The sequence below is a fragment of the Ectopseudomonas composti genome (assembly GCF_900115475.1).
GTDB lineage: Bacteria > Pseudomonadota > Gammaproteobacteria > Pseudomonadales > Pseudomonadaceae > Aquipseudomonas > Aquipseudomonas composti.
On sequence record NZ_FOWP01000002.1, the window covers coordinates 280722 to 338392 of the forward strand.

A 57671-nucleotide genomic window follows, 5' to 3' on the forward strand; every position below is an offset into this window, starting at 1 on the left:
TTGTCGTCGAGGTGGCGGGCACTGATATGGCCGCTCTCGGAAAACTCCGGCAGCGGGTCGAAGGCGACGAAGTCGCCGACACTGACGCCCAGCGAATCGCAATCGGCGCGAGTAGCGCAGTAAGCGTCCAGGCGCAGTTCGACGTGATCCCAGCTTACCGGCATGGTGTCGACGGCGGTGTTGAAGGCATGCCCGGAGGCCATCAGCGGCAGCACGCTACCGCGTATCACACCGTTGTCGGTGAACAGGCTGACGCGGCTGCCCTCGGCGAAACGGCTCGACCAGCAGCCTACCGGGGCCAGGCCGAGGCGGCCGTTGTCCTTGATCTCGCGGACGATGGCACCAATGGTGTCCAGGTGTACGGACACCGCGCGATCGAAGCGCTCGTATTCGCTCTGGCGTCCGCGCAGGGTGGCGCGGATGGTGCCACGGCGAGTCAGCTCGAAGGGGATTTCAAGCTCTTCGAGGCGCTCGGCGACATAGCGCACGATGGTGTCGGTGAAACCAGTGGGGCTGGGGATGGCAAGCATCTCCAGCAGCACCTTCTGCATGTAGTCGAGATCGGGTTCGGGTAGTTGTTGCATGCAAGCTCCTCGGCGTTCGAGTTTCCCCTCTCCCTGTGCGGGAGAGGGCCGGGGGAGAAGGCTCAGCTCGGTGTCTGGCTGAGCGGGAACAGCAGATCGACGAAGCGTTCGGCGGTTGGCTGCGGCTCGTGGTTGGCCAGGCCAGCGCGCTCGTTGGCTTCGATGAATACGTACTCTGGCTGATCGGCCGCGGGCACCAGCAGGTCGAGGCCGACAACTGGAATCTCCAGGGCGCGCGCGGCTTTGATGGCTGCATCGCGCAGTGTCGGATGAAGGATTGTGGTGACGTCCTCCAGGGTTCCACCGGTGTGCAGGTTGGCAGTCTTGCGCACCGCCAGGCGTTCGCCTGCTGGCAACACGCTGTCATAGTCGAGGCCGGCGCCATGCAGGGTACGCAGGGTTTCAGCATCCTTGGGGATACGGCTTTCGCCACCGGTGGCAGCCTGGCGTCGACGGCTCTGGGCGTCGATCAGCTTGCCGATGCTGTGGCGACCATCACCGATGATCTCGGCCGGGCGGCGGATGGCGGCCGCCACGACTTCGTAGCCGATCACCAGTACACGCAGGTCATGACCTTCGTGGTAGCTCTCCAGCAGCACGCGCTGGTCGAACACGCGGGCACGCTCGATGGCTTCCTGCACCTCGCCTGGCGTGCGCAGATCGACCGCTACGCCCTGGCCTTGTTCGCCATCGACTGGCTTGACCACCACCGCGCCATGCTCGGCGAGAAAGGCGGCGTTGTCCTCGGCGCTGGCGGCCAGGCGCTGGGCCGGCACGCTGAGGTCGGCGCGCGACAGGGCGCGGTGAGTCAGGCGCTTGTCCTGGCACAGGGTCATGCTCACCGCGCTGGTCAGATCGCACAGCGATTCGCGACAGCGGATACGGCGCCCGCCGTGGCTGAGGGTGAACAGCCCGGCTTCGGCATCATCCACCTGAACTTCGATACCACGGCGCAGCGCTTCGTCGACGATGATGCGTGCGTAGGGATTGAGCTCGGCCTGCGGACCAGGACCGAGGAATAGAGGTTGGTTGATGCCGTTCTTGCGTTTGATGCTGAAAATCTGCAACTCGCGAAAGCCGAGCTTGGCGTAAAGCTTCTTGGCCTGCTTGTTGTCGTGCAGCACCGATAGGTCGAGGTAGCTCAGGCCGCGGCTCATGCCGTGTTCGATCAGGTGGCGTACCAGTACTTCGCCGACACCCGGACGGCTGCATTGCGGATCGACCGCCAGGCACCAGAGGCTGCTGCCGTTCTCCGGGTCACGGAAGGCGCGCTGGTGGTTGAGGCCCATGACGCTGCCGATCACCGCACCGCTGTCTTCGTCCTCGGCTAACCAGTAAGTCGGGCCGCCTTCGTTGTAGGGCGTGAGTTTGTTCGGGTCGATCGGCAGCATGCCGCGGGTCTGGTACAGGCAGTTGATCGCCTGCCAGTCGGCGTCGTTCTGCGCCCGGCGAATACGGAAACCACGGAAGCTGCGGCGCGCCGGGCGGTAGTCAGTAAACCACAGGCGCAGCGTGTCGGAGGGGTCGAGGAACAGTTGCTGCGGCGCATGCGCCAGTACCTGGTGCGGGGCGGCCACGTACAGGGCGATGTCACGTTCACCAGGCTGTTCGTCCAGCAGGGATTCGGCCAGCGCGGTGGCATCGGGATAGGTATGACCGATCAGCAAGCGTCCCCAGCCGCAATGAATGGCTTGTGGCTGGCTGGGCTGGCTGGTGTGATCCTCGGCCAGACGTGCCTGCAGGCGCTCGTAGGAAGGTGTCTGACCGCGCAGCAAGCGTTGGTTGAAGGCAGTGGAGCGCATGGAATAATCCCTGTCCGTGTTCATTACGTCCGGTCTGAGCCGGATCGTCATTGAGTCGCGACACATCCCGGCTTTAACGGGCTATGACTATTGATCCTGCAGGAGCGGCCCGAGGGCCGCTCCATGTGAGTTACAGGCCCTGTTCGCTCAGCCACAGATTGAGCGCCGCCAGTTGCCACAGCTTGGACCCACGCAGCGGCGTGAGCTGGCCCTGCGGGTTAGTCAGCAACTGATCGAGCATGGTCGGGTTGAACAGGCCGCGATCCTGGCTAGGGTCAAGCAGCAGGTCGCGTACCCAGCCGAGGGTGGCGCCCTCCAGGTGCTTGAGACCCGGCACCGGGAAATAGCCTTTGGGCCGGTCGATCACCTCACCGGGGATGACCTTGCGCGCGGCTTCCTTGAGCACGTACTTGCCGCCTTCTGGCAGTTTGAACTGCGCGGGAATGCGCGCCGACAGCTCAGCCACGCGGTAGTCGAGAAACGGCGTGCGCGCTTCCAGGCCCCAGGCCATGGTCATGTTGTCCACGCGTTTGACCGGGTCGTCGACCAGCATCACCGTGCTGTCCAGGCGCAGGGCCTTGTCCACCGCAGCCTCGGCACCGGGCATGGCGAAGTGCTCGCGAACGAACTCGCCAGCCATGTCGCCGGTCAGCCAGGCCGGCTGTACGCAGGCGGCGTACTCGTCATGCTCACGGTCGAAGAAGGCCGCGCGATAGGCGGCGAAGGCATCCTCGGCGCCATCGACCTGCGGGTACCAGTGGTAGCCGGCGAACAGCTCGTCAGCGCCCTGGCCGCTTTGCACCACCTTGCAGTGCTTGGCGACTTCGCGAGAGAGCAGGTAGAAGGCGATGCAGTCGTGGCTGACCATCGGCTCGCTCATGGCGCGGAAGGCCTGCGGCAGTTCCTCGAGAATCTCGTGCTCGCCGATGCGCAGTTGGTGGTGGCGGGTGCCGAAATGCTGGGCGATCAGATCCGAATACTGGAATTCGTCGCCACGTTCGCCGCCGGCATCCTGGAAGCCGATGGAAAAGGTCAGCAGGTTTTCCACGCCAGCTTCACGCAGCAGGCCGACCAGCATGCTCGAGTCGACACCACCAGAGAGCAGCACGCCGACGTCCACCGCAGCGCGCTGACGAATCTCTACCGCTTCGCGCATGGTCTGCAGCGTGCGGTCGCGCCACTCTTCAAAGCCGTAGCCCACTTCCTCGCCCTGCGGGCCGAACTGCAGTGCCCACCAGGTTTTCTGCTCGACCTTGCCGTCGGCATCGATGCGCATCCAGGTGGCTGGCGGCAGCTTTTCAACGCCAGCCAGGATGGTGCGCTGAGCGGGCACCACGGCATGGAAGTTCAAATAGTGGTTGAGGGCGACGGCGTCCAGCGTCTTGGCGATATCACCACCCTTCAGCAGCGCTGGCAGCGACGAGGCGAAGCGTAGGCGCTCGCCAGTGCGCGACAGGTACAGTGGTTTGACGCCGAGACGGTCACGGGCGATGAACAGGCTTTGCTTGTCACGCTCCCAGACAGCGAACGCGAACATGCCGTTGAGCTTGGGCAGCAGAGCTTCACCCCAGGCGTGATAGCCCTTGAGCAGCACTTCGGTGTCACCGCCGGAGAAGAAGCGATAACCCAGCGTCTCCAGTTCGGCACGCAGCTCGGGGTAGTTGTAAACGGCGCCGTTGAACACCATGGACAGGCCGAGATCGCTGTCGATCATCGGCTGGCCTGAAGCTTCCGCCAGATCCATGATCTTCAGGCGGCGATGGCCCAGAGCGATGGGGCCCTGACTATGAAAGCCATGGGCGTCGGGGCCGCGAGGGGCCAGGTGGTGGGTGATGCGCTCGACTGCCGCCAGGTCCGCGGGGCGTCGATCAAAACGTAGTTCTCCAGCTATTCCGCACATAGTTCCTTACCGGTATTGCCGTTGGGGATGGTGGTTCGGATAGCCCGAACCTTTTACACCAAAACAAGAAAATGCTTTCATGTCAAAGTTTTGGTTAATGTGTATTGGTGCTTATGAGTGATAAAAAAGTTCCTGGTGAAATAGATTTGTCATCTGTCATGGCCTTCGAGATGCCGCTGTTCCAGGCTCTGCGGCGCCTGCAGCAGGCAGGGGAGGTGCACGCCAAGCGCCTCGCTCGTTTTGGCGGGCTGACGCCCATGCAGTTGATGGTGCTGCAGGTACTGGCCAGCGAGACACGAATGACTGCCAGCGTGCTCAGCAGCCGCGTCAGCCTCACCGCAGCGACGCTTTCTGGTCTGCTCGATCGTCTTGAGGAGCATGGTCTGTTACAGCGTCAACGCGACGATCAGGATCGCCGGCGCCAATGGCTGCTGATCAGCGCTGCCGGGCGCGAGCTGATCCAGCAGGCACCTTCGCTGATGCCGCCGGAATTCAATCAGCGGTTTGCCGCCTTGGCCGACTGGGAGCGCCACAGCCTGACCGCAGCGTTGCTGCGTGCCGCAGAACTCTGTGGGGAGATGGAATGAGGCGCGATGGTGAGCCTGCCTTTTTCAGAAAAAATTCAAGCAGGGTGTTGACTTAGCATCGCTGCCTGCATAAAGTGCGCGCCTCGCTAAGGCACATGGGTGATTAGCTCAGCCGGGAGAGCATCTGCCTTACAAGCAGAGGGTCGGCGGTTCGATCCCGTCATCACCCACCATAGCCTCAGTGAGAAGGACGAAAGTCCACCGACGCGCAGCGGTAGTTCAGTCGGTTAGAATACCGGCCTGTCACGCCGGGGGTCGCGGGTTCGAGTCCCGTCCGCTGCGCCATTATTTCCAAGATCGACACATCGTCGGTTTGAGATGGCAAGTCCCGCAAGGGCGCCATCAGATGCAGTAGAGATTCAAGAGTTTCTGGACGAAAGTCCAACCGACACGCAGCGGTAGTTCAGTCGGTTAGAATACCGGCCTGTCACGCCGGGGGTCGCGGGTTCGAGTCCCGTCCGCTGCGCCATAATACGAAACCCGTTGATCGCAAGATCAACGGGTTTTTTATTGCCTGTCATTCAGGGAAATCGCCCTGCGGCTTTTCGTCATCTTGTCTTCACACTGACAACGTAGCTTGCTGACGAAAGATGAAATACCCCAGGAGAACGCCCGATGGATGACTATCAGGAAGAGCTGCTCGAACGTGACACCCTCGATCAGGACATGCCCGACGTCGAGAACGACGCCACCGAACTCTGAGCTTCGCCAGCGGCTCGACGCTGTGCGCGCCGGTAGTCGCCCGGTGTATGCCCGAGCCAGCGTTTGAAGGCGCGCTGGAAGGCTTCGGCCGAGGCGAAGCCGAGCAGATAGGCGATCTCGCCAAAGGCCAGTTCGGTATCTCGGATGTAGGCCGTGGCCAGGTCGCGGCGGGTGTCGTTAAGAATGGTGCGAAATTGCGCGCCTTCCTCGGCCAGCTTGCGTCGTAGCGTCCAGCTCGGCAGGTGCAGGCTGCGTGCGACTTCCTCCAGGTCCGGCTCATGGCCGTGCAGCAAGGGCCCTAGTAGCTGGATGACTCGCTCGCGCAGGCTACGCGTGCGGGTTAGCTGCTCCAGTTCGCGTTCGCACAATTCCAGCAGATGCCGCCAGGTGCCAGGGCAATGCTGCGGATTACGCAGGGCCAGAGTTTCGCTGCTCAGACGCAGACGATTGGCGCCGCTGGCGAACTCCACGGGGCAGCCGAACAGGGGCTCGTAACGCGCGCTGTAGTCCGGCGCCGGAAATTCGATTTCCACTTTGTCCGCGATGATGCGGCGGTCGACCACCTGGCCGAGGTTGGTCTGCCAGCCGGCCAGCACCGAATCCACCACAAAGCGGTTGTAGGCGTTGTAGGGGCTGATGGAATAGAAATGCAGCCAGGCGCCACGGGCATCCTCGCTGAAGCCCGAACGGCCGCGATAATTGGCGGCATAAAGGGGTTCGAAGCGGGTTAGGGTGCGTGCCGCTTCGCGCAGATCAGGCGCTTGCGCGGCGCAGATGCCGGCCAGGCCAACTTGGCTCAGGCGGCTGTGGCGGCCCATGTCCAGGCCCATGGCTGGGTTTTCGCACAGGGCTATGGCGCTATGGCCAAGGCGCATGAAGCGCGGGATCGACAGGCGCTCGCGTGGGGCACTCAGGCGCGCAGTATCCAGGCCGAACTGTTCCAGCAGGGGCTCGGGGCGCTGGCCTTGCTCGCGCACCGCGTCGGCCAGCGCCTGGGTGAAACCGACGGAGAGATCGCCGAGGCGAACGCGTGATACTTTCATAGCCATAGATTGATCAGTTGCGCGCCGTGCTCGCTGGCGCCGTGTTCGCTGTGACCGGCATCGAAGGCGAGCGCCTGGGGCTGGCCGTTGCGCTCCCACAATCTGCCGCGCAGGTGAACTTGTAGCCCGGCACGAACGCCGTGGCTCAGCAGCTGCTCGTTAAGGTGGTCGCCGTCTGTCTGGCTGTCCAGGTCGCTGGGTATTGCCAGAAGCTCGATGGTTTCACCGTTACCCGTGCGTGCCTGGCGCAGCTGGTGCATGTCGCCGCCAAGTAGCACGCCGAGACGACCTGCCGGAGTATCCAGTACCTGCACGGCATCGGCTGCTTCGGTGGTAAGTGCGCCTGCACTGAAGGCGTAGCGTTGTGGCTGGCCCAAAGGGTTTCCAGCCCGATCGAAGACCAGGCTGGCGTTGTACAGCGGGCCGCGGCCGATTTCGAGTCGACCCCGCTCCACACGAGGCTCGGGTAGGACGATGGAGCCCGCCACCAAGGTGATCTGGTAGTCGCGCGCCAGGTCGCCGAACAATGCCTGGTAATCACGCGCCATGGCCTTGGCTTTGGTCCGCAGCATGGCATCGTTCAGGCGTGCGTCACTGCCCGCGCTCAACAATGCAGCAAGAAAGTCCAGCGGGTTGCTGGCGGCTAGCCAGTGCATGGCCTGCCTGCGCTCGGCGGCGCGGTAGAGCTCTTCCTTCTCGCCAACGGCCAGCAGCCAGGTACCGATATGTTCGGGCAGCACGACGACGGTGCGCTCGTTGAGCATGCCCTGGTCTCGGGCGTGATCGAGGTAGGCGGCCAGTTTCAGGCGCAGGCGAGCGAGGCTCTGGTAGTCCGCCGCGAACAGTTCCGGCTGGATGCCCAGCAAGTTACCGCGCGGGCCGGGTTCGCCGATATCGAGCGCGACCTGGCTGCGCAGATCGGAAAGATAGTGGCTGCTGGGGCGCTGCTCGATCCAGTAGGCGTAGCTGCCAAGAGCGGTCAGCAGTGCGAGCGCGAGTAGAAGGGTGATCAGTAGGCGCATTTGGTTTTTTCGGTTTGATTGCGGTGCAGGTTAGGTCGGTAGAGCCGCGCTGCCAATATCTATTGCTAGTTTTGATCATTATCTTGTTAGTTTTGATCATTGAGCATGGTTGGCAGCCTCTTTATCGTCTGGCTCCATAACCGACCGCGTGACCATGAGACCGCGGCAATCCGTGAACTGCACCGCGATGTGGAGAATTCCATGACTGCTCGTTACCCGCACCTGCTGGCCCCGCTCGATCTCGGCTTCACCACGCTGAGCAACCGTACACTGATGGGCTCCATGCACACTGGCCTGGAAGAGAAGCCGGGTGGCTTCGAGCGCATGGCCGCTTATTTCGCCGAGCGCGCTCGTGGCGGCGTCGGCCTGATGGTCACCGGCGGCATTGGCCCGAACGAAGAGGGCGGCGTGTATTCCGGAGCGGCCAAGTTGAGCACGGTGGAAGAGGCCGAGAAGCACAAGGTCGTCACCCAGGCCGTGCACGAGGCGGGCGGCAAGATCTGCATGCAGATCCTGCATGCCGGGCGTTATGCCTACAGCCCCAAGTCCGTGGCGCCGAGCGCCATCCAGGCGCCGATCAACCCGTTCAAGCCGCGTGAACTGGATGAGGAAGGCATCGAGAAGCAGATCGCCGACTTCGTCAATTGCGCGGCGCTGGCCCAGCAGGCCGGCTACGACGGTGTCGAGGTGATGGGCTCGGAAGGCTACTTCATCAACCAGTTCCTGGTTGCCCACACCAACCACCGTACCGACCGCTGGGGTGGCAGCTACGAGAATCGCATGCGCCTGCCGGTGGAAATCGTCCGTCGCGTGCGCGAGGCGGTGGGGCCGAACTTCATCATCATCTATCGCCTGTCGATGCTCGATCTGGTCGAGGGCGGCAGCACCTGGGACGAGATCGTACTGCTGGCCAAGGCCATCGAGCAGGCCGGCGCGACGATCATCAACACCGGTATCGGCTGGCACGAAGCGCGTATCCCGACCATTGCCACCAAGGTGCCGCGCGCGGCCTTCACCAAGGTCACCGCCAAGCTCAAGGACGAGGTGTCGATCCCGCTGATCACCACCAACCGCATCAACACCCCGGAAGTTGCCGAGCAGGTGCTGGCCGAGGGCGATGCCGACATGGTGTCGATGGCGCGTCCGTTCCTCGCTGACCCGGACTTCGTCAACAAGGCCGCCGAAGGTCGCGCCGACGAAATCAACACCTGCATCGGCTGCAACCAGGCCTGCCTGGACCACACCTTCGGCGGCAAGCTGACCAGCTGCCTGGTCAACCCGCGTGCCTGCCACGAGACCGAGCTCAATTACATCCCCACCACCACGGTGAAGAAAATCGCCGTGGTCGGTGCCGGCCCTGCCGGGCTGGCCGCGTCCACCGTCGCCGCCGAGCGCGGCCACAGCGTGACCTTGTTCGATTCGGCCAGTGAGATCGGCGGCCAGTTCAACGTGGCCAAACGCGTGCCGGGCAAGGAAGAGTTCTTCGAGACCCTGCGCTACTTCAAGCGCAAGCTGGAAACCACCGGCGTCGACGTGCGCCTGAACACCCGCGTGTCTGTGGACGATCTGCTCAAGGGCGGCTTCGACGAGATCATTCTGGCTACCGGTATCGCCCCGCGTACCCCGGAGATTCCGGGTATTGGCCATGCCAAGGTGATCAGCTACCTGGATGCGATTCTCGAGCGCAAGCCGGTCGGGCAGAAGGTCGCGGTGATCGGTGCTGGCGGCATCGGCTTCGACGTGTCCGAATTCATCACCCATCAGGGCAAGGCCACCAGCCTCGACCGTGATGAGTTCTGGAAGGAGTGGGGCATCGATACCGCGCTTGAGGCCCGTGGTGGTGTGGCGGGCGTCGCAGCGCATCCGCACCCGGCAGCGCGTCAGGTGTTCCTGTTGCAACGCAAGAAGTCCAAGGTCGGCGACGGCCTGGGCAAGACCACCGGCTGGATTCATCGCACCGGCCTGAAGAACAAGAACGTGCAGATGCTCAACAGCGTCGAGTACGTGCAGGTCGACGATGCCGGCCTGCATATCCGTATCGCCGGTGGCGAGGAGCAGGTGCTGCCGGTCGATACCGTAATCGTCTGCGCCGGCCAGGACCCGCTGCGTGAACTGCAGGACGGTCTGGAGAGCGCCGGTCAGCGCGTGCACCTGGTCGGCGGCGCGGATGTCGCCGCCGAGCTCGATGCCAAGCGGGCGATCAACCAAGGGTCGCGCCTGGCGGCCGAACTCTGATCGAACCAACGCCCCGCCTAGTGTGGGGCGTTGGCTATCTGGCCTGACAACAACGAGGAGAAGCCGATGTCTCTCAATACCCAACTGCATCCTGCCGCCGCGGCCAGTCTGGAGCGCTGGCATCAGTTCGTCGCCGCCAAGGACTTGAGCGCTTTGCCCGAGTTGCTGCACCCGCAGGCGGTGTTTCGCTCACCCATGGCGCACACTCCGTATCCGGGCGCGCAGGTGGTCAACCTGATCCTCAATACCGTGCTCAAGGTGTTCGAGGACTTCGCCTATCACCGCGAGCTGTCCACGGCCGACGGCCTGAATGTCGTGCTGGAGTTCTCTGCGCGGGTCGGCGGGCGCGAGCTGAAGGGCATCGACATGATTCGTTTCGACGACTCGGGGCGAATCGTCGAGTTCGAGGTAATGGTCCGCCCCATGAGTGGCCTGCAGGCGCTCGGCGCCGAGATGGCGCAGCGCCTGGCGCCTTTTCTGGCCGCCACCAAGGGTTGAGGTGCGCGCTATTTGAGAACGCCCACTTCTCGATAGAAACGCTCGGCGCCGGGATGCAGTGGAATCGGCAGACCATTGGTCGCCTGTTCCAGCCTGATGCCCTTGGCGGCCGGGTGCGCTTCGGCCAGGCGGTCGAGGTTCTCGAAGAGCAACTTGGTCATCTGATAGGCCATGGCGTCGGAAACACTGGTTTGGCTGACCAGAACGTTGGTGATGGTTGCCGTCGTCACGTCGCGGGTCTGGCCTTTGTAGGTGCCAGCAGGAATGGTGCCCGACTGATAGGCACTGCTGCCGATGCGGGATACCACCTGCTGCGGAATGGTGACGAAGGTGATTGGTACGCGCTCGGCCAGGTCGCGAATCGCCGCCATGCCCAGGCCGGCCGACTGCAGGGTCGCGTCCAGTTGGCCTTTCTCGATCAGTTCGACCGATTCGGCATAGGGCTTGAACTCGACGTGGCCCATGTCGCTATAGCTCAGTCCGGCGGCTTTGAAAATGGCCCTGGCGTTGAGTTCGGTGCCCGAGCGCGGCGCCCCGACGGAAATACGTTTGCCGCGCAGATCTTCCAGGCTGGTGATCCCCGATGCCTGGCTGGCGACGATCTGGATGTAGTTCGGGTAGATTCCGGCAATGGCGCGCAGGCGGTCACGCGGCGCTCTGAAACCCGCTTCTTCATCGCCTTTCCAGGCATCGGCCACCGAGTCGCCGAGGGCGAAGGCCAGCTGTCCGCGGGCGATCTGCAGCAGGTTGAGGTTCTCCACCGAGGCCTTGGTGGCGCGCACGCTGGTGGTGGAGTCTGGGATGTTCTCGCTGTAAAGCTCGGACAGGCTCATGCCCAGTGGGTAATAGACGCCACTGGTGCCGCCGGTGAGGATGTTGATGGGGGTTGGATTGGCATGAGCGTTGGGGCTGTTGGCCAGAATCGCGGCAGCAGCGAGCAGGCCAAGACGCTTGGCTAAGCGCATGGGGAGTTCTCCGTTGTTGTTATTTTCCTGGGCTGAAAGGTGTCAGCGTTGTGCGGGCGGTTTTCTTCTGCTGACCGAGGGGCGCGTCAACTGGGCGGGGCAGGGGGCGTTGGCAGGGAAAAGTTGGCAGAGCATGGCTGACCTCTTGTCTTTTTTATCAGTCCGGCCGCGCGATTGGTACGCGGGCTCACTCGAGCTGAGCAGATGACGTGCCAGGTTGTCCGACCACTGTTCTAGAGCGGGCGGGTGAATCGCTTTTGGCTTTTGTAGGCGGAAGTTCGCTTATATATCTTCAGTGGATAGCAAGAATCCGCCGATCAGAAGGTGGCTTGGCTCGATGAACCGGCCGAGCGTTTCTTGGCGGAGGCCTTGCTGGCGACGGGGGATTACTTTCCGCTCTTGTCACATTTTTGCCTCTGCGATGATCTTTCCGGCCTGGCTCGCAGACTGAGTGCCAACCCAGTCACATTGCTCTGGTTCGGTTTTCCCCTAGACTTGCCTGACCTGTCAGGGACGATATTCCGTGCCAGCGCATTCACTGCACCGGCACGCGACTACGTGCGCGCATATTTCCCCGGTTGGTCCAGAGGGCCCTCAATGAGCATGCAGAACAAGCCGCAGATGGTGGAAGCCGTGATGTTCTTCAGTGAACGCGGTATCTGCAAACAGATGATGTTCCCTGAGTTCGAAGCTTTGCTCGACGGCGTGGTGAACATGCCCGAATTCGCCGACGAGCAGATGCGCGCGGTGTTCGTGGTTATCAACCCGCGCCTGCTGGTCAGGGCGGCGGTGTTCTTCTTTCTGGACTTCGACGAGGATGGCCGCCCCGACAAGGGCTGGAACATTCCGCTGCAGCACCTGGCCGAACGTGCCGGTCGTGGCCCTGATCTCGGTGCGGGGCCGATACGCTTGGCCTGTCGCAGCCAGTGCCCGGTCTCCTGGCACCAGATGCATCTGTGGGACCCCAGTCTGGCGCCGGGGCAGAATGATCTGGTACTGCTGCGCGATGCCGCCAAGCGCAACCAGCTTGGGTTGCTGGTCGAGGACGACAGTGCCCAGGCGGTGGTCGCCGAGCGCTTGCAGGTGGCTTCTGAAGACAAATGGTATGCGCCTGATCCAGCCAAGGAAGTGGCCGACCAGTTGGCGCAGAAAATGGATCAGGAGCACCGCGCCAAGACCGCGCAACTGATTCAGCAGCAGCGCCTGCGTATCACCAGCCTGACCCAGCAACATGAGGACGAGCTGGCCAAGCTCAAGCTGGCCGGTGAGGAGCAGAGCAAGAACCTGCAGGCGCAGTTGCATGGGCTGCACCAGGCCCTGCGCCAACAGGAAGAACTCAATGCCAATCTCAAAGCGCAGCTGGCCGCCCAGGCAGAAAGCTTCCAGAGCAGCCGCGAGGAAATGATGCAGCAACTGCGCGCGCTCGAACGCCATGGTCGTACCGAGGGCGACATCCTGCGTGCGCAGCTCGATGGCGAAATGCGCGCCAAGGTTGCTGCGGCGGTAGCTGAGTACAAGGAGCAGGTCGCCGTACGTGACGTCGAACTGGCCTATCGCAACGAGCTGGATGCCCAGCTGCAGGCTGAGGTCGAGCGCCTCAAGCGAGAGCGCGATACCTTTGCCAGCCAGGGCAGTGACCAGGTGCTGGAGCGCCTGGCCAAGCTCGGTGTGGTGTTCGTTGTGTACCATCCCGGCGCCGGGCACCTGACCATTGCGCTGCAGGATGTTGCCCGCTATCAGGACAACCCCATGGCCTACGCTGCCAGCAAATGTTTCGTTTCCGAAGAGCAATATCGTCACTGGTTGGCGCACTATCAACAGCCTAGCTGCGATGCGAGATTGCCGGGTGGTGAGCGTTGCGCCATCCCCATCGACCGTGTCGATACGCCCAGTCGGTTCACCCTGGGTGACTCGAACTGCTGCGCGCGGCACAAGGCGAGTAGCCGTCTGCGAACCGTCAGCTGATTTTGCCGATACAGATTCCCCACTGGCGCCCTGAGGCGCCTCTGCAAAAGCTGACGTTGCCCTGGCTCGAGGCAGCCGGTGTCGAGCTCGCCTGTCTGCGTCTGGATCTGGTCGATCCTCTGGTGTCCGGCAACAAGTGGTTCAAGCTCGCGCCCTATCTTGAACAGGCTGCTGCGATTGGCGCGCAGGGCCTGATCAGTCTGGGTGGTGCGCACTCCAATCATCTGCATGCCCTGGCCGCAGCGGGCCAACGTTTTGGCTTCGCCAGCGTCGGTCTGTTGCGGGGTGAAGCGCAACAAACGCCGACCGCCGATGATCTGCAGCGCATGGGTATGCAACTGCACTGGCTGGGGTATGGCGGCTACCGAGCACGTCATCAGCCAGATTTCTGGACGCCCTGGCTCGCTCGCTATGCGGGTTTTCAGGTGGTCGGCGAGGGTGGCCTGGGCCTTCAGGGCGCCCGAGGGTGCAGCTGTCTGCTGGCGATGGCCGAGGCGCAATTGGCCGATATCGGCTGGCCTGATTTCGATGCCTGGTGGCTGGCCGCGGGGACTGGAACCACTCTGGCCGGTCTACTGTTGGCTGAGCAGCGGCGTCAGGTGTTCGGTGCACAGGCGGTGCCAAGTGGCCATGGTGTTGCCAGCCAGGTCGCCACGCTGCTGAGCGAGGCTGGGGCATCCGGGCGCAGCTATCAACTGATCGAAGCCGCTCGCGCTGGTTTTGCTCGTCTCGACGAACCGCTGCGCCACTTCATCCTGGAAACTGAGCAGGCTAGCGGTGTGCCGCTGGAGCCTGTGTATACCGGCAAGGCGCTTATGGCGCTGCGCGATTTCTGCAAGAGTGGTCAACTTGCGCGCGGCAGTCGGCTGATCTTCATTCATACTGGCGGCTTGCAAGGGCGTCGGGCACTGATGGGCGCCAGCGCCGACTACACTCAGGTCTGACCAGCGGAGCCTGGAAATCCTCATGAGCGAACCCCTTACCCCTGAACAGCTGCGCAGCCTGACGCCGCTCAACGTGCTTTCCGAGCAACAGTGGCGCGAGTTGCGTAGCCAGTTGGTGCCGCAGCCCCTATTGGCCGGGCAACTGCTGTTTCGTCAGGGGGATCAAGCGCGTCTGACCTGCTATCTACTGGCCGGTGAGTTGCAACTGCAGGATGCCGAGGGCAGGACGCAGCGGGTACAGGCCGGTAGTGAGATCAGCTGCCATCCCCTGTCACCCGGTCTGCCGCGCTTGCATGACGCCCGCGCCTTGACCGATATCAGTGTGCTGATGATCGACAGTGTCACGCTCGATCGTCTGCTGACCTGGCGCCTGGCACATCAGGATCTGCTGCTGGCGCTACAGCAGGGCGGCGCCGATGTTGAATGGCTGGAGCGGTTGCTGGAAAACCCGCTGTTTGCCAAGGTACCGCCGGCCAACGTGCAGAACATGCTCGCTCGCCTGCAGAAAGTCGAGCTGGCAGCTGGCAGCCAGGTGCTTGAAGAGGGTGCCACTGGCGATTGCTGCTATTTCCTGGAAAGCGGTCGCGCCGAGGTGATCCGCGGCGCTGGTAGCGAGCATCAGGTGCTGGCGGAACTGGAGGTTGGTGCCTGTTTCGGTGAGGAGGCTCTGCTTGCCGATCGGCCGCGAAATGCCACGGTAACCATGGTCGAGGCCGGCAGTGTGCTGCGTCTGGATCGTCAGGACTTCTTTGCCTTGCTCAAGGCGCCGGTGGTGGCTGAAGTGTCGCTGGGTGAAGGTGCCAGGTTGCTGACACAGGGTGCGCAATGGCTGGATGTACGGTTGCTGGAAGAGTATGAAAAGGCGCATGCGCCACAAGCGCTGCATATGCCGTTGCAGCTGTTGCGTCTGAAGGCGCGCCTACTGGATCGCTCACGCACCTACCTGTGCTATTGCGACAGTGGCAAACGCAGCAACAGCGCGGTATTTCTGCTCGCGCAGCTGGGCTACAGCGTCTACGCCTTGCGCGGCGGCTTGGACGCCCTGCCGGCAGTGCAACGCGATGCGCTGCTGTGTGAAAGTGGCGCAGGGTATCTGGCGCGTTCCGGCGGGCGTACCGAACGCAGCCGTTGATCGACGCTGGCCCTGTCGCCCATTATCGAGGTGGGTAGCCCGGATGAAATCCGGGGATTTGCCGGCAGCGGCGTCCTGGATAGCGTCCGGGCTACGACTGAGCGGGCCACTGATCGTTGACCAGAAAGACCCGTTCTACCTCTCGCCAGTCTCCCGCCCGATCCTCATCCAGTCTTACCAGCAGCTGTGCCTGAGCTTCCGGGCGCAGCGTGTTCAGCCATTGCTGGAGCATTTCATCAGACCAGACCCCGTCGGCATTGATCAGCGCTGGCGCGAGCCAGGCCAATCTCGGTAGCGGCTGCCAGTGTGCGCCTGGGCTCGTCGAGGCGAAATCGCTCCAGTTGCGCTGATGCAGCCAGCGCCCCCAGCAGTGCTCGGGCGTGGCGCCGTGAGGCGAGGAGGAGTCGTGGGGCCAGGGATAGAACAGGTAGCCGCCGAGCCAGAAAGCGGATCGGGTTTCGTCCAGTTGCAGGTCGTGCAGCGCTCCCCGTGCTTCGCGGCGTGAAGACAGGGGTAATTGGTGCTGCGCGAGGTGGCTCAGTTTCAGGTCGAGTCGATCATGACTGCCCGGGCCGAGCCAGTCAGCGGCCTCTCTGCCGTCTGTGCCGAGATAGAACTTCACCGCCAGCTCTAGATGATGTTCGCCTTCGTCGTCGCGCAGCAGCAGGTCCAGCTCGCCCAGGGTCTGGCCGTTCTGGCGGATCGGCAGGTTGGCGGCGACTACCTCGACATCTGGCGCAGCGTGCAGGGCGAACTGCCACAGGCGTTCGTAATAGAGGCCGAGGCGGCGCACCGGTTTGGTGGCCAGCCAGGCGTGCACAGCACTGGCGTCACTGTCCTGCTGCGCAAGCCAGTCAGCCAACTGCTGTGGCTGCCGCGACCAGCAACTGGCCTGTAGCGGATGACGCTGGACTTGCGTGGTCTCACCTAGCATGGGTGGCGAGAGCAGCGTCCAGGCCAGGTCGCGCACGGCCGGGGTACGCAATCGCAGCAGTAGCTCGTGCAACAAGTCGGGAGCAATCATGACCCCGAGCATAGCGCAGTCACAGTGCTGGTTTGCTGCGGCCCAGGCCTTTGGCCGATAATCCCTCTTCGTTTCTTATCTGTCTGGCGGGAGTCCCATGGAGCAATTTCGCAATGTCGGCATCATCGGGCGCCTGGGTAGCACGCGGGTTCTGGAAACCGTGCGCCGGCTCAAGCGCTTTCTGATCGATCGCCACCTGCATGTGATCCTTGAGGACGCCATCGCCGACGTGCTGCCAGGGCACGGCCTGCAGACCTCTTCGCGCAAGATGCTTGGCGAGGTCTGCGACCTGGTGATCGTCGTCGGTGGTGACGGCAGCATGCTAGGCGCTGCCCGTGCCCTGGCACGGCACAAGGTGCCAGTGCTGGGAATCAACCGTGGCAGCCTGGGCTTTCTCACCGATATCCGCCCTGATGAGCTGGAGCTCAAGGTGGCGCAAGTGCTGGAAGGCCACTACCTCACCGAAAACCGCTTCTTGCTCGAGGCCGAGGTGCGTCGTCAGGGCGAAGCCATCGGTCAGGGCGACGCGCTCAACGACGTGGTGCTGCACCCCGGCAAGTCGACGCGGATGATCGAGTTCGAACTGTACATTGACGGCCAGTTCGTCTGCAGTCAGAAGGCCGATGGCTTGATCGTCGCTACGCCCACCGGTTCGACCGCCTACGCGTTGTCCGCTGGTGGGCCGATCATGCATCCCAAGCTCGATGCCATCGTGGTGGTGCCGATGTACCCGCATACGTTGTCCAGCCGGCCCATCGTGGTCGACGGTAATAGCGAGCTGAAGGTGGTGGTGTCCTCGGAAATGACCATCTATCCGCAAGTCTCCTGCGACGGCCAGAACCACTTCACCTGCGCGCCGGGTGATACCCTGTACGTGGCCAAGAAGGCGCAGAAGCTGCGCCTGATCCATCCACTGGATCACAATTACTACGAGGTCTGCCGCACCAAGCTCGGTTGGGGCAGCCGCCTGGGAGGGCAGGACTGAATGTCCCTCGACCCCCATCGTGGCTATGACCTGATCGGTGATATCCATGGTTGCGCGCGCACCCTCGAACGCCTGCTCGAACGTCTGGGTTACAGCCGGCAGAGTGGCGTGTGGCGCCATCCGTCGCGCATGGTGATCTTCCTCGGTGACCTGGTCGACCGTGGCCCCGGCATTCGTGAGGTATTGCACCTGGTGCACGACATGGTGCGTGCTGGCCAGGCGCTGTGCATCATGGGTAACCACGAATTCAATGCGCTGGGCTGGAGCACACCGGCCCCGCCGGGTAGCGGTCGCCAGTACGTGCGCGAGCACAGCCCGCGTCACCAGCGCCTGATGCGCGAAACGCTGGCGCAGTTCGAAGCCTATCCGCAGGAGTGGCGCGAGTTCCTGCGCTGGTTCTACGAGATGCCGTTGTTCATCGATGCTGGTCGCTTCCGCGTTGTCCACGCCTGTTGGGACGATGAACTGATTACCCCGATCAAGGCGCAATTCCCCGACGGCTGCATCGACGAACACTTCCTGCAGGCCTCGGCCGTGCCCGGCAGCTTCGCCAATATGGCGCTGGATCGCCTGCTGCGCGGGACCGACATGCGCCTGCCGCACGGCCTGACCTTGACCAGCGGCGATGGCTTCACCCGTTCCTACTTCCGCACCAAGTTCTGGGAAGAGGACCCGAAGACCTATGGCGATATCGTGTTTCAACCCGATGCCTTGCCGGAGCTGGCGGCGCAGACGCCGTTGACCGAGCTGCAGAAGGACGAATTGCTCCGGTACGGCGCGCACGAGCCATTGCTGTTTGTCGGGCACTACTGGCGGCGGGGCAAGCCGGCGCCGATTCGGCCCAACCTGGCCTGCCTGGATTACAGCGCAGTGATAGGTGGTCGCCTGGTTGCCTATCGCCTGGATCAGGAAACACGTCTGGATGTTAGTAAGTTCGTCTGGGTCGATGTCGACCCGCAGGAGGCGCCTCGATGAGCGCAGTGGTGGTATTACGTTTACCGCTGGATACCGATTTGAGCGGCTTCGTTGCGCTGCTGCAACGCTTGCGTGTGCCGCACCGGGTGGCGGAAGAGGGCGGTGAGCAGGTGCTGTGGGTGCCGGGGCAGGAGCTTGCGGATCAGGTGCGCGAACTCTATGCGCGTCATCCGCAGGGCGACGCCGGCGCAGAGTTGCCGGCAAGCGTTGCGCCTGTGCGCGACAGCTTCTTCACTCAGTTGCGCCGCAGTCCGGTCACGGCGCTGGTGCTGCTCACCACGTTCATCGTCTTTGCCGTGACCCTGGCGGGCGAGAACTTTTCTACCATTCGCTGGCTGAGCTTTGTCGATTTTCGCATCGATGGTGAGCGCATCTATCTGACCTATCTGGCTGCCACCTTGGACAGCGGCCAGTGGTGGCGCCTGATCACGCCGATGCTGATCCATTTCGGCTGGCTGCACCTGGCGATGAACAGCCTGTGGTATTGGGAGTTGGGCCGGCGCATCGAATTTCGCCAGGGCGCCATTGGCCTGCTCGGGCTGACCTTGTTGTTCGGTCTGGCGTCGAACTTCGCCCAATACTGGTGGGCCGGTCCGTCGTTGTTCGGGGGCTTGTCTGGCGTGCTCTACGGCCTGCTCGGGCACTGCTGGATCTACCAGCGCCTGGCGCCCAACTCGGCCTATCGCCTGCCACCCGGTGTGCTGGTGATGATGCTGGCGTGGCTGGCGATCTGTATGACCGGCGTCTTCGAGCTGCTGCAATTCGGCGCCATCGCCAACGCTGCCCATGTCGGCGGCCTGCTCACCGGCTGCCTGACCGGGCTGCTTGGCGGTATGCTGGCCCGACGCAGTACCTGATTCGATTTTGTGACCTGTAGGGCGGGTGCAACCCGCCAGCTCAGCGTGTCGGCGGGTTTATCCGCCCTACGATTTACCTGGAGACCTGTATGTCGTCCTTTCTCGATGCAATTGAAAACATCACCCCGGAAATCTACGAGAGCCTCAAGCTGGCCGTGGAAATCGGCAAATGGCCGGACGGCCGTAAGCTGAGCCAGGAGCAGAAGGAGCTGAGCCTGCAGGCGATGATCGCCTGGGAAGTGCAGAACCTGCCGGAGGAAGAGCGCACCGGTTACATGGGCCCGCAGGAGTGCAGCAGCAAGTCCGAGCCGGTACCCAACCTGTTGTTCAAGTCCTCGGATACCCTGCACTGATGAGCGAATTGGGACGTGGCTCGCTGAGCAAGATGAAGGCGCATCTGGATGCGCCGGTGCAGTACGCTTTTCGCCTGGGCGAGGAAGAAGTACCGGTCAACCCGCTGGTGGGCAAGCACTTGCGCCTGGAATACCTTGGCGCCATCCACTGCAGCCACTGTGGACGCAAGACCAAGACCAGCTTCAGCCAGGGCTACTGCTACCCCTGCATGCAGAAGCTGGCGCAATGCGATATCTGCATCATGAGCCCGGAGAAGTGCCACTTCGATCAGGGCACCTGCCGCGAGCCGAGCTGGGGCGAGCAGTTCTGCATGACTGATCACATCGTTTATCTGGCCAACTCCAGCGGCGTGAAGGTGGGCATCACCCGTGCCAGCCAGGTGCCGACGCGCTGGATCGACCAGGGCGCGACCCAGGCGCTGCCCATTCTGCGCGTGGCCACCCGGCAGCAGTCCGGCTTCGTCGAAGACCTGCTGCGCACTCAGGTAGCGGACAAGACCAACTGGCGTGCGCTGCTCAAGGGCGACGCGACGCCGGTCGATCTACTGGCGATTCGTGAGCAGTTGTTCGACAGCTGCGGCGCAGGGATCACCGAACTGCAGCAGCGCTTCGGCCTGCAGGCCATTCAGCCGCTGAGCGCGGCCGAAGCGCTGGAGATTCGTTACCCCATCGAGGCCTATCCGGCCAAGATCAACAGCTTCAACCTGGACAAACTGCCATTGGCCGAAGGTACTCTGCTTGGTATCAAGGGCCAGTACCTGATGTTCGACACCGGCGTGATCAATATCCGCAAGTACACCGCCTACCAGCTGGCCATCCACGAGATCGCCGCCTGACCACCACTTGCAGCGTGCGGCTTGAAGCTTGCAGCTGCCTTGAAGAGGCTCCGCCATGCGCACCGAACAATCCAAGACCATCTACCTCAAGGACTATCAGGTTCCCGACTACCTGATCGACGAGACCCACCTGACCTTCGAACTGTTCGAGGATCACAGCCTCGTACACGCGCAACTGGTCATGCGCCGCAATCCCGAAGCCGGTGCCGGCTTGCCCACGCTGGTACTGGACGGCCAGCAGCTCGAACTGCTGGACCTCAAGCTCGATGACCGTGAGCTGGGCGAGGGCGACTACACGCTCACCGACAGCCACCTGAGCCTGCAGCCGACTCAGGAGAGCTTCGTGCTCGACAGCAGCGTGCGCATCCACCCGGAAAGCAACACCGCGCTGGAAGGCCTGTACAAGTCCGGCACGATGTTCTGCACCCAGTGCGAGGCCGAGGGTTTTCGCAAGATCATCTTCTACCTCGACCGCCCGGACGTGATGAGCAAATTCACCACCACGGTCAGCGCCGAGCAGCATGCCTACCCGGTGCTGTTGTCCAACGGCAACCCGATTGCCAGCGGCTCGGAAGAGGGTGGTCGTCACTGGGCGACCTGGGAAGATCCGTTCAAGAAGCCGGCCTATCTGTTCGCTCTGGTCGCCGGTGATCTCTGGTGTGTGGAAGACAGCTTCACCACCATGAGCAATCGCGAAGTGGCGCTGCGCATCTACGTCGAGCCGGAGAACATCGACAAGGTGCAGCACGCCATGGACAGCCTCAAGCGCTCGATGAAGTGGGACGAGGAGGTCTATGGCCGCGAGTACGACCTGGATATCTTCATGATCGTCGCGGTCAACGACTTCAACATGGGCGCCATGGAGAACAAGGGCCTCAATATCTTCAACTCCAGTTGCGTGCTGGCCAAGGCCGAGACCGCTACTGATGCCGCGCACCAGCGTGTCGAGGCGGTGGTGGCGCACGAGTATTTCCACAACTGGTCGGGCAACCGCGTGACCTGCCGCGACTGGTTCCAGTTGTCGCTCAAGGAAGGCTTCACCGTGTTCCGCGACAGCGAGTTTTCCGCCGACACCCATTCGCGTACCGTCAAGCGCATCGAGGATGTGGCCTATCTGCGTACCCACCAGTTCGCCGAGGACGCTGGCCCCATGGCCCACCCGGTGCGCCCGGACGCGTACATGGAAATCTCCAACTTCTACACCCTGACCATCTACGAGAAGGGTTCGGAAGTGCTGCGCATGATCCACACCCTGCTCGGCCCGGAGCTGTTCCGCAAAGGCTCGGACCTGTACTTCGAGCGCCACGATGGCCAGGCCGTGACCTGCGACGACTTCGTCAAGGCCATGGAAGATGCCAGCGGTATCGACCTGACCCAGTTCAAGCGCTGGTACACCCAGGCCGGCACGCCGCGTCTGGCGGTCAGCGAGGCCTATGACGCCGCCGCGCAGACCTACAGCCTGACCTTCCGCCAGAGCTGCCCGGCCACACCGGGGCAGAGTGAGAAACTGCCGTTCGTGATTCCGGTGGCGCTCGGCCTGCTCGACGCGCAGGGCAACGAGCTGCCGCTGCGCCTGCAAGGCGAGAGCGCCGCGCAGGGCACCGACCGCGTATTGTCGGTGACCGAAGCCGAGCAGACCTTCACTTTCGAAGGCATTGCCGAGAAGCCGCTACCCTCCTTGCTGCGCGGCTTCAGCGCACCGGTCAAGCTGCAGTTCCCCTATGACCGCGACCAACTGATGTTCCTCATGCAGCATGACAGCGATGGTTTCAACCGCTGGGAGTCGGGCCAGCAGTTGTCCGTGCAGGTGCTGCAGGAGCTGATCGGTCAGCACCAGCGCGGCGAAGCCCTGGTTTTGGATCAGCGCCTGGTCGCCGCCCTGCGCACCCTGCTCGAAGACGAGTCGCTGGATCAGGCCATGGTCGCGGAAATGCTCTCGCTGCCAGGCGAGGCGTATCTCACCGAGATCAGCGACGTGGCTGATGTCGAAGCCATCCACGCCGCGCGCGAGTTCGCCCGTAAGGCGTTGTCCACCGCGCTGTTCGCCCCGCTGTGGGCGCGCTACCAGGCCAAGCGCGACGTCTCCAAGGCGACGCCCTATGTGGCCGAGGCGGCGCACTTCGCTCGTCGCAGCCTACAGAACATCGCGCTGTCCTACTTGATGCTCAGCGAGAAGCCCGAGGTGCTGGCGGCTTGCGTCGACCAGTTCGAAAACGCCGACAACATGACCGAGCGCTTGTCGGCCCTGGCTGTGCTGGTCAACTCGCCGTTCCAGGAGGAGCAGGGCAAAGCGCTGACGATGTTCGCCGACTTCTTCAAGGACGATGCGCTGGTCATGGACCAGTGGTTCAGCGTGCAGGCCGGCTGCCCACTGCCGGGTGGTCTGGAGCGCGTGCACGCATTGATGCAGCACGAAGCCTTTACCCTGAAGAACCCGAACAAGGTGCGTGCGCTGATCGGTGCCTTCGCCAACCAGAACCTGATCAACTTTCATCACGCGGACGGGGCGGGCTACCGCTTTCTCGCCGATCAGGTGATTACCCTCAACGCCCTCAATCCGCAGATCGCCTCGCGCCTGCTGGCGCCGCTGACCCGCTGGCGCAAATACGGCGCAGCCCGTCAGGCGCTGATGAAGGCCGAACTGGAGCGCATCCTCGCTTCCGGCGAGCTGTCCAGCGACGTCTACGAGGTGGTGAGCAAAAGCCTGGCCTAAGACGGGTTTTGCTCCACAAGAAGTGTTACCTGCCTCTGGTTGGTAACACTTTTTTGTTACCCAATGAAATATGTATGCGATTCGTTATTCGTTTGCACACTTAAGTTAGGGCTTTGTAGCTTGACAGCGAATTTTTCTTCGCAGTCTCGTATCGCCACAAGGCCCACGGTCAGTGGCATAAAGCGTCGGATCGTAGGACAAGGTGCGCCATTTTTTCATGGAATAGCTGACGCGTTGGTCAATGGCTGATCAGTCACGAAAAGAAACCGCTCGCAGCCTCTCGCAAGCCTGTTTGCACTGATACGCCCGTTTGAATTGGCACCATGGTTGCAACAGCAAGCGCGACTTGACCGTGCGTTGACGCATTCGGTCGTTTGAACACGTTGCTGCAAATAAAAACAAGCCGTCGCCAGTACGGCATATCGCGACCCGGTTACGGGATCGCTCAAAAGAATGATCTGTCCACGGAGTGAGTCTCGATGGAAATTAAGTCCCGCAAGCCCGTTCTACGTTTTGCCCCGGCCAAGGCCGGCTTTGCGTTCGCTGGTGTTCTGCCATTGCTGGTCGCCGCCCAGGCTCAAGCGGTGGAGTTCAGCTTCGCCGATAACGAAATCACCGGTTCCATCGATACCACCGTCTCCTACGGTCAGCTGTGGCGTGTTCAGGGCCAGGACAAGACCAACGACGACATCAACACCAACGACGGTAATCGTAATTTCGATACCGGCTTGGTTTCCGAAGTATTCAAGATCACCAGTGATCTGGAAGCCTCCTACCGTAACTACGGTGTTTTCATTCGCGGTACTGCTTTCTATGACACCCAGATCATGGACAAGCGCAACGACTACTACGACGCCAACTCGCCGGCTCAGCCGAGCCAGAGTGCGCCGCGTGATAACAGCTTTACCCGTGAAACCCGTCACAAGGCTGGCCGTGATGCGCAGATCCTCGACGCCTACGTCTATGGCAACTGGGATGTTGGCAACATGCCGGTTTCCGGTCGTCTGGGTAAGCAGGTTTTCAACTGGGGTGAAGGCCTGTTCTATCGCAACGGTGTAAATACCACCAACCCAGTCGACGCCGCCAAGTTCCGCCTGCCGGGCTCGGAAGTGAAGGAAGTGCTAGTGCCGGTCGAGGCGCTGAGCTTCAACATCGGTCTGACCGACAACCTGTCGATGGAAACTTTCTACCAGTTCAACTGGAAAGAGACCGCTATCGATCCGGTGGGTACCTACTTCTCCGAGACCGATTTGTTTGCTGATGGTGGTAATACCGCCTACTCGACTCAGAGAGCTCTGATTCCGCTGGGTGGCCTGTATTCCGGTTTAAGCGCTGCGGGAGTGGGCGGCCTGCAAGGTGGCCGTACCGTTGACGGTAACGGCAATATCAAGGTGGCCAGTGTTGGGCCGGATATCAATGCCAAGAACGATGGCCAGTTCGGTGTCGCGTTCCGTTATATTGCTGAAGAACTGAATTCCACCGAGTTTGGTTTCTACTTTGTCAACTACCATGCCAAAGAACCGACTATTTATGCGGATCTGGGCGCATATACGGGACTTGATCTCGCTGCTATTGCAGGTCAGGTACAAGGGGCCTTGACTCCTCAAGTACAACAGGCAGTGGCAGCTCAGGCAGGCGTATCGGTTGCCACCCTGCAAGCTGTACTGGCCAACCCGGCCCTCAACCCTGCGTTGGCTACTGCTTATTCGAATGCGTTGACCAATGCCGTGACTAACGCCGCTGGCGGCGTGGCCACCATCGACGTTGCTAACCAGGTCAATGCCCGTCGCGAGTATGTCGAAGATATCCGCATGTACGGCTTTAGCTTCAACACCACCGTTGGCAATGCATCGGTGTTTGGTGAATTGTCTTACCGCCCGAACCTGCCGGTCGGTATCGCCGCAACCAACGACCTGCTTGGCGATCTGCTGACCCAGGCTCCTCAACTGGCTGGCGGCGGTAGTGTGAATATCGGTGGCCAGCAAGTGCAGCTGGGTGATCAAATTCATAACTACACCCGCGTTGAAGCGTTTAACACCTCCCTGGGCACGATCTACAACTTCGGCCCGAGCTTTGGCTTCGACTCGCTGTTCGGCGTTGCCGAACTGGCCTCGGAGCACCTGCGTGGCGACAGTCTGCAGTACAACTCTCGCAACGGCACGCGCTACTACGCCGGCCGTGGTAACGGTTCCTATATCTCCGGCTACGACCGTGATGATCAAGTCAACAAGAACGCCTACGGTTACACCCTGGTGCTCTCTGGTACCTGGAACGACGTCTACGCCGGTGTGAACCTGTCGCCGTTCGCTGTGTTCAAGCACGACTTCGAAGGCAACTCGCACCAGACCGGCAACTTCATCGAGGGTCGTAAGGCTTACACCGTCGGGATGCGCGCCAGCTACCTGAACAGCCTGGAAGCCGAGATCCAGTACACCGAGTTCTATGGCGCTGGCCAGAACAACGGTTCGCGTGATCGCGACAATATTGGCCTGAACGTCAAGTACTCCTTCTAAGGGGCGTCTGCACATGCCTGCTTTGCTGCTGTGCAGAAACCCTGTGTACCTATAACCAGAAACACGCCAGGCGCTCTTGGGCGCCCGGCAATACTCTTCACGGAGAATTACCCATGCTGAACAAGCACAGGCTGATGGCCGTAGCCGTTGCACTGGCGTTTTCCGCCAGCTCCGCACTGGCTGCCGTTTCCTCGCAGGAAGCTGCCAAGCTCGGTGACACCCTGACTCCTTTCGGTGCCGAGAAGGCTGGCAATGCTGCCGGCACCATTCCGGCCTGGACCGGTGGCATCACCCAGGCGCCGGCTAGCTACACCCGTTCCGGCCAGCATCACGTCGACCCGTTCCCGGAAGACAAGCCGCTGTTCACCATCACTGCGGCCAACCTGAGCCAATACGAGGCCAACCTGACACCCGGTCAGATCGCCCTGTTCAAGGCCTACCCGGAAACCTACCAGATGCCGGTGTACCAGACCCGTCGCTCCGGCTCCGCGCCGCAGTGGGTCTATGACAACACCATCAAGAACGCCAGCACTGCAAAGCTGGTCGATGGCGGCAACGGCTTCTCCGATGCCTATGGTGGTATCCCGTTCCCGATCCCGCAGAACGGTGTTGAGGCGCTGTGGAACCACATCGCCCGCTACCGCGGTACCTACATCGTACGCCGTGCTTCGGAAGTGGCGGTACAGCGTAACGGTGCCTACTCGCTGGTCACTTCCCAGCAGGAGGCGCTGTTCAAGTACTACCTGCAGAACGGCTCCTTCGCCAACCTGAACAACATCATGTTCTATTACCTGTCCTTCACCACCAGCCCGGCGCGTCTGGCCGGCGGTGCGGTACTGGTTCACGAGACCCTCGATCAGGTAAAAGAGCCGCGTCAGGCCTGGGGCTACAACGCTGGTCAGCGCCGCGTGCGTCGTGCACCGAACCTGGCCTACGACACCCCGATCGCTGCTGCTGACGGGCTGCGCACTGCCGACGACACCGACATGTTCAACGGTGCTCCGGATCGCTATGACTGGAAACTGGTCGGCAAGAAGGAAATCTACATCCCGTACAACAACTACAAGGTCACCAGCCCTGACGTTAAGTACAAGGATCTGCTGCAGGTCGGTCACCTAAACCCGGCGCTGACCCGTAACGAGTTGCATCGTGTGTGGGTCGTCGAGGGTACGCTGAAGTCCGGCGCTCGCCACATCTACTCCAAGCGCACCCTGTTCCTCGATGAGGACAGCTGGCAGGCTGCGGTGGTGGATCAGTACGACGGTCGTGGCGAGCTGTGGCGTGTGTCCATCGCTTACCTGAAGAACTACTACGATTTGCCGACCACCTGGTCCGCACTCGATGTGTTCCATGATCTGCAGGCGCGTCGTTACCACGTGCAAAACCTGGATAACGAAGAGAGCAACACCATCGACTTCACCCAGGCCACTCCGGACGACGGTTACTTCAAGCCGGCTGCCCTGCGTCGCCGCGGCACACGATAATAGTCGTGTAGTCTCACGCGAAGGCCGCTACAGTTAGTAGCGGCCTTTTCGTATCAGCTCGGCGAATAGGCTGTGTTAAAGCGGTTCAGGCTTACAAAACATAACGTCGCGCTGATTGTCAGGGCTTTCTGAAGCTCGCTAGGATGAGTGGCCTGTTAAAAAGGCAGTACCGCCTATAACAAGAAAGGGGGAAGGTATATGAGTGAGCCCGTCATGCGGCGCACCCAGTCCGGTCTGGCGTCGATTCTGGCGCGTAACCCGGCGCTCCGTGTCCATTCGCCGCTGGCCAAAGCGCTCTCGCTGTGCAGTGTGCTTTCCGTTCTGGCTATTGCCGCCGTACCCGCACAGGCTGAGACCTCAGCCGTAGCAGGGGCCGGTTATTCCATCGAATCGCCGAGGGCGGTTCACAGCCTCCTACTCGATGTCGTCAACACCGGTCAGCGCCTGGTTGCGGCCGGCGACCGAGGGCACATTCTCTACTCCAATGATCAGGGGCAGACCTGGGTGCAGGCCAAGGTGCCGACCCGGCAGATGCTCACGTCCCTGTTCTTTCTCGATGCGCAGCACGGCTGGGCCGTCGGCCATGATGCTGTGATTCTCGCCACCACCGATGGCGGCGAAACCTGGGTCAAGCAGTTCGATGACCTGGAGCGTGAAGCGCCGCTGCTGGATATCTGGTTCAAGGACGCCAATCAGGGCTTTGCCGTTGGCGCCTACGGTGCGCTGTTGGAAACCCTGGACGGTGGCAAGAGCTGGGAAGACGTCAGCGACCGCCTCGATAACGAAGATGCCTATCACCTCAACGGCATCGCTGCGGTCAAGGACAGCGGCTTGTTCATCGTCGGCGAGATGGGCTCGATGTTCCGTTCGGCCGACTGGGGCGAGAACTGGGAGAAGATCGAAGAGCCGCCCTACGAGGGGTCGCTGTTCGGCGTGATCGGTACTGATCAGAGTGGTGTGCTGTTGGCCTACGGTCTGCGTGGCCACTTGTTCCGCTCCACCGATTTCGGTGGCAGCTGGCAACAGATTCGCCTGGATACCCCCGGCAACGGTCCTCTGGAATTCGGTCTGTCGGGTGCTGTGTTGCTGGCTGACGGCTCTATCGTGGTTGTCGGCCATGGCGGCACGGTACTGAAAAGTGAGGACGGCGGGCGCAGTTTCAGTCTGTTCAACCGTCCGGATCGTCTGTCGTTGGCAGCCGTGGCTGCAGGCGACAAGGGTCAACTGGTTCTGGTTGGGCAGGGCGGTGTTCGCCTGGCTACACCCACTGGCGCTACGCCGACCGCACAATAACAAGGGGTAGTCTTTGATGACCGATCATCACCAGGACAAGGCGAGCTTTCTCGAGCGCCTGATCTTCAACAATCGGCCGGCGGTTATTCTGCTCTGCCTGCTGACCACCATCTTCCTGCTTTATCAGGCCACCCAGGTTCGCCCCTCGACCAGCTTCGAGAAGATGATTCCGCTGTCGCACCCCTTCATCGAGAAGATGATGGAGCACCGCAATGACCTGGCCAACCTTGGCAACACCGTGCGTATTTCAGTTGAAGCCAAGGAAGGCGACATCTTCTCCAAGGAGTACATGGAAACGCTGCGGCAGATCCATGACGAAGTCTTCTACATCAATGGTGTCGACCGCTCCAACCTGAAGTCGCTGTGGAGTCCCAGCGTGCGCTGGACCGAAGTGACCGAGGAAGGCTTCGCCGGTGGCGAAGTAATCCCGCAGACCTACGACGGCAGCGCGCAGAGCCTCGAAGAACTGCGCAGCAACGTGCTCAAGTCCGGGCAGATCGGCCGCCTGGTGGCGAACAACTTCAAGTCGAGCATCATCGACGTGCCGCTGCTGGAGTCCTACCCGGACCCGAATGACCAGGGCAAGCTGATCAAACTGGACTACCAGAAGTTCTCCCACGAGCTGGAAGAGAAGATTCGCGACAAGTACCAGCAGCAGGACCCCAACGTACAGGTTCACATCGTCGGCTTCGCCAAGAAGGTCGGTGACCTGATCGATGGCCTGATCATGGTGGTGGGCTTCTTCGCCATCGTACTGCTGATTACCTTCGTGCTGCTGTACTGGTTCAGCTGGTGTATTCGCAGCACCATCGGCGTGCTGGTCACCACCCTGATCGCGGTGGTCTGGCAGTTGGGTCTGATGCACCTGGTCGGTTTCGGTCTCGATCCATACTCGATGCTGGTGCCGTTCCTGATCTTCGCCATCGGTGTGTCCCACGGCGTGCAGAAGATCAACGGTATCGCCCTGCAGTCCAGCGGTGCCGAGAACTCGCTGATGGCGGCGCGGCGTACCTTCCGCCAGCTGTTCCTGCCCGGCATGATCGCCATCCTGGCGGACGCCGTTGGCTTCATCGCGCTGCTGATCATCGACATTGGCGTGATCCACGAGCTGGCCATCGGTGCGTCGATCGGTGTGCTGGTTATCGTCTTCACCAACCTGATCCTGCTGCCGGTAGCGATTTCCTACCTGGGTATCAGCAAGAAGGCCATTGAGCGCAGCAAGCGTGACGAAGTCACCGAGAAGCCGATGTGGCGCGTGCTGTCCAAGGTCGCCCATCCCAACGTAGCGCCATTCATGGTGGTGCTGGGGCTGCTGGCTGGGGTCAGCTGCTTCTTCTACCAGAAGGCCCACCTGCAGGTCGGCGACCTCGACCAGGGTGCGCCGGAACTGCGTCCCGATTCGCGCTACAACCTGGACAACGACTTCATCATCCAGAACTACTCGACCAGCTCTGACGTGCTGGTGGTGATGGTCAAGACCGCGCCGGAAAAGTGCTCGACCTACGAAGCACTGTCGGCCATGGACGAGCTGATGTGGAAGATGGAGAACACCAAGGGTGTGCAGTCCGCGATCTCCATGGTCACGGTGTCCAAGCAGCTGATCAAGGGCATGAACGAGGGCAACCTGAAATGGGAAACCCTGTCGCGTAACCAGGACGTGCTGAACAACTCCATCGCCCGTGCCGACGGTCTGTACAACGCCGATTGCTCGTTGGCGCCGGTGCTGCTGTTCCTCGAGGATCACAAGGCCGAGACGCTCAAGCGTACCGTCGCGGCCGTGCAGACGTTCGCCGACGAGCACAACCGCGAAGGCCTGGAGTTCCTCCTGGCGTCCGGTAACGCCGGTATCGAGGCGGCCACCAACGATGTGATCTCCACCTCCGAACTGCTGATGCTGACGCTGGTGTACCTGTGGGTGGCGATCATGTGCCTGATCACCTTCCGCTCGATCCCGGCGATGATCTGCATCGTGCTGCCGCTGATCCTCACGTCGATCCTCGGCAACGCCCTGATGGCCTGGCTCGGCATCGGCATGAAGGTCGCGACCCTGCCGGTGATCGCACTCGGCGTGGGTATCGGTGTGGATTACGGCATCTACATCTACAGCCGCCTGGAGAGCTTCCTGCGTGCGGGTCTTCCGCTGCAAGAGGCCTACTACCAGACGCTCAAGTCGACCGGTAAGGCGGTACTGTTTACCGGTCTGTGCCTGGCCATCGGCGTAGCGACCTGGATGTTCTCGGCGATCAAGTTCCAGGCCGATATGGGGCTGATGCTGACCTTCATGTTCATCGTCAACATGTTCGGTGCCATGCTGCTGCTGCCGGCCCTGGCGCGCTTCCTGATCAAGCCCGAGAAGCTGGTGGGCAAGAAGGGTGGTTCGCTGCTGGCTCACTAAGGCAGGTAGCGTTCAACGAAAACCGCGGCCCTCGGGCCGCGGTTTTTTCGTTATGGGTCATGGGAAACACCGCGTGCCTGCGATCACGTAGGGTGCGCTGTGCGCACCGCCAATTGCGCTCATGCAGGCGAGGTGACCGTCTGAGTCGCTGCCTGGAGAAAGCGTTTGCTGGCTGGACGTCAGTCGTTAGGGCACCTCGGTGCAGGAAGCCGGTGCGCACGGCGCACCCTACCCAGGTCAGGCTCACGCACGGCTGATTGCGGCCATGCAGTACGTAGGGTGGGCCGGGCGGCGATCCGCTTCAGCCCACCAAGGCCAGCCGCTGTCGGTGGGCTGAAGCCCACCCTACCCGTTGAACGCCTCGGGCCGCGTATCCTGCAAGCGCCATCGCGCGCATCGCACTGCGGATAGACTCCTGCGTAGGGCGGGTGCAACCCGCCAGAACCCATTGGTGGGTTGCGCCCGCCCTACGGGGTATCGCCTAGCGTGGATACAGCGGCGGCAGGGCGCTGCCTTCCTGCGGCGCCGCGCTGGGTTCCTGGCTGGCGGGCAGGCTGCGAATGGCTTTCCACAGCTCTTCACCTTGCCAGAACTGGCCGCTCTCGCTGTACAGCGCGCCGTTGAGGCCATCGAGGGCGTCCGACAGTGGCACGTAGCGCGCCGCCATGTCGGCCAGGGTTTCCGGCTGTTGGCGGGCCCAGGCATCCAGTGCATGGCGGGTCGCCTGGGCGTCGCCAGCCTGGCAGGCACGCTTGAGGTCATCGAGCAGCGTGCGCGGGCTTGGGCCGGCCTGTGCCGCACGCTGGATCGCTGGTTGTCGACGCGCATGCCACCATAGGCCGAAACCGAGCAGGGTGGTGAGGCTCAGCAGCGCGCAGGCCAGTTGCCAGGGCCATAGCTCCGGCCCTTCGATCACTTGGGGCGTCACCATCGGCGTATTGGGCTGTTCATCGCTCTGCAGTTGTGGGTTTTCGGCGACCTGCAAGGTGCGGGCTTGCAGGTTGGTGCGTTCCAGCGTGTCGGTCTGGGTATTCCACCACAGCACTTCCAGGGGCGGTAGGTCGAAGCTGCCGCTGCGATTGGGTACCAGTGCCTCGCGCTCTTCGCGGGTACCGACGATGCCATTTTCGCTTTTCTGGTCGTTCATCTGCGGCTGATCCGGGTAGCGGCGCAGCCCATCGACCTGGGTCGCCGGCAAGGGCGGCAGTTGCGCGCTGGAGAGACCGTCAACCTTGAGAATCAGGCGGCGGGTCAGGGAGTCGCCGACCTGGCTCTGCTCCGGTTGCGGGTTCCAGGTTTCCGCCAGGCCTAGCGCGCGCGCTGGCAGCCAGGGCGCATCAGCTGGGTAGTCCGCCGGTTTGGGTTTGACCTGTAGGGGAATATCGGGGGATTTGACCCGAGAAACCTTGCCGGTGCGTGGGCCGAATGGCAGGAAATCATTGCTGCGCGAGCTGTCGACCAGTGTTGCGCTGAAAGTTTGCCCAGGGATCACCAACTCGCCGCTGCGTTGCGGATAGATGGCGTACTGCAATTCGATCACACCGTGCAACACGCCGCCGATGCTCTTTTCGTAGGTGCGCGGTTCGCCCAGTTGCTCGACGCGTGCGTCAGGCAGCCGCAGTGGTGTCAGGTTGCTGTCGTCGTACATGGAAACCGAGTGGTAGATGCGCAGGGTCAGTACGGCCTGGGCCTGTACGTAGACGCTTGGCTGATCGAGGCTGGCATCGATGAATACCGGTGCCAGCTGTTCGCCGTTGCCTGCGTTGAGGGCTTCTTCGACGTTGAGCGTGATCGGCAGGGTTTCGGCATCTTCCAGATGGATCGCCGGGATCGTCACCTCGCCACTGCGGCGCGGTTGCAGGGTCAGGATCCAACGGGTGCTGGCGCGTGGCGTGTCGCCGATGCTGCTCAGGCGATTGACCTGGCGACTGCCGAGCACCTCGAAGTCTTTCTCCAGCGGGCTCAGGTCGGGGCGGCCGAAGCGGGTCGGGTCAGTCGACTCCAGCGTCAGCACCACGGTTTCGCCTTCGCTCAGGCGAGTGCGGTCGACGCTGGCGAAAAAGGCTTCGGCAGAGGCCTGCCCCGCGAGCAGTAGAAGAAGCAGGAAGACCAGACGCTTCATCGGTTCGAGTCCTGACGCTGTTGCTGTTCATACCAGAATTTGCGCCGCAGCAGTTCCGCCGGATCATCCGGGATCTGCCGCAGCCATTGTTCCAGCGCTTGCCGACGTTCTGCCGCGGTGCCGAGGTCGGCTTCCGTGCGAGGTTTTTCAACGGGCTCGGCGTCGTCCAGGGTTTCACTGCCGTTGCTGGGCTGCACGTCATCTTCGCCGGCGCCGTTGGCGCTGCCCTGTGTTTCGCTGCGCTCACTGTTCTCGCCCGTGCTGCCAGGCTTGGCGGGTTGCGCGGTGTTGCTCTCGGCAGGCTGACCGGTCGAAGACTCATTGGCCTCCGGCTGCTCGTTGGCGGGCTCCTGCTGCTCGTCCGAATCGCCACTGCCTGACTGCTGCTGATTCTCACGCTGGCGCAGCGCTTCTTCTACCAGGGCTTTGTTGTGCTGCGCTGCCGCGAGCTCCGGCTGGCGTTCCAGGGCTTGTTCGTAGGCGTCGAGCGCCGCCTCCAGTTCGCCGGCCTTGGCCAGGGCATTGCCGCGATTGTAGTGATCGGCTGCGCTGTCGCCCTTGGCGAAACGTTCTGCGGCGGCGGAATAATCCTCGGCCTCATAGAGGGCCTTGCCTTGCCATTGCGAATTGACGAAGCGCTGCGCGGCCTCGTCTGGACGTTGCGCTTCCAGCAGGCGTTGGCCCTGCTGATCGGGGCGCAGCCAGAGGTCGTCGAGTTCGAAGGCCTGGCTGCTTTGTGGCGGCAGCATCAGCAGCAGCGGCAGGCAGAACAGCCAGCCGCGGCGCCCGGCGCAGGCGGCCAGCAACAGCAGGGGCAGTAACAGCCAGTAGCCCTGGTCGATATGGCTATCGAGCAAGGTTGGCTCACCCGCTGCGCGCAGTGCCTGCGGGCCGTCGAGCAGGCCCAGGCGACGCAGGTCTTCATCGTCCAGGCGGATCGGCGCATAGCGGCCGTCATGGGCCTCGGCGGTTTCCCGCAGGCTGCGTGCATCCAGGCGGGGGATCAGAATGGCGCCGCGCTGGTCCTTGAGGAAGCTGCCGTCTTCCTGCGCCACCGGGGCGCCTTCGCGGCTGCCCACACCGAGAACCAGCAACGGTACCGAGCGCTTCTCCAGCGCCTGTTGGATGCCGCTGCGTTCCTCGTCATTGAGGGCGCTGGTAATCAGCAGCAGGCGACCCTGGCCCAGTTGTGCCTGGTCGAGCAGTTGCAGTGCGCGCGCGACGGCCAGGTCGGCGCGACGGCCCGGCTCCGGCATCAGCGAGGGTTTCAGCGCCTCCAGCAGGTTACGGCTGGTGGCCAGGTCATCGGATAGCGGCACCAGGCTGTGGGCACTGCCGGCGTAGACGATGATCGCTGTCTGCGCGTCGCGACGTGCGTCGAGCAGATCGAGCAGCTTGCGCCGGGCCTGCTCCAGTCGATTGGGGCGGCCGTCGGTGGCGAGCATCTGCGGCGTCAGTTCGAGCAGGATCAGCAGCGGATCGGCAGGCTTCTGAACGCTCTGCTCCACGCGCTGCCAACTGGGGCCGAGCAGTGCCAGCACGGCTAGCAGCCAGGCCAGGCCGAGGACCAACCAGGGCAGCTTGCTGGAGCGGCCGCTGCCGCCCTTGAGCAGCGCCTGATGGAACGCTGCCGGCAGCAGCAGTTGCCAGCGCCCACTCTGGCGTTCGCGATGCCACAGGCGCCAGAGCAACCAGGCCAGCACGGGCACGGCCAGCAACCACAATGGGCGCAGCCATTCCGGCCAGAGCATGCTCATACGCGCCTCCTGAGTCGCTGCAGCAGGTCAGGCCAGAGCACCTGGCTGACCAGTGCAAGCGAGCCCAGCAGCGCCAGCGCCAGTGGCCAGGCATAGAGAGCCTGCGCCGGGCGGGCGAGGGTGGGTTGCTGGGCGACGGGCTCAAGGCGATCAAGGGTCAGTTCGATCTGTTGCAGCTCAGCCTGATCGCGGGCACGGAAATACTCGCCGCCCGTGGCGTCGCTGATGGCGCGCAGGCTGGTTTCGTCCAGGTCCAGCGCGCTGAAACCGAAGTTGCCAAAGGCACCGCTTTGCTGCGGGTCGGCGCCGATACCGATGGTGTAGATGCGCACTCCTTCGTCGGCGGCCAATTGCGCAGCCACCATCGGATCGATTTCACCGCCGTTGTTGGCGCCATCGGTGATCAGCACCAGCACGCGACTTTGCGCCGGACGCTGGCGCAGGCGCTTCACGGCCAGGCCGATGGCGTCGCCGATGGCGGTGTTCTTGCCGGCGATGCCGATCAGTGCCTCGTCCAGCCAGGTGCGCACGGTGTGGCGGTCGAAGGTCAGCGGTGCCTGCAGATAGGCCTGGCTACCGAACAGGATCAGGCCGACGCGATCGCCACGGCGGCCTTCGATGAAGTCACCGAGTAGGCGTTTGACCAGTTCGAGGCGGCTGATCGGCTCGTCGTCCCACTGCATGTCGGCGTAATCCATGGAGCCGGAGACATCCACGGCGAGCAGCAGGTCGCGACCGCTGGCCGGCAACGGCAGTGGCTCGCCGACCCACTGCGGCCGGGCAGCGGCACACAGCAGCAGGCACCAGAGCAGCACCAGGGGCACTTGCTGGCGCCAGCTGGGTAGCGCAACACGAGCGCGACGACCGCTCAACGCCTGCAGCTCGTCGAGAAAGCCGACGCGCAGCGCCGCATCACCGCTATCGGCGGGTGGCAGCAGCAGGCGCAGCAGCCAGGGCAGCGGCGCGAGCAGAAAGACCCAGGGCCAGGCGAACTCAAACATGCTTGCGAATCCAGGTGGCGATGGCCTGATCGAGCTCGACGATGGCTTTGTCGCTCAGCGTGCACTGCGGCCTGTAGCTGCCATCGACCAGGATCATCCAGCGGGTCAGGCCTGCTGCCGGGCAGCGATTGTCGAGAAACGCCAGCCAGGCACGGCTGCTCAGGGTGTGGCTGGCGCTTTCGGGATAGCGTTCGCGGCACAGGCGTTTGAGCAGGGCGTTGAGTTGCTGTAACCACGGGCCGGCCGGGGCGCCGTCGTAGGGTTTGCTCAGGCGCGACAGTTCGTCGAGCGCTGCCTGGCGCAGTGGGTCGAGCGCCTGCTCCGCGGTCACCTTGGGCGTACGACGTCGCCATTTGCGCAGCAAACGCCACAGTCCCCAAGCCAGCAATGGCAGCAACACCGCCAGCAACCACCAGCCCGGGGCCGGCGGCCACCAGGGTACGGGCGGCGGGTCGATCAGCGGCTGCAACTGGTCGATGGGGTTCATAGAGATTTTCTCGAATGCAGTGTGCTGAGCTGTTCCTGCAATTGCTCGACCAGCTCGAACTGCGTGCTCAGCGGCAGCAGGGGTACCCCGAGTTTCTGCGCCAGGCGCTGCCAGCGCGCCTCTCGGGCCTGAGCCTGGTTGCGATACGCCTGGCGCAGGTCGCCATTGTGGCTGTCGAGTTCGAGCTGCGCACCGTTCTGGGTGAAGCGCAGCAAGCCGGCGGCCGGCAGGGCGTGATCGAGCGGATCAGACAGCGGCAGCAGCAACAGGTCCGTGTGGCGCGCGAGCAGCGTCAGTTGTTGTTCGGCGTTGTCGCTGAGGGCGCGCTCATCGCACAGCACGATCACCAGGCTGCCTGGGCGCAGCACCTCGCGGGCGCGACGCAGGGCCAGGCCAAAATTGTCGCGGCCCGTGTTGGCCTGACTCTCCGGGCCGAGCGCCTGATTGGCGCGGGCCAGCAGGTTGAGCAGTTGCAGCAGGCTCTGCTTGCTGCGCCGTGGCTTGACCTCGTGATGTTCGTTGTCGGCGAATACCAGGCCGCCGATGCGGTCGTTATGGCCCAGCGCGGCCCAGCCGATCAGCGCGGCGGCGCGTGCGGCCAACACCGACTTGAAGCACAGACCAGAGCCGAAGAACAGCCGTTGGCTCTGTTCGCTGATGATGAAGATGGGGCGCTCGCGCTCTTCGTGGAACAGCTTGGTATGCGGCTCCTGGGTGCGTGCGGTGACGCGCCAGTCGATGGTGCGCACGTCGTCGCCTGGCTGGTAGACACGCACCTGGTCGAAGTCCACGCCGCGACCGCGTAGTTTGGAGTGATGCAGGCCGATCAGCGGGCTGCGCCTGGCCGGTGTAGAGAACAGCGGCACTTCATGCACCTTGTGGCGCATATCGATGAGTTCGCCGAGGGTGATATGGATGCCGGGGTGGCTGGCTGGGGTTTGCATGGGCTTCAGCCCGTAGCCCGGATGCAATCCGGGTGTGGGACACGATCATTCCCGGATTGCATCCGGGCTACGGCCAGCATGCCGGCAGCGTGCGGCTGCATTCAGGCCACCGCCACCACGTCGAGGATGCGCTGGATCACGCGGTCCTGATCGACGCCCGAGGCTTCCGCCTCGAAGGACAGGATGATGCGATGGCGCAATACGTCGAACAGTACTGCCTGGATATCCTCAGGGCTGACGAAGTCGCGCCCGGCCAGCCAGGCATGGGCGCGGGCGCAGCGGTCGAGGGCGATGGAGCCGCGTGGGCTGGCGCCGTAAGCGATCCAGTCGGCCAGCTCGGCATCGAACTTGGCCGGCGTGCGACTGGCCATCACCAGCTGTACCAGGTACTCCTCCACCGCATCGGCCATGTACAGACCGAGGATTTCCTTGCGCGCTGCGAACACCGCCTGCTGGCTGACCCGATGTTCAGGCTTGGCTTCACCGTTAAGCGCGTCACCACGGGCCTGGGCGAGAATCTTGCGCTCCACCGCTGCGTCGGGAAAACCGATCTTCACGTGCATCAGGAAGCGGTCGAGCTGGGCTTCGGGCAGCGGGTAGGTGCCTTCCTGTTCGATGGGGTTCTGCGTGGCCATGACCAGGAACAGCGGCGACAGGTCGTAGGTCGAGCGACCGACCGAGACCTGGCGCTCGGCCATGGCTTCGAGCAGCGCCGACTGTACCTTGGCCGGCGCGCGGTTGATCTCGTCGGCCAGCACCAGGTTGTGGAAGATCGGCCCCTGCTGGAACACGAAGCTGCCGGTTTCCGGGCGGTAGATCTCGGTGCCGGTGATGTCCGCAGGCAGCAGGTCCGGAGTGAACTGAATGCGATGGAACTCGCCCTCGATACCCTCGGCCAGCTCCTTGATCGCCTTGGTCTTGGCCAGACCCGGTGCGCCTTCGACCAGCAGGTGGCCGTCGGCGAGCAGGGCGATCAGCAAACGCTCGATGAGCTTTTCCTGGCCGAGAATCTGAGTGGAGAGAAATTGGCGTAATGCGACCAGCGCTTCACGGTGTTCCATCGTCGGGCTCTTCTGGCAGATGGGCGGGGCTTTTTACTGCCGCGCGTGCAGACCGCCGACTTTAATGCATTTGCAGCTTCAGCCGCTATCGGTGGCGCGTGCGATGAACCGTCTGGCAACAGAAATGAGTGGGGTATCGCCAGCGCCGCAATGACCCGCCCTTGACGCTGACGGGGCATCCAGCTGTCCGACGCGGCGCTATTGCCACTGGGCCAGGAGGCGGCGCTGGGCGAGCAGGGCGCTGTCCTGTGTGGTGGGCGTCAAGTGTACGGTCTGCCCTGGCAGGCATTGCGCTAGCAGAGCCACTGCCTCTGGCGTCAGCGCGCCGAGGCGCGGATAACCACCAATGGTCTGACGGTCGTTGAGCAGAATGATTGGCTGGCCGTCCGGCGGCACCTGTACGGCGCCCAGCGGGATGCCCTCGGAGATCATCGAGCCACGCTGGCATTGCAGCTGCGGGCCATTGAGACGAATGCCCATGCGGTCGGCACGCTGGTCGATCAGCCATTCGCTGTTGAAGGCGTCGAACAGGCTCTGGCCGCGGAAGTCGCCAATTTGCGACCCCAGCACCAGTTGCAGGTGAGGTGCAGCCTGGTATTGAGGAATGAACTCAGCAGGTATCTGCCGCATGGCATTGGCGTTGCCGGCCCAGGTCAGCGAGTCGCCGATGGCGATGGCGCTGCCATCGCCCTGCAGGCCACCAAGCCCTTCGCGCAGCATGCTGGCGCAACTGCCGAGTACGGAGGGTGCCTGGAAACCACCAGGCGCAGCGAGGTAGGCACGTGCGCCCTGGCGCGGTTGGGCACAGGTCAGGCGCTGGCCTTTGCGCACGGCGAAGCTGCGCCAGGGGGCCAGCGGCTGGTCATCCAGCCGTGCACCGAGATCGGCACCGGTCAGTGCCAGGGTGGCGTCGCGGTAGCATTCGAACTCAGCGTTGCCCAGGGTGATCTCCACCACGGCAGCTGTGAGCGGGTTGCCCAGTAGCCAATTGGCCCAGCGATGGGCGATCCAGTCCAGGGCGCCGCACTGGGTCACGCCAAGATGACGTACACCAAAGCGACCACCATCCTGCAGTTGAATGAAAGGACTGCTGCGCAATACGCGCAGACCGGCGTCGATAGCGCTCATTGGCTGGCCTCCAGCGGACTGTCGTCGCCGCCCAGGCGGATGAACTCAGCGTGGTCGATGGGCACGAAGCGCACGCGATCACCGGGTTGCAGCAGGCTATAGCCTTCGATGTCGCTGCCGAACAGACGGCTTGGCGTGCGCCCGATCAGGTTCCAGCCACCGGGCGAAACCACCGGGTAGGCGGCTGTCTGCCGTTCGGCGATGCCGACGCTGCCGGCGGCAATGCGTTTGCGCGGCGTGCTCAGGCGTGGTGCGGCGAGGATTTCCTCGACCAGGCCCATGAAGGCGAAGCCGGGGGCAAAACCCAGGGCGAATACCTGATAGGCATGGCCGCTATGGCGGGCGATCACTTCGGCCTCGCTGAGACCGCTACGGTGCGCCAGCAGTTGCAGCTCCGGGCCGACGCTGCGGTCGTACCAGGTGGGCAACTGGTGTTCGCGGCCGCCCTGCAGATCGGCCGGCTGCAAGCCATCGAACGCTTCTGCGACCTTCTCCCGTGCCTGGTTGCTGTCGAGTTGGCACAGGTCGTAGTGCAACAACAGGGTGGTGTAGGAGGGCACCAGGTCGATCAGTGCGCCGCCGAACACGTCCTGAAGACGTGTGCGCGCTGCCAGCATCCACGGCATGTTGGCCTCATCGATAACGTCGAACAGGCGCAGGATCAGGCTGTCGATGCCCGCGACTTCCAGCCGTAGGTTAGGCGTTTTCATGCCTGAACCAGCCTGTCGAAGGCTTGGCGGATGCGTTGCACGGCGGCGACCGAACTGGCGTTGTCGCCATGCACGCACAGCGTCTGCGCGTTCAGTTGCAGCGCGCTGCCGTCGCTGGCAACCAGGGTTTCGCCACGCGCCAGGGTCACGGCTTGGTTGACGATGATTTCGCTGTCATGGTGCACGGCACCCGGCAGACTGCGACTGACTAGAAAACCTTCGGTGTCGTAGGCACGGTCGGCGAAGGCTTCGAACCATAGGGTAATACCGAGTTCGTCGCCCAGTGCCTGCGCTGCGCTGTTGTCGCGGGTGCACATCAGCATCAGCGGCAGCTGACCGTCGTACTTGGCCACAGCACTCATCACCGCGCGCAGGGTGGCAGGCTTGCGCATCATGTCCTGATACAGCGCGCCGTGCGGTTTGACGTAGCTGACACAGGTGCCCTGGCTACGGCAGATGCCTTCCAGCGCACCGATCTGGTAGAGCATCAGGTCTTCGACCTCCTGCGGTGTGCAGTCCATCGAGCGGCGGCCGAAACCGACCAGGTCCTGATAGGCAGTGTGCGCACCGATGCGCACGTCATGGACCACCGCGAGGGCTACGGTCTTGCGCATCACGCTGGGGTCCGAGGCGTGGAAGCCGCAGGCGATGTTGGCGCAGTCGATATAGGGCATGACCTCGGCGTCCAGGCCCATGGTCCAGGCGCCGAAGCTTTCACCGATGTCGCAGTTCAAAAGCAGGCTGTTCAAGTGAGCATCCTAATCATGAGGTGCATGGATAGGGTCCGACAGCTTTGAGCTGTTCTGGGAGTGGCTTCATTTTTCCGATGCCGCCTGGGGGCGTCCAACTAATAAAAACATCCGCCGGAGATAGGAAAAGCTGATGGTGTCGGGCATCGGACTTTCCGATCGCCAGGCGCCGGTTTTTCCCGTTGGACAGCCTTATCGCGGCCCTCGACAGTAGTTTGGGTGAGACGCTCTTTGGCGCCGTCCTGGCGCAACCCCCGGCGTCTCCCGTACCCGGGGGTTTTTGCGTTTCTTTCGAGTCGACTCAGTAACTGGCCATCAGTCTACGGGGGAATCCCAATGAAGACCGCACCTGGCATGCCCGCGCTCTGCGCATTGCTCGTCGCTCTACCTCTGGCTTTACCCCTGTACGGCGCTGAACGTTGGTCCATGTCCGTGGAACAGCCCGCCGGCAACTTCATCAGCCGAGTGGCGGTGGACTTCGCCAGGAATGTTCGTCAGGCCACCAATGGCCAGCTGGATATCCGCGTTCACCCGAACTCCACCCTGTATCGCCGTCCCGAGGTCAAGCCGGCGGTAACACGCGGCGATATTCAGATCGGGGATGTGTTCATGTCCGCGCTGGGTAACGAAGATCCCATTTACGAGCTGGACAGCCTGCCGTTTCTCGCGACTGACTACGAGCAGGCCCGCAGGTTATGGGCGGTGAGCCGTTCAGCCGTGGAGCGGCGTCTGTTGGTCGATGGCGTGCGCCTGGTTTACGCGGTGCCCTGGCCGGCGCAGAGCCTGTTCAGCAATCGCCCGTTGCAGACCACGGAGGATGTTCGCGATCTGCGTTTTCGCAGTTACAACCCGACCATTTCGCGTTTGGCCCATTTGCTCCACGCGCAGCCGACGACCATCAATACCGAGGACGTACCGCAGGCTTTTCGCGAGGGCAAGGTGGACATCATGCTTACCTCCAGCGCGACAGGCATGGACCTGAGAGCCTGGAATTTCGTCTCGCATTTCTATGACGTACGCGCCTTCATCCCGAAGAACATCGTCATCGTCAACGAACGTGCCTTCCAGCGTCTTCCCGAGGTGCAGCGCAGCGCCTTGCTGCATGCTGGGGAACGTGCCGAGCGGGCAGGATGGGAATTGTCCTGGGCATTGACCGGTTATCAGACGCGAATGCTCGCCAGGCGGGGCATGACCGTGGTGCAGGAGATCGACCCGCAACTACGCCGGGAGCTGACCCAAGTTGGTCAGCAGATTTCCGAGGAATGGCTGGGGCGTGCCGGTGAAGAACGCGCACGAATCATCGAGGCGTACCTCGACGGGCAGCGACGTTAGCCTGTCTGGATGAAGGCCCGGTCGGCATTGCGACCGGGCGCTCACTGTACTCAGGCTAGACGGAACTGACTGGCGCTGCGCCCCAGTGCATCGACCTGGGACGACAATCCCTCGGTATGGCCGCCCAGCGTATGGCGCAGGTCCTTGCTCTGCCCGGTGTGCACGTTGATGGTTTCCATCTTGTCGGCGATGTCCTCGGTGGTGGTGGACACTTCCTCGATGGCCACTACGACCTGATTCATTTCGCCGGTCAGCCGCTCCATCGCCGAGGTGATGGAGGTGATCGCATCCGCCACCTGGGCGGCATGTCGCTCGCTATCGGCGGCCAGGTTCAGGCCGTTGCTCATCAGCTGGTGCATGTGCCGGGTCTGCTGCTGGAATTCGCCGACGATGGCACTGATGTCTGTGGTTGCAGAGACCGTCTTCTGCGCCAGTGAGCGCACCTCATCGGCCACCACTGAAAAACCGCGGCCGGCGTCGCCGGCACGGGCAGCCTCGATTGCCGCGTTGAGGGCGAGCAAATTGGTCTGATCGGCGAGACTGTTGATCACGTCGACGATGCCGTTGACCCGCGCGCTGCTCTGGCCGAGGGCATCGACCTGGCTGTGGGTGTCCTGAATCAGTTGGGCCAGACGACTCATGCTGTCGACGCTGGCGGCGATCACCTCGCCGCCATTGCGCGCGGCATCGTAGGCGCTGGTGGTGGCGGTGCCGACTTCTGCGGTGCGTTGCGCCATGTCGTTGAGCGTGGCGCTGATCTGGTGCGAGGCCGAAGCGGCTTGCTCAGTCTGCATTTCCACCTGAGTGCTGTTATCGCCCAGTTGGCGCATGGCATCACCGAGATGATGGTGCAGACGGCTCAGCTCACCGTTGGCGCGCACCACCTCGGCAACGATGCCGCCAATGCCCTGGATCATGCGGTTGGCGGCATCGGCCAACTGGTTGAATTCGTCACGCGGGTTGCTGCCCACCGGCAGCTTGCCGGTGAGATCGCCGGAGGCGACCTGAGTGAGTAACTGAATGACGTTGCGCAGGCGGGTGACCAGGGTGCGTGACGCTTGCAGCAGGGTGAAGCAGAGCAGAGCGGCAACGGCGAGGAAGCTCAGCCCCATCATCCACAGTGCCGACAGGCGCGCCTGTTCGGCTTCCTGGGTGCGGCGCAGCAGCAGGCCGCTTTGCAGGGCTTGCGCTTGCTCTTCGATGCGCGTCTGCAACTGTTCGCCCAATTGGCGCAGACGCTGATTGGTCGCGTTGATACGCTCGATATTGCCATGGATATCGGCGAACGCCTGGGCATAACCCTGCACGTTCTTGCCGATCGGCGTGTCCTGCCATTCGAGCTCCGTGATCTGCTCCTGCAGTTTGCCGATGGCCGTCAGGGCAATCTGGGCGAAGGCTGGATCGAAGGTGGAAAGGTAGTCACGTTGGCTACTCAGGGCGCCGCTGATGAACGGTTTGATCAGATCGAAGCTGATCGCCTCCACGGCCTTGCCTCTCTCGGTCAGCGTTTTGCGCTGGCCATCGAAGGGGGTCAGGCCCAGGGTCTGATTGAGGCTGAGCCATTGGCGTTGCTGGGTCAGCTCTTCCAGCAGCACGGTCTGAATCTGCTGGGCGTATTGCAAGGTGGCGTCGTCTTCCAGTGCCTGCGCTTGCATCAACAGTTGTCCGATGAGTTCTTGCAGCTCATTGAGACCGCTGTCGAACTCGGCCTGCAGGTCGGGAGTGATCTGCTGGCGCAGCGCGTTCTGCTGCCACCAGTGGTTCATCAACTGGGTACTGGCGCTGGCATAGGCTGCCGCCTGTTCCCTTGCCTGCAATGCACTGCTGACACGATGGTTGGCCCATAACGAGGCGGCGGCCATGAGTGTCAGGCTGATCAGGGTGAGCGCGATAAGGGCGCGGAATTTTTGTTGCCAGGACAGTAAAAAGCTCACGATAACGCCTCGCCATCTTCTTCAGGATGATGCTCAGGAGTCGGCAAGTTGTCATACAACTTGAGTAAAAGTCTATGGCCTTCTTGCTTCCCGAGAAATGCAAACGGGGCCGTAAGGGCCCCGTCATCGGATTGAAGTGCTTACCAGAGCGCCAGGGTGTAGCTGAGAATCAGGCGGTTCTCGTCGAGATCGTTGGCGAAGTTGGAGCGAACGGTGGCGTTACGCCATTTCAGTCCCAGGTTCTTCAGCGGCCCGTTCTGCACCACGTAGGCGATATCGGTATTGCGTTCCCATTCCTTGCCTTCGCGGCTGCGGCCCGCCACTTCGACGTTGTCGCCGGAGATATAACGGGTCATGAAGGTCAGGCCGGGGATGCCGATGCTGGCGAAGTTGTAGTCGTAACGAACCTGCCAGGAGCGCTCCTCGGTGTTGGCGAAGTCGTTGATCTGCACGAAGTTGACCAGGAACGGATCACTGCTGGCAATGTACGGGAATGGATCATCACCGCTCATGCGCTGGTAGCCGGCGCCGAAGGCGTGGCCGCCCAAGCTGTAGGTGAACATGGCGCCGAAGGCCTTGTTGTCGAGGTCGCGAAAGTTGCCGTCCTCGCGGCTTTGCGAGTAGCGCAGGTCGGTCTTGAACGACTGTCCGTCGCCCAGCGGCAGCACATGCAGCAGGGTGCCGTAGTACTGCTGGTAAATATCCTCGAGGGTGCCGTAGTGCAGGCCGGCGGTCAGTTGCGGGGTGATTTTGTACTCGCCGCCACCGAATACGAACGAGTCGCTGCTGCCGCCGATGCGGTTGCCGGTCATCTCGGTGTAGTCGGTCGAGCTGTTGGCCTTGATGCGGTTGATCTTGCCGCCCTGCAGGGTCAGGTTGTCGATTTCCTGAACATTCAGCAGTGCACCCTGGAAGGTCTGCGGCAGCAGGCGTGAATCGTTGGCCGAGACGATCGGGCTGCGAAAGTGCAGGGCGCCGGCTTTCAGGGTGCTGTTGGAGACCTTCACTTTGGCGGTCAGGCCGAGCTTGGAGTACTCATCCTGCGAGCCGCCGGAGCCATCGGCCGGCAGTAGACCGCTACCGGCGGTGCGGTCACCAGAGTCGAGTTTCAGACCGAGCATCCCCAATGCATCGATACCGAAACCGACAGTGCCGTCGGTGTAACCCGACTCCATGCGCAGCAGAAAGCCCTGCGCCCATTCTTCCGCCTTGTCACGGGCGCCGCTCTGGCGGAAATCACGGTTGAAGTAGAAGTTGCGCATCTCGACGCTGGCTTTGCTGTCAGCGATGAAATCGGCATGCGCGAGGGTTGGCAGGCCGCCGCTGAGCAGCAGCGCGGAGGCCAATGGGTAATGGGGTTTCATGGTTGCAGTGTCTCCTGTTGGGAGCGCGCAGCGGCAAGAGCGGCTGCTTGGCAGAGCGCGTTTTGAATGATGTTGTTGTGGTCTGCGCAGAGCGCGGTGCCATTCTTCAAAGCGGCGTTCGGCTGCGTCCAACGAGAAAAAACAGGGGGCCAGCGATAGGAAAATTCATCGGCTGCGCGAAAAACCTCTGGCATACAACCTGCTACGCCTGAGGCAGCGTGGGCGCTGCCAATCAGCCCCTGAGAAGAACATTGCGAAGAGGCGTTACGGCATGAATCTGAGATTTCTCGAGACCTTCGTTTGGGTGGCACGGCTCAAGAGCTTCCGCCTGACAGCCGAGAAGCTGTTCAGCACCCAGGCGTCCATTTCCAGCCGCATCGCCGCGCTCGAAGATGAGTTGGGTACGCGTCTTTTTCTGCGTGATTCCAAGGGCGTATCGCTGACCCCGGAAGGGCAGAAGGTGCTCGAATATGCCGAACGCATGATCGACACCATGCAGGCCTTGAAGCAGTCGATCAGCGATACCGGCAACATTCAGGGGCGTATTCGCGTCGGCGCGATGGATACCGTCATTCACACCTGGTTGAGTCCGTTCGTAACACGGGTGATGGAGCGCTACCCCGCGGTGGAGATCGAGCTGACTGCCGACACCGCGCGCAACCTCAACGAGCAATTGCTCAAGGGCTATCTGGATATCGTGTTCCAGACCGATATGGTCAACGGTGACAGCGTACGTAACCTGGAACTGGCCGCCTTTCCCGTGCGCTGGATCGTCCCGACTGGCTCGCTTTACCACCGTAGCTACGCCTCGATGGAGGAGCTGGCGCGCGAGCGCATCATCACCTTCTCGAAGAATTCGCGGCCGCATCAGGACATTCTCAACCTGCTGCATGCCGGCAATGTCAGCGCACCACGTATCAACTGCGTTAATTCCATCGCTGCGATGACGCGTCTGGTACGCGACGGCTTCGGTATCGGTGCGCTGCCGCCAGCGCTTGTGCATGACGAGCTCAAGCAAGGCGTGCTGACGATTCTCGACGAGGTGCCCGAGCCACCAGCCTTGCCAGTGGTTGCCACCTGGCGCACGGGCGTTGGCCTGGAGCTCAGTGAAGACATCATCGCCCTGGCCTGCGAGGCGCTGGATGTTTATGCCGAGGAAATGGGCGAAGCCTGCATGGCGCGGGTTGCTCCAGCCCCTGAACAGCAAAGCGCCTGATCACTTTTCAACAGCTTGCGGGCCCGTCAACGGCTGCCCGCTGCTGGTGCATTTGCTGCGAAAACGCCCCTTTTCATCCCATAACGAATTCCGATCATGTGCCTCCGGTTTTTCTAGTTGGACAGGGTAGGGCGATGCGCTGAGACTCGAAATCGTCTTCCAGCCGCGCCCTGCGGCGCACAAACAACAATGAACAGGAGAGCACCATGAAAAGCATCGCATCGCGTTTCGCCATGACCGCTTTGGCTTGCGCACTGAGCGTCGGCGTCCAGGCCGCCGAACGCTGGAACATGAGCGCCGAGAACCCCGATGGCAACTTCATCACCACCGTGGCCAAGGAATTCGCCCAGGACGTGGAAAAAACCAGTAACGGCGAGCTGCAGATTCGTGTGCACGGCAACTCGATGCTGTTCAAGCGCCCTGAGGTCAAACGCGCCGTACAGACTGGCCAGGTGCAGGTGGGTGATGTGTTGATGTCGGTGCTGGGCAACGAAGATCCGATCTTCGAAATCGACAGCGTGCCGTTCCTGGTGCGCAACTACGAGCAGGCCCAGGCCCTGTGGGCAGCGAGCCGCCCGGCGGTAGAGGAGCGCCTGGCCAAGCAGGGCATCAAGCTGCTGTATGCCATGCCCTGGTCGCCGCAAAGCATCTTCACCAAAACGCCTATCGCCAGCATGGATGACTTCAAGGGCATGAAGTTTCGTGCCTATAACCCGGCCACCTCGCGCATGACCGAGCTGATGGGCGCAGTGCCGACGGTGATCCAGACTGGCGAAATTCCGCAGGCCTTCAGTACTGGCATGATCAACGGCATGCTCACCTCGCCGACCACCGGCGTGGACTCCCAGGCCTGGGATTTCTCTACCTACTACTATGACGTCAAGGCGTTCATTCCGAAGAACTTCGTCATCGTCAACGCCCGCGCCTTCGCCCGCCTGCCGGAAGCCGCTCAGAAGGCGGTGCTGGACGCTGCCAAGCGTGCCGAAGAACGTGGTTGGGCGATTGCCCAGGAGAAGACCGGTGAGCTGGTCAAGACCCTGGCCGACAACGGCATGCAGGTATCCGAGCAGGCCCCGGCGGCGGTGGAAAGTGGTTTCGAGCAGATCGGCAAGACCATGACCGAAGAGTGGCTCAAGCGCGCCGGTGCCGATGGCAAGGCGATCCTCGATAGCTACCAGCATTGATTCTGCCGCCCGCCGCGATCCTTGCGGCGGGCTTTTCTTGTGCCTTGCTCAGGGAGCCCGTAGTTCATGACCCCACTGCACAAGCTCTACACCCTGTCCGGATGGTTGTCCGGTGTGTTTCTCGTCCTGATTTGCCTGCTGGTGGTGGCGCAGATTGTCGCCCGCCAACTGGGCACCATGGTGCCCGCCGCCGATGAGTTCGCCGCCTACGCGATGGCTGCATCGGGCTTTCTCGCCTTGCCCTACGCCCTGCAACGTGGCGCGCACATTCGTGTGGAACTGCTACTGCGCCTGCTACCCGCTGGCGGTCGGCGCGTGGTCGATGTGCTGGCCACGCTGGTCGGCCTGGGCATCGCTGCCTACATGGCCTGGTATTGCACGTTGTTCGTTGTGGAGTCCTACGAGTTCAAGGAAGTGTCTTCCGGTCTGTTGCCGATTCCCATGTGGTTGCCGCAGCTGCCGATGTTGCTCGGCACGCTGATTCTGGTGGTGGCGATGGCCGAGCGCCTGGTGCTGACCTGCCAGGGCAAACGCTTCGAAGCTGCCGAAGCCGGCACGGCGATGAGCGAGTGAGCCCGCTGGCTCGACCTTTAACTGCGGCCAGCGCCGCACTGCATTCGTGAGTGAACCCGTGGACTACACAATCATTACAATCACCCTGCTGCTGGCGCTGTTCGTGCTGCTTGGCGGTGGCGTCTGGGTTGCCCTGTCGCTGCTTGGCGTCGGCATCATCGGCATGGAGCTGTTCGGTGGTGCGCCGGCCGGTTCGATCCTCGCGTCCACCAGTTGGGCTTCCAGTGCGAGCTGGACGTTGACGGCGCTGCCGCTGTTCATCTGGATGGGCGAGATTCTCTATCGCACGCGTCTGTCCGAAGACATGTTCAACGGCCTGGCGCCCTGGATGCGTGGCCTGCCGGGGCGGCTGTTGCACGTCAACGTGTTCGGCTGCGGCCTGTTTGCAGCGGTCAGCGGCTCTTCCGCTGCCACGGCTGCCACCATCGGCCGCATTTCCCTGCCGGAGCTGAAGTCGCGCGGTTACCCGGAATCCATCGCCATGGGCTCGCTGGCCGGTGCCGGCACGCTCGGCCTGCTGATTCCGCCGTCGATCATGATGATCGTCTACGGCGTGGCGGCGCAGGTGTCGATCTCGCGCCTGTTCATCGCCGGCATCCTGCCGGGTCTCTTGCTGCTGGCGATCTTCAGCGGTTACCTGATGCTCTGGTCTGCCTGCAATCGCAGCAAGCTGCCGGATGAGGGCGAGCGCCTGCCGTTCATGGAGAAGCTGCGTCGCGCCAAGTTGCTGATCCCGGTGCTGGGCTTGATCATCGCAGTGATCGGTTCGATCTACGGCGGCATTGCCACGGCGACCGAGGCTGCTGCAGTTGGCGTGGTGGGTGCGCTGCTGATCGCGTTGTGTTCCGGTGCGTTGACCCGCGAAACCTTTATGGCCAGCCTGATGGGCGCGGTGTCCACCTCGTGCATGATCTTCTTCATCCTGCTTGGTGCGGCGTACCTGACCTCGGCCATGAGTTTCACCGGCCTGCCGTCGGCGCTGGCTGACTGGATCATCGCCAAGCAGTTGTCGCCTTACCTGTTGCTGCTGGCGCTGACGCTGTTCTTCATTGCCCTGGGCTGCTTCCTCGACGGTATCTCGATCATCCTGCTCACCACCGCGGTGATTCTGCCGGCGGTACAGGCCGCCGGGATCGATCTGCTGTGGTTCGGCATCTTCGTCATCCTGGTGGTGGAAATGGCACAGATCACCCCGCCTGTGGGGTTCAACCTGTTCGTCATCCAGAACCTCACCGGGCGCAACCTCGGTGCTGTGGCGCGCGCTAGCTTTCCGTTCTTCCTCTTGCTGGTGCTGGCGGCGATCCTGATCACGCTGTTCCCACAGATCGTGCTTGGCCTGCCCGAGGCCATGCGCGGCGCCTGAGCTGCTGCCTCGGCCCGTTCATTCTCCGGTGGCGGGCCGTGGCTTTTTCTCCCTTTGCACCGTGTCGGTGCAGCCTTGAAAGAAAATGTCGCAGCGCCGCAAGCGGTTAGGGGGCGTCCCTCGTTAAGCTCAGTGGTTATGTGTGACCAGTCGGTCGCTCTCTTCGCGCCGGTCCGCATGCGACTGCAGGTGTCATTGTCGCTTCATGGACTAACGTTGAACTAACACCTCACGACAGTGATCCAGACCTCCTGTCGAACCACCAGCCCAATGGAGCAAAACCATGGCGTTCTTTACGGCGGCCAGCAAAGCCGACTTCCAGCACCAACTGCAAGCGGCCCTGGCACAGCACGTGAGTGAGCAGGCGCTGCCACAAGTAGCCCTTTTCGCCGAACAGTTCTTCGGCATCATTGCCCTCGAAGAGTTGACCCAGAGGCGCCTGTCCGACCTGGTCGGCTGCACCCTGTCGGCCTGGCGCATGCTGGAGCAGTTCGACCACGCCAAGCCGCAAGTACGCACCTTCAACCCCGATTACGAGAAGCACGGCTGGCAGTCCACCCACACCGCGGTGGAAATCCTGCATGGCGACATCCCGTTCCTGGTCGACTCCGTGCGCATGGAGCTGAACCGGCACGGCTACAGCATCCATACCCTGCAGAACAGCGTGTTCAGCGTACGTCGCGACAAGAATGGCCAGTTGCTGGAAATCCTGCCGCGTGGCACTCAGGGCGAGGGCGTGTTGCAGGAAGCGCTGATGTTCCTGGAAATCGACCGCTGCTCCAGCTCCGCCGAGCTGAAAACCCTGGAGAAGGCCATTCACGAAGTCTTCGGTGACGTACGCATGAGCGTCGCCGACTTCCAGCCGATGAAGGCCAAGGCCCGTGAACTGCTGGCCTGGCTGGATCGCGCCAAGCTCAAGGTGGACAAAGCCGAGCTGGATGAAATCAAGGTCTACCTGAACTGGTTGCTGGACAACCACTTCACCTTCCTCGGTTACGAGGAGTTCACCGTCGCGCCGAGCGCTGACGGCGGCACCATGGTCTATGACGAGAAGTCCCTGCTGGGCCTGTCCAAGCGCCTGCGCACCGGCCTCTCGGCCGAGGAGCTGCACATCGAGCCGGAGGCGGTGGCCTACCTGCGCGAGCCGCAGTTGCTGTCTTTCGCCAAGGCGGCGGTACCGAGCCGTGTGCACCGTCCGGCCTACCCGGATTTCGTCTCCATCCGCGAGCTCGATGCCAAGGGCAACGTGGTCAAGGAATGCCGCTTCATGGGCCTGTACACTTCGGCGGTGTATGCCGAGAGCGTGTGGAACATCCCCTATATCCGCCGCAAGGTGGACGTGATCAAGCAGCGCTCGGGCTTCGACAGCAGCGCCCACTTGGGCAAGGAGCTGGCCCAGGTACTGGAAGTGCTGCCGCGTGACGATCTGTTCCAGACCCCGGTGGACGACCTGTTCAGCACGGCGCTTTCCATCGTGCAGATTCAGGAGCGCAACAAGATCCGCGTGTTCCTGCGCCGCGATCCCTATGGCCGCTTCTGCTACTGCCTGGCCTACGTGCCGCGCGACGTGTACTCCACCGAAACCCGGATAAAGATCCAGCAGGTGCTGATGGAGCGCCTGCAAGCCACCGATTGTGAATTCTGGACCTTCTTCTCCGAATCGGTGCTGGCGCGCGTGCAGTTCATCCTGCGTGTCGACCCGAAGAACAAGACCCAGATCGACCCCGTGCGTTTGGAGAAGGAGGTCATCCAGGCCTGCCGTTCGTGGAAGGACGACTACGCCAGCCTGATGGTGGAAAGCTTCGGCGAAGCCCAGGGCACCAACGTGCTGGCCGAATTCCCCGGCGGCTTCCCGGCCGGTTACCGCGAGCGTTTCGCCCCTCACTCTGCGGTGGTGGACATGCAGCACCTGCTCAGCTTGAGCAACGACAAGCCGCTGGTGATGAGCTTCTACCAGCCGCTGGCGCAGGGCGACCAGCAACTGCACTGCAAGCTGTATCACGCCGATGCGCCGTTGCCGCTGTCCGATGTCATGCCGATTCTGGAGAGCCTCGGGCTGCGCGTGCTCGGTGAGTTCCCCTACAAGCTGCGGCGTGCCGATGGCCGCGAGTTCTGGATTCACGATTTCGCCTTCACCTATGCCGAAGGCCTGGACGTGGATATTCAGCAGCTCAACGACACCCTGCAGGATGCCTTCATCCACATCGTCGGTGGCTTCGCGGAGAACGATGCCTTCAACCGCCTGGTGCTGACCGCTGCCATGCCCTGGCGCGACGTGGCGCTGCTGCGCGCCTATGCGCGCTACCTCAAGCAGATCCGCCTGGGCTTCTCGCTGAGCTATATCGCCGCCACCCTGGTCAACCACGCCGATATCGCCAAGGAGCTGGTGCGCCTGTTCCGCACCCGTTTCTACCTGGCGCGCAAGCTCTCCGCCGAGGACTTGGAAGACAAGCAGCAGAAGCTCGAGCAGGCCATTCTGACCGCGCTGGACAACGTCGCCGTGCTCAACGAAGACCGCATCCTGCGTCGCTACCTGGACCTGATCAAGGCCACCCTGCGCACCAACTTCTTCCAGGCCGATGCCAATGGCACGGCCAAATCCTATTTCAGCTTCAAACTCAGCCCGCGTCTGATTCCGGATATTCCGCGTCCGGTGCCGAAATTCGAGATATTCGTCTACAGCCCGCGCGTCGAGGGTGTGCACCTGCGTTTCGGCGACGTCGCCCGTGGTGGCCTGCGCTGGTCGGATCGTGAAGAAGACTTCCGCACCGAGGTGCTCGGCCTGGTCAAGGCGCAGCAGGTGAAGAACGCGGTAATCGTGCCGATGGGCGCCAAGGGTGGCTTCGTGCCGCGCAGGATGCCGGTTGGCGGCTCGCGTGACGAAGTGCTGGCCGAGGGCATCGCCTGCTACCGCATCTTCATCAGTGGTCTGCTCGACATCACCGACAACCTCAGGGAAGGCGAGGTGGTGCCGCCGCAGAATGTCGTGCGTCACGACGCTGACGATCCCTATCTGGTGGTAGCAGCGGACAAGGGCACGGCGACCTTCTCCGACATCGCCAACGGCATCGCTGCCGAGTACGGTTTCTGGCTCGGCGATGCCTTCGCCTCCGGTGGCTCGGCCGGCTACGACCACAAGGGCATGGGCATCACTGCCAAGGGTGGCTGGGTCTCGGTGCAGCGTCACTTCCGCGAGCGCGGTATCGACGTACAGAAGGACAATGTCACCGTGATCGGTATCGGCGACATGGCCGGCGACGTATTCGGCAATGGCTTGCTGCTGTCGCAAAGCCTGCAGCTAGTGGCGGCCTTCAACCACATGCACATCTTCATCGACCCGAACCCGGATGCGGCCAAGAGCTTCGTCGAGCGCAAGCGCCTGTTCGATCTGCCGCGTTCGAGCTGGGCGGATTACGACACCAAGCTGATTTCCGACGGCGGTGGCATCTTCCTACGCAGTGCCAAGAGCATCGCCATCACCCCGCAGATGAAGGCGCGCTTCGACATCGCCGCCGACAAACTGGCGCCGACCGAACTGCTTAATGCACTGCTCAAGGCGCCGGTCGACCTGCTGTGGAACGGCGGCATCGGTACCTACGTGAAATCGAGCAAGGAAAGCCACGGCGATGTCGGCGACAAGGCCAATGACGCCCTGCGCGTGGACGGTCGTGAACTGCGTGCCAAGGTGGTGGGCGAGGGCGGCAACCTAGGCATGACCCAGCTCGGCCGCGTCGAGTTCGGCCTGCATGGCGGCGCCAGCAACACCGACTTCATCGACAACGCCGGTGGTGTGGACTGCTCCGACCATGAAGTGAACATCAAGATCCTGCTGGGCGAGATCGTCGCCGCCGGCGACATGACCGAGAAGCAGCGCAACAAGCTGCTGGCCGAGATGACCGAGGATGTGTCCGAGCTGGTGCTGGGCAACAACTACAAGCAGACCCAGGCGCTGTCGTTGGCTGAACGCCGCGCACGCGAGCGCGTCGGCGAGTACAAGCGCCTGATGAATGCGCTGGAAAGCGCCGGCAAACTGGACCGCGCCCTGGAGTTCCTGCCTTCGGACGAGGAGCTGAACGAGCGCGCCACCAACGCCCAGGGCCTGACCCGGCCGGAGCTGTCGGTGCTGATCTCCTACAGCAAGATCGACCTCAAGGAATCGCTGCTCAAGTCCCAGGTGCCGGATGACGACTACCTGGCGCGCGAGATGGAAACCGCCTTCCCGGAGATTCTCACCGAGAAGTTCGGCGATGCCATGCGCCGTCACCGCCTCAAGCGCGAGATCGTCAGCACGCAGATCGCCAACGATCTGGTCAACCACATGGGCATCACCTTCGTGCAGCGCCTGAAGGAGTCCACCGGCATGAGCGCGGCCAACGTCGCCGGTGCCTACGTGATCGTGCGTGACCTGTTCCGCCTGCCGCACTGGTGGGCACAGATCGAGGCGCTGGATTACAAGGTGCCGGCCGAGCTGCAACTGCAACTGATGGACGAGTTGATGCGCCTGGGCCGTCGCGCTACGCGCTGGTTCCTGCGCAGCCGCCGTAACGAGCTGGATGCTGCACGTGACGTGGCGCACTTCGCACCGCGTATCGAAGCGCTGGTCGGCCGTCTGGACGAACTGCTCGAAGGCCCTGCCCGCGAACAGTGGCTGGCGCGCTACCAGAGCTTCGTCGAAGCCGGCACGCCGGAAGAGCTGGCACGCGTGGTCGCCGGTACCAGCCACCTGTACACGCTGCTGCCGATCATCGAGGCAGCGGATGTCACCGGTAAGGATGCCAGTGAAGTGGCGACGGCCTACTTCGCCGTCGGCGGCTCCCTGGAGCTGTCCTGGTACCTGCAGCAGATCACCAACCTGCCGGTGGAGAACAACTGGCAGGCGCTGGCCCGCGAAGCCTTCCGTGATGATCTGGACTGGCAGCAGCGTGCGATCACCGTGTCGGTCCTGCAGATGGCCGATGGTCCTAAGGAGATCGAGGCGCGTGTGGCCCTGTGGCTCGACCAGCACCAACGTCTGGTCAACCGCTGGAAGGCGATGCTGGTCGAGCTGCGTTCGGCGACCGGTACCGACTACGCCATGTACGCGGTCGCCAACCGCGAGCTGATGGATCTGGCGCAAAGCGCCTGAATCATCCGCTGAAACAAAAGAGCCCCGCCAAGTGCGGGGCTCTTTCTTTTTGTGTTGTTGTATTTACGGACCTTTGTAGCCCGGATGCAATCCGGGGATTTTTCACCGTTGCCCCGGATTGCATCCGGGCTACCACGCAGCGATCTGTGCACGCAGCGCACCCGGGGCGCCATGCGCATCGCGGCGATGGTGTTTTTCGAGGGGGTCTTCGCGGCTGAAGCCGCTCCTACAGGGCCGGGAACGTATGCAGGATCGGCTGGGCGGCATTGCGCTTCAGCCGCGATACTCTTTTTCGCACCTGAGGATGGTCTGAAAAAGTCCTCATTCCCGCGCAGGTGGGCCCCGCAGCATCTGGACTCCCGCCTTCACGGGAGTGACGGCGCGGGGCTTCTCAGCGTTTCCCTGATGCCCCCGGATGGCATCCGTGCTACCGGGCCGTTATCGGTGCGCGCAGATGCGTAGGGTGCGCCGTGCGCACCACTGGGAGTCCGTCAGCGCAGCATCTGCTCGACCAGGCGTTTCTCCTCGGCGAGTTCACGCTGACGTGCATCGATGCGTGAGGCCAGCTGGAAGTTGTTGCTGGCGCGGCGCTTGGCGAAGTCCAACTGCTCGATAGCCTGGTTGTAGTCGCCGACCAGGGCGAAGAACTCCGCGCGCGCTTGGTGCAGGCCGATGGTGTTGCCGCTCAGGCCGCGTACCTCGGCGACCTGGTACCACACGTCCGGGTCCTTGGCGCGTGTCTTGAGCAGGTCGTCCAGCGCACGTTCGGCATCGGCGACGCGCTGTTGCTTGAGCAGCAGGTCGACGCGCGTCTGCTGCAGTGGATAGTTGCTCGGGTAGAGGGTGAGCATGCGCTTCTGCCGGCGTTCGGCTGCGTCCAGGCGATTGGCTGCCATATCCAGCTCGATCTGCGCCAGGTTGTAGGTGATGTCGTCCGGGGTCTTGCTCAGCAGCGGCGCCAGGGTTTCAACAGCTTCGGCAAGCTGACCGGTTTTCATCTGTGCCAGTACCAGGCCATAGCGCGCGGCATCGAGGCCTGGGTTCTCGTCTAGCATGGCGCGAAAGCGCTTGGCCGCGACGCCTGGCGTCTCTTCGTAGGTCAGTTGCACGCGGGCACGCATCAATTGGTAACGCAGGCTGTCTTCGCGGCCCTTGGCCGGGTATTGCTCGGCGCGGTTGCGGGTATCGGCGATACGCGATTCGGAAACCGGGTGGGTCAGCAGGAATTCCGGCGGCTTGGCGTCGTAGCGGTACTGGCGCATCAGGCGTTCGAACATCAGTGGCATGGCACGTGGGTCATAGCCGGCCTTTTCCAGGTTGACCAGGCCGATACGGTCGGCCTCCTGTTCGTTCTGCCGGGAGAAACGCCGTTGTTCCTGAATGGCCGCCGCCTGGGTCGACATGATGGCGGCGATACCGGCGTCGCCAGCACCTGCCGCCGCGGCGACGATGCCGGCGAGCATCGCGGCCATCAGCGGCAACTGCATGCGCTGCTGGGCCTCGACGCCACGGGCGAAGTGGCGCTGCGACAAGTGCGCCAGTTCGTGGGCCATCACCGAGGCGTACTCGGCTTCGGTCTGGGCATAGAGGAACAGACCGCCGTTGACCCCGACGATCCCGCCTGGGGCGGCGAAGGCGTTGAGCTGTGGGCTGTTGAGCAGGACGAACTCGAGACGGCGGTCCTGGAGCTGGCTGGTCTCCGACAGGTTATAGACGCTGGACTCGACGAAATCCTTCAGTTGCGGGTCGTCCAGCTGCGAAACCTGGCCACGCAGCAGGCCCAGCCAGGCACGGCCGAGCTGGTGTTCTTGTTGTGGCGAGACGATCGAGGAGCTGGCGTCGCCAAGCGACGGCAGATCACTGGCGCCCGTGTGGGTGGCGAACAGGCAGGCCAGCGTCAGCAGGGTGGGGCGCAGAAATGTCATGCACTCAGGGCTCTTGGGCGGCAAAGGCGTTACTGTAGCCGGCCAGCTACCGCGCTGGCCAGGGTTGTGGCGGCTTGGGTATCCTAGCCGACTTATCAGGAGTAGATGATGACAGACGTACCGGCCTTCGACGCCGAACTTGACGCCTGCGGGCTGAACTGCCCGCTGCCTTTGCTCAAAGCCAAGCTCGAGCTCAATCGCCTGGCCAGTGGTGCTGTACTCAAGGTCAGCGCAACCGACGCCGGTTCACAGCGCGACTTTCGTGCCTTCGCCAACCTGGCCGGTCATGTGCTGCTGCGTGAAGAGGTCGACGCGGGTATTTATCGTTACTGGTTGCGTAAGGCCTGAGTCACGCCGCTTTATTCAGGCTAAAAGGATAACGAGCGCACCTCTATTTGCAGTTTAAGGATCATTGATGGTCAAGGTTATTCGCGACTGGTTGCATCGTTACTTCTCCGATGAACAGGCGGTGGTGCTGGCGGTCCTGCTGGTGCTGGGCTTTGCTCTGGTGCTGACTTTGGGCGGGATGCTCGCCCCGGTGCTGACCGGCCTGGTGCTGGCCTTTCTCATGCAGGGCCTGGTCAATGGCCTCGAGCGCCTGAAAGTCCCTCAGGTACTGGCGGTCTGGCTGGTATTCGCCCTGTTCATGGGTGGCCTGACGGTGTTCATGCTGGTGTTGATGCCACTGCTCTGGCAGCAGCTGAGTACGCTGTTCAATGAACTGCCGCGTATGGCCGCAGAGTGGCAGTCGGTGTTCCTGCTGCTGCCAGAGCGCTACCCGAACCTGATCACCGATGCGCAGATCGTGCAACTGATCGACAGTATGCGCGGCGAAGCCGGCAAGTTCGGCCAATGGGCGCTGTCGTTCTCCCTGTCCAGCCTGCCAATG

General features: G+C 62.6%; 43 protein-coding genes and 3 tRNA genes (2 of these 46 cut by a window edge). 27 read left to right on the top strand and 19 right to left on the bottom strand.

The genetic code is table 11. The features are described from left to right. From BM059_RS04980 to BM059_RS04990, 3 genes are all read right to left on the bottom strand, one after another. On the bottom strand, positions 1 to 584 hold the beginning of the coding sequence (locus BM059_RS04980) for an osmoprotectant NAGGN system M42 family peptidase (protein WP_037000027.1). It extends 616 nt beyond the left edge of the window; the window shows 584 of its 1200 coding nt (coding positions 1–584); its start codon is at positions 582 to 584; the stop codon falls past the left edge of the window. 62 nt (positions 585 to 646) lie between these two features. Further along, positions 647 to 2386, bottom strand: a complete 1740-nt coding sequence (gene ngg / locus BM059_RS04985; protein WP_074937113.1) for an N-acetylglutaminylglutamine synthetase — start codon at positions 2384 to 2386, stop codon at positions 647 to 649. A 130-nt stretch (positions 2387 to 2516) separates the two neighbouring features. Then, a complete protein-coding gene (locus BM059_RS04990; protein WP_074937115.1) occupies positions 2517 to 4286 on the bottom strand; it encodes an N-acetylglutaminylglutamine amidotransferase in 1770 nt (589 codons plus the stop codon). Positions 4287 to 4399: 113 nt separating this feature from the next. Between BM059_RS04990 and BM059_RS04995 the strand changes: the two genes are divergently transcribed. From BM059_RS04995 to BM059_RS05010, 4 genes are all read left to right on the top strand, one after another. Then, a complete protein-coding gene (locus BM059_RS04995; RefSeq protein ID WP_037000023.1) occupies positions 4400 to 4873 on the top strand; it encodes a MarR family winged helix-turn-helix transcriptional regulator in 474 nt (157 codons plus the stop codon). A 97-nt stretch (positions 4874 to 4970) separates the two neighbouring features. Further along, positions 4971 to 5046 (top strand) — tRNA-Val (locus BM059_RS05000). A gap of 35 nt (positions 5047 to 5081) precedes the next feature. Then, positions 5082 to 5158 (top strand) — tRNA-Asp (locus BM059_RS05005). Positions 5159 to 5265: 107 nt separating this feature from the next. Next, a tRNA-Asp gene (locus BM059_RS05010) sits at positions 5266 to 5342 on the top strand. 190 nt (positions 5343 to 5532) lie between these two features. Here the strand turns inward: BM059_RS05010 and BM059_RS05015 are convergent. After that, complete coding sequence (locus tag BM059_RS05015; RefSeq protein WP_074937424.1) at positions 5533 to 6618, bottom strand: AraC family transcriptional regulator; 1086 nt, start codon at positions 6616 to 6618, stop codon at positions 5533 to 5535. Further along, positions 6615 to 7640, bottom strand: a complete 1026-nt coding sequence (locus BM059_RS05020; RefSeq protein WP_074937117.1) for a carbon-nitrogen hydrolase family protein — start codon at positions 7638 to 7640, stop codon at positions 6615 to 6617. Before BM059_RS05020 ends, BM059_RS05015 begins: the two co-directional genes overlap by 4 nt. A 201-nt stretch (positions 7641 to 7841) precedes the next feature. Between BM059_RS05020 and BM059_RS05025 the strand changes: the two genes are divergently transcribed. Then, on the top strand, positions 7842 to 9875 hold the full coding sequence (locus tag BM059_RS05025) for an NADPH-dependent 2,4-dienoyl-CoA reductase (protein ID WP_074937426.1): 2034 nt from the start codon (positions 7842 to 7844) through the stop codon (positions 9873 to 9875). Positions 9876 to 9941: 66 nt separating this feature from the next. Then, complete coding sequence (locus tag BM059_RS05030; RefSeq protein WP_074937119.1) at positions 9942 to 10373, top strand: nuclear transport factor 2 family protein; 432 nt, start codon at positions 9942 to 9944, stop codon at positions 10371 to 10373. Positions 10374 to 10381: 8 nt separating this feature from the next. Here the strand turns inward: BM059_RS05030 and BM059_RS05035 are convergent, their stop codons facing one another. Then, the gene (locus BM059_RS05035; protein WP_074937120.1) at positions 10382 to 11338 is read right to left on the bottom strand and encodes a TAXI family TRAP transporter solute-binding subunit; all 957 of its coding nucleotides are present in this window, start codon (positions 11336 to 11338) and stop codon (positions 10382 to 10384) included. Between the two features lie 597 nt (positions 11339 to 11935). Between BM059_RS05035 and BM059_RS05040 the strand changes: the two genes are divergently transcribed. The 3 genes from BM059_RS05040 to BM059_RS05050 are packed head-to-tail and all read left to right on the top strand — an operon-like array spanning position 11936 to position 15379. Further along, positions 11936 to 13303 (top strand): coiled-coil domain-containing protein, encoded by a 1368-nt coding sequence (locus BM059_RS05040; protein WP_074937122.1) that lies wholly within the window; start codon positions 11936 to 11938, stop codon positions 13301 to 13303. A gap of 2 nt (positions 13304 to 13305) precedes the next feature. Continuing rightward, positions 13306 to 14247, top strand: coding sequence for a 1-aminocyclopropane-1-carboxylate deaminase/D-cysteine desulfhydrase (locus tag BM059_RS05045; RefSeq protein WP_083413231.1), 942 nt, complete (start codon positions 13306 to 13308; stop codon positions 14245 to 14247). A gap of 22 nt (positions 14248 to 14269) precedes the next feature. After that, entirely contained in the window at positions 14270 to 15379 is a 1110-nt protein-coding gene (locus BM059_RS05050; protein WP_037000014.1) for a cyclic nucleotide-binding domain-containing protein, read from the top strand. Positions 15380 to 15470: 91 nt separating this feature from the next. Here the strand turns inward: BM059_RS05050 and BM059_RS05055 are convergent, their stop codons facing one another. Next, entirely contained in the window at positions 15471 to 16403 is a 933-nt protein-coding gene (locus BM059_RS05055; RefSeq protein ID WP_074937428.1) for a DUF1853 family protein, read from the bottom strand. 97 nt (positions 16404 to 16500) lie between these two features. Here BM059_RS05055 and BM059_RS05060 point away from each other — a divergent pair, with 97 nt between their 5' ends. The 10 genes from BM059_RS05060 (at position 16501) to BM059_RS05105 (ending at position 30807) form a co-directional block, all read left to right on the top strand. After that, entirely contained in the window at positions 16501 to 17388 is an 888-nt protein-coding gene (locus BM059_RS05060; RefSeq protein WP_037000012.1) for an NAD(+) kinase, read from the top strand. After that, the gene (locus tag BM059_RS05065) at positions 17389 to 18363 is read left to right on the top strand and encodes a metallophosphoesterase (protein ID WP_074937125.1); all 975 of its coding nucleotides are present in this window, start codon (positions 17389 to 17391) and stop codon (positions 18361 to 18363) included. Further along, positions 18360 to 19220: a rhomboid family intramembrane serine protease gene (locus BM059_RS05070; RefSeq protein ID WP_074937126.1), complete on the top strand. Its 861-nt coding sequence runs from the start codon at positions 18360 to 18362 to the stop codon at positions 19218 to 19220. Before BM059_RS05065 ends, BM059_RS05070 begins: the two co-directional genes overlap by 4 nt. An 89-nt stretch (positions 19221 to 19309) precedes the next feature. Continuing rightward, positions 19310 to 19573, top strand: a complete 264-nt coding sequence (locus tag BM059_RS05075) for a YeaC family protein (RefSeq protein ID WP_037004308.1) — start codon at positions 19310 to 19312, stop codon at positions 19571 to 19573. Then, positions 19573 to 20409 (top strand): DUF2797 domain-containing protein, encoded by an 837-nt coding sequence (locus BM059_RS05080; protein WP_074937128.1) that lies wholly within the window; start codon positions 19573 to 19575, stop codon positions 20407 to 20409. The genes BM059_RS05075 and BM059_RS05080 overlap by 1 nt, the downstream gene beginning before the upstream one ends. A gap of 55 nt (positions 20410 to 20464) precedes the next feature. After that, complete coding sequence (gene pepN, locus BM059_RS05085; RefSeq protein WP_074937130.1) at positions 20465 to 23122, top strand: aminopeptidase N; 2658 nt, start codon at positions 20465 to 20467, stop codon at positions 23120 to 23122. A gap of 479 nt (positions 23123 to 23601) precedes the next feature. Continuing rightward, complete coding sequence (locus tag BM059_RS05090) at positions 23602 to 25635, top strand: DUF1302 domain-containing protein (RefSeq protein ID WP_074937133.1); 2034 nt, start codon at positions 23602 to 23604, stop codon at positions 25633 to 25635. A 113-nt stretch (positions 25636 to 25748) separates the two neighbouring features. Then, entirely contained in the window at positions 25749 to 27119 is a 1371-nt protein-coding gene (locus BM059_RS05095) for a DUF1329 domain-containing protein (protein ID WP_074937135.1), read from the top strand. 213 nt (positions 27120 to 27332) lie between these two features. Continuing rightward, on the top strand, positions 27333 to 28412 hold the full coding sequence (locus BM059_RS05100) for a WD40/YVTN/BNR-like repeat-containing protein (protein ID WP_074937138.1): 1080 nt from the start codon (positions 27333 to 27335) through the stop codon (positions 28410 to 28412). A 16-nt stretch (positions 28413 to 28428) separates the two neighbouring features. Further along, the gene (locus BM059_RS05105; RefSeq protein WP_037004315.1) at positions 28429 to 30807 is read left to right on the top strand and encodes an efflux RND transporter permease subunit; all 2379 of its coding nucleotides are present in this window, start codon (positions 28429 to 28431) and stop codon (positions 30805 to 30807) included. A gap of 481 nt (positions 30808 to 31288) precedes the next feature. Here the strand turns inward: BM059_RS05105 and BM059_RS05110 are convergent, their stop codons facing one another. The 9 genes from BM059_RS05110 to BM059_RS05150 form a co-directional block, all read right to left on the bottom strand. Next, positions 31289 to 32929, bottom strand: a complete 1641-nt coding sequence (locus BM059_RS05110) for a BatD family protein (protein WP_074937142.1) — start codon at positions 32927 to 32929, stop codon at positions 31289 to 31291. Then, positions 32926 to 34686: a VWA domain-containing protein gene (locus BM059_RS05115; RefSeq protein ID WP_074937145.1), complete on the bottom strand. Its 1761-nt coding sequence runs from the start codon at positions 34684 to 34686 to the stop codon at positions 32926 to 32928. Before BM059_RS05115 ends, BM059_RS05110 begins: the two co-directional genes overlap by 4 nt. Next, positions 34683 to 35687 carry a vWA domain-containing protein gene (locus BM059_RS05120; RefSeq protein WP_074937148.1) on the bottom strand — a complete coding sequence of 335 codons (1005 nt, stop codon included), beginning with the start codon at positions 35685 to 35687 and terminating at the stop codon, positions 34683 to 34685. The genes BM059_RS05115 and BM059_RS05120 overlap by 4 nt, the downstream gene beginning before the upstream one ends. Next, the gene (locus tag BM059_RS05125) at positions 35680 to 36174 is read right to left on the bottom strand and encodes a DUF4381 domain-containing protein (protein ID WP_037004322.1); all 495 of its coding nucleotides are present in this window, start codon (positions 36172 to 36174) and stop codon (positions 35680 to 35682) included. Before BM059_RS05125 ends, BM059_RS05120 begins: the two co-directional genes overlap by 8 nt. Further along, a complete protein-coding gene (locus BM059_RS05130; RefSeq protein ID WP_037004323.1) occupies positions 36171 to 37118 on the bottom strand; it encodes a DUF58 domain-containing protein in 948 nt (315 codons plus the stop codon). Before BM059_RS05130 ends, BM059_RS05125 begins: the two co-directional genes overlap by 4 nt. 101 nt (positions 37119 to 37219) lie before the next feature. Next, a complete protein-coding gene (locus tag BM059_RS05135; protein ID WP_003460622.1) occupies positions 37220 to 38179 on the bottom strand; it encodes an AAA family ATPase in 960 nt (319 codons plus the stop codon). Positions 38180 to 38377: 198 nt separating this feature from the next. Beyond that, the gene (locus BM059_RS05140) at positions 38378 to 39307 is read right to left on the bottom strand and encodes a 5-oxoprolinase subunit C family protein (RefSeq protein ID WP_074937151.1); all 930 of its coding nucleotides are present in this window, start codon (positions 39305 to 39307) and stop codon (positions 38378 to 38380) included. Beyond that, entirely contained in the window at positions 39304 to 40017 is a 714-nt protein-coding gene (locus BM059_RS05145; protein ID WP_074937154.1) for a 5-oxoprolinase subunit B family protein, read from the bottom strand. The genes BM059_RS05140 and BM059_RS05145 overlap by 4 nt, the downstream gene beginning before the upstream one ends. Continuing rightward, the gene (locus BM059_RS05150) at positions 40014 to 40766 is read right to left on the bottom strand and encodes a 5-oxoprolinase subunit PxpA (RefSeq protein WP_074937157.1); all 753 of its coding nucleotides are present in this window, start codon (positions 40764 to 40766) and stop codon (positions 40014 to 40016) included. The genes BM059_RS05145 and BM059_RS05150 overlap by 4 nt, the downstream gene beginning before the upstream one ends. A gap of 426 nt (positions 40767 to 41192) precedes the next feature. Between BM059_RS05150 and BM059_RS05155 the strand changes: the two genes are divergently transcribed. Beyond that, a complete protein-coding gene (locus BM059_RS05155) occupies positions 41193 to 42098 on the top strand; it encodes a TRAP transporter substrate-binding protein (protein WP_083413232.1) in 906 nt (301 codons plus the stop codon). A 50-nt stretch (positions 42099 to 42148) separates the two neighbouring features. Here the strand turns inward: BM059_RS05155 and BM059_RS05160 are convergent, their stop codons facing one another. Together BM059_RS05160 and BM059_RS05165 are read right to left on the bottom strand one after the other, a co-directional pair. Further along, positions 42149 to 44032, bottom strand: a complete 1884-nt coding sequence (locus BM059_RS05160) for a methyl-accepting chemotaxis protein (protein ID WP_074937163.1) — start codon at positions 44030 to 44032, stop codon at positions 42149 to 42151. A 140-nt stretch (positions 44033 to 44172) separates the two neighbouring features. Next, entirely contained in the window at positions 44173 to 45396 is a 1224-nt protein-coding gene (locus BM059_RS05165; RefSeq protein WP_074937166.1) for an OprD family porin, read from the bottom strand. A 271-nt stretch (positions 45397 to 45667) separates the two neighbouring features. Between BM059_RS05165 and BM059_RS05170 the strand changes: the two genes are divergently transcribed. The 5 genes from BM059_RS05170 (at position 45668) to BM059_RS05190 (ending at position 54857) form a co-directional block, all read left to right on the top strand. Continuing rightward, the gene (locus tag BM059_RS05170) at positions 45668 to 46612 is read left to right on the top strand and encodes a LysR family transcriptional regulator (protein WP_074937168.1); all 945 of its coding nucleotides are present in this window, start codon (positions 45668 to 45670) and stop codon (positions 46610 to 46612) included. A 206-nt stretch (positions 46613 to 46818) separates the two neighbouring features. Beyond that, positions 46819 to 47796 carry a TRAP transporter substrate-binding protein gene (locus BM059_RS05175; protein ID WP_074937171.1) on the top strand — a complete coding sequence of 326 codons (978 nt, stop codon included), beginning with the start codon at positions 46819 to 46821 and terminating at the stop codon, positions 47794 to 47796. Positions 47797 to 47862: 66 nt separating this feature from the next. After that, positions 47863 to 48369: a TRAP transporter small permease gene (locus BM059_RS05180; RefSeq protein ID WP_037000532.1), complete on the top strand. Its 507-nt coding sequence runs from the start codon at positions 47863 to 47865 to the stop codon at positions 48367 to 48369. Positions 48370 to 48427: 58 nt separating this feature from the next. Beyond that, positions 48428 to 49732, top strand: coding sequence for a TRAP transporter large permease (locus tag BM059_RS05185; protein ID WP_037000531.1), 1305 nt, complete (start codon positions 48428 to 48430; stop codon positions 49730 to 49732). Between the two features lie 283 nt (positions 49733 to 50015). After that, on the top strand, positions 50016 to 54857 hold the full coding sequence (locus tag BM059_RS05190) for an NAD-glutamate dehydrogenase (protein WP_074937173.1): 4842 nt from the start codon (positions 50016 to 50018) through the stop codon (positions 54855 to 54857). 491 nt (positions 54858 to 55348) lie between these two features. On the opposite strand, the gene BM059_RS05195 is transcribed toward BM059_RS05190, so the two are convergent. Continuing rightward, positions 55349 to 56782, bottom strand: a complete 1434-nt coding sequence (locus tag BM059_RS05195) for a M48 family metalloprotease (protein WP_074937176.1) — start codon at positions 56780 to 56782, stop codon at positions 55349 to 55351. A gap of 108 nt (positions 56783 to 56890) precedes the next feature. Here BM059_RS05195 and BM059_RS05200 point away from each other — a divergent pair, with 108 nt between their 5' ends. After that, positions 56891 to 57130 (top strand): sulfurtransferase TusA family protein, encoded by a 240-nt coding sequence (locus BM059_RS05200; protein ID WP_037000526.1) that lies wholly within the window; start codon positions 56891 to 56893, stop codon positions 57128 to 57130. 67 nt (positions 57131 to 57197) lie between these two features. Beyond that, positions 57198 to 57671: the beginning of an AI-2E family transporter gene (locus BM059_RS05205; protein WP_037000525.1), read on the top strand. The gene runs 594 nt beyond the window's last position; 474 of the gene's 1068 nt are visible here — the first part of the coding sequence; the start codon lies at positions 57198 to 57200; its stop codon lies off the right edge, out of view.

Coding starts and splice junctions, on each gene's coding strand:
- BM059_RS05180 (WP_037000532.1), top strand. CDS start 47,863: ATGACCCCACTGCACAAGCTCTACACCCTGTCCGGATGGTTGTCCGGT.
- pepN (WP_074937130.1), top strand. CDS start 20,465: ATGCGCACCGAACAATCCAAGACCATCTACCTCAAGGACTATCAGGTT.
- BM059_RS05060 (WP_037000012.1), top strand. CDS start 16,501: ATGGAGCAATTTCGCAATGTCGGCATCATCGGGCGCCTGGGTAGCACG.
- BM059_RS05115 (WP_074937145.1), bottom strand. CDS start 34,686: ATGAGCATGCTCTGGCCGGAATGGCTGCGCCCATTGTGGTTGCTGGCC.
- BM059_RS05095 (WP_074937135.1), top strand. CDS start 25,749: ATGCTGAACAAGCACAGGCTGATGGCCGTAGCCGTTGCACTGGCGTTT.
- BM059_RS05025 (WP_074937426.1), top strand. CDS start 7,842: ATGACTGCTCGTTACCCGCACCTGCTGGCCCCGCTCGATCTCGGCTTC.
- BM059_RS05105 (WP_037004315.1), top strand. CDS start 28,429: ATGACCGATCATCACCAGGACAAGGCGAGCTTTCTCGAGCGCCTGATC.
- BM059_RS05200 (WP_037000526.1), top strand. CDS start 56,891: ATGACAGACGTACCGGCCTTCGACGCCGAACTTGACGCCTGCGGGCTG.
- BM059_RS05175 (WP_074937171.1), top strand. CDS start 46,819: ATGAAAAGCATCGCATCGCGTTTCGCCATGACCGCTTTGGCTTGCGCA.
- BM059_RS04995 (WP_037000023.1), top strand. CDS start 4,400: ATGAGTGATAAAAAAGTTCCTGGTGAAATAGATTTGTCATCTGTCATG.
- BM059_RS05135 (WP_003460622.1), bottom strand. CDS start 38,179: ATGGAACACCGTGAAGCGCTGGTCGCATTACGCCAATTTCTCTCCACT.
- BM059_RS05190 (WP_074937173.1), top strand. CDS start 50,016: ATGGCGTTCTTTACGGCGGCCAGCAAAGCCGACTTCCAGCACCAACTG.
- BM059_RS05030 (WP_074937119.1), top strand. CDS start 9,942: ATGTCTCTCAATACCCAACTGCATCCTGCCGCCGCGGCCAGTCTGGAG.
- BM059_RS05125 (WP_037004322.1), bottom strand. CDS start 36,174: ATGAACCCCATCGACCAGTTGCAGCCGCTGATCGACCCGCCGCCCGTA.
- BM059_RS05020 (WP_074937117.1), bottom strand. CDS start 7,640: ATGCGCCTACTGATCACCCTTCTACTCGCGCTCGCACTGCTGACCGCT.
- BM059_RS05140 (WP_074937151.1), bottom strand. CDS start 39,307: ATGAGCGCTATCGACGCCGGTCTGCGCGTATTGCGCAGCAGTCCTTTC.
- BM059_RS05075 (WP_037004308.1), top strand. CDS start 19,310: ATGTCGTCCTTTCTCGATGCAATTGAAAACATCACCCCGGAAATCTAC.
- BM059_RS05040 (WP_074937122.1), top strand. CDS start 11,936: ATGAGCATGCAGAACAAGCCGCAGATGGTGGAAGCCGTGATGTTCTTC.
- BM059_RS05100 (WP_074937138.1), top strand. CDS start 27,333: ATGCGGCGCACCCAGTCCGGTCTGGCGTCGATTCTGGCGCGTAACCCG.
- BM059_RS05070 (WP_074937126.1), top strand. CDS start 18,360: ATGAGCGCAGTGGTGGTATTACGTTTACCGCTGGATACCGATTTGAGC.
- BM059_RS05110 (WP_074937142.1), bottom strand. CDS start 32,929: ATGAAGCGTCTGGTCTTCCTGCTTCTTCTACTGCTCGCGGGGCAGGCC.
- BM059_RS05170 (WP_074937168.1), top strand. CDS start 45,668: ATGAATCTGAGATTTCTCGAGACCTTCGTTTGGGTGGCACGGCTCAAG.
- ngg (WP_074937113.1), bottom strand. CDS start 2,386: ATGCGCTCCACTGCCTTCAACCAACGCTTGCTGCGCGGTCAGACACCT.
- BM059_RS05080 (WP_074937128.1), top strand. CDS start 19,573: ATGAGCGAATTGGGACGTGGCTCGCTGAGCAAGATGAAGGCGCATCTG.
- BM059_RS05050 (WP_037000014.1), top strand. CDS start 14,270: ATGAGCGAACCCCTTACCCCTGAACAGCTGCGCAGCCTGACGCCGCTC.
- BM059_RS05055 (WP_074937428.1), bottom strand. CDS start 16,403: ATGATTGCTCCCGACTTGTTGCACGAGCTACTGCTGCGATTGCGTACC.
- BM059_RS05120 (WP_074937148.1), bottom strand. CDS start 35,687: ATGTTTGAGTTCGCCTGGCCCTGGGTCTTTCTGCTCGCGCCGCTGCCC.
- BM059_RS05130 (WP_037004323.1), bottom strand. CDS start 37,118: ATGCAAACCCCAGCCAGCCACCCCGGCATCCATATCACCCTCGGCGAA.
- BM059_RS05155 (WP_083413232.1), top strand. CDS start 41,193: ATGTCCGTGGAACAGCCCGCCGGCAACTTCATCAGCCGAGTGGCGGTG.
- BM059_RS05195 (WP_074937176.1), bottom strand. CDS start 56,782: ATGACATTTCTGCGCCCCACCCTGCTGACGCTGGCCTGCCTGTTCGCC.
- BM059_RS05015 (WP_074937424.1), bottom strand. CDS start 6,618: ATGAAAGTATCACGCGTTCGCCTCGGCGATCTCTCCGTCGGTTTCACC.
- BM059_RS05035 (WP_074937120.1), bottom strand. CDS start 11,338: ATGCGCTTAGCCAAGCGTCTTGGCCTGCTCGCTGCTGCCGCGATTCTG.
- BM059_RS05090 (WP_074937133.1), top strand. CDS start 23,602: ATGGAAATTAAGTCCCGCAAGCCCGTTCTACGTTTTGCCCCGGCCAAG.
- BM059_RS04990 (WP_074937115.1), bottom strand. CDS start 4,286: ATGTGCGGAATAGCTGGAGAACTACGTTTTGATCGACGCCCCGCGGAC.
- BM059_RS05145 (WP_074937154.1), bottom strand. CDS start 40,017: ATGAAAACGCCTAACCTACGGCTGGAAGTCGCGGGCATCGACAGCCTG.
- BM059_RS05065 (WP_074937125.1), top strand. CDS start 17,389: ATGTCCCTCGACCCCCATCGTGGCTATGACCTGATCGGTGATATCCAT.
- BM059_RS05165 (WP_074937166.1), bottom strand. CDS start 45,396: ATGAAACCCCATTACCCATTGGCCTCCGCGCTGCTGCTCAGCGGCGGC.